58 protein-coding genes, 1 tRNA gene and 1 pseudogene (2 of these 60 cut by a window edge) are annotated in these 55,138 nt (G+C 63.9%); 25 read left to right on the top strand and 35 right to left on the bottom strand.

Annotated elements, in window-relative coordinates; genetic code table 11:
• On the bottom strand, window positions 1-350 hold the 5' portion of the coding sequence (locus OOJ09_RS08755; RefSeq protein WP_269904799.1) for an NAD-glutamate dehydrogenase. Its footprint begins 4,456 nt before the window's first position; 350 of the gene's 4,806 nt are visible here — the first part of the coding sequence; the start codon lies at window positions 348-350; its stop codon lies off the left edge, out of view.
• Between the two features lie 137 nt (window positions 351-487).
• Between OOJ09_RS08755 and OOJ09_RS08750 the strand changes: the two genes are divergently transcribed.
• Together OOJ09_RS08750 and OOJ09_RS08745 are read left to right on the top strand one after the other, a co-directional pair.
• On the top strand, window positions 488-1,051 hold the full coding sequence (locus tag OOJ09_RS08750; protein WP_269904798.1) for a peroxidase-related enzyme: 564 nt from the start codon (window positions 488-490) through the stop codon (window positions 1,049-1,051).
• A gap of 135 nt (window positions 1,052-1,186) precedes the next feature.
• Window positions 1,187-1,513 (top strand): hypothetical protein, encoded by a 327-nt coding sequence (locus OOJ09_RS08745; protein ID WP_269904797.1) that lies wholly within the window; start codon window positions 1,187-1,189, stop codon window positions 1,511-1,513.
• 9 nt (window positions 1,514-1,522) lie between these two features.
• Here OOJ09_RS08745 and OOJ09_RS08740 read toward each other — a convergent pair whose 3' ends face one another.
• Entirely contained in the window at window positions 1,523-2,137 is a 615-nt protein-coding gene (locus tag OOJ09_RS08740) for a LysE family translocator (protein WP_269904796.1), read from the bottom strand.
• Window positions 2,138-2,349: 212 nt separating this feature from the next.
• On the opposite strand from OOJ09_RS08740, the gene OOJ09_RS08735 reads away from it, so the two are divergent.
• Both OOJ09_RS08735 and OOJ09_RS08730 read left to right on the top strand, forming a co-directional pair.
• On the top strand, window positions 2,350-3,135 hold the full coding sequence (locus tag OOJ09_RS08735; RefSeq protein ID WP_269904795.1) for an alkaline phosphatase family protein: 786 nt from the start codon (window positions 2,350-2,352) through the stop codon (window positions 3,133-3,135).
• 433 nt (window positions 3,136-3,568) lie between these two features.
• Window positions 3,569-4,195 carry a DUF1062 domain-containing protein gene (locus tag OOJ09_RS08730; protein WP_269904794.1) on the top strand — a complete coding sequence of 209 codons (627 nt, stop codon included), beginning with the start codon at window positions 3,569-3,571 and terminating at the stop codon, window positions 4,193-4,195.
• Between the two features lie 62 nt (window positions 4,196-4,257).
• On the opposite strand, the gene typA is transcribed toward OOJ09_RS08730, so the two are convergent.
• Window positions 4,258-6,087 carry a translational GTPase TypA gene (gene typA, locus OOJ09_RS08725; protein ID WP_269904793.1) on the bottom strand — a complete coding sequence of 610 codons (1,830 nt, stop codon included), beginning with the start codon at window positions 6,085-6,087 and terminating at the stop codon, window positions 4,258-4,260.
• A 198-nt stretch (window positions 6,088-6,285) separates the two neighbouring features.
• On the opposite strand from typA, the gene OOJ09_RS08720 reads away from it, so the two are divergent.
• Window positions 6,286-6,567, top strand: a complete 282-nt coding sequence (locus OOJ09_RS08720) for a hypothetical protein (RefSeq protein WP_269904792.1) — start codon at window positions 6,286-6,288, stop codon at window positions 6,565-6,567.
• A 233-nt stretch (window positions 6,568-6,800) separates the two neighbouring features.
• Here OOJ09_RS08720 and OOJ09_RS08715 read toward each other — a convergent pair whose 3' ends face one another.
• A complete protein-coding gene (locus OOJ09_RS08715; protein WP_269904791.1) occupies window positions 6,801-8,375 on the bottom strand; it encodes an alkaline phosphatase D family protein in 1,575 nt (524 codons plus the stop codon).
• A 130-nt stretch (window positions 8,376-8,505) separates the two neighbouring features.
• The gene (locus OOJ09_RS08710; RefSeq protein ID WP_269904790.1) at window positions 8,506-9,789 is read right to left on the bottom strand and encodes an MFS transporter; all 1,284 of its coding nucleotides are present in this window, start codon (window positions 9,787-9,789) and stop codon (window positions 8,506-8,508) included.
• A 75-nt stretch (window positions 9,790-9,864) separates the two neighbouring features.
• On the opposite strand from OOJ09_RS08710, the gene OOJ09_RS08705 reads away from it, so the two are divergent.
• A complete protein-coding gene (locus OOJ09_RS08705) occupies window positions 9,865-10,482 on the top strand; it encodes a TetR/AcrR family transcriptional regulator (RefSeq protein ID WP_269904789.1) in 618 nt (205 codons plus the stop codon).
• 42 nt (window positions 10,483-10,524) lie between these two features.
• The gene (locus tag OOJ09_RS08700) at window positions 10,525-11,118 is read left to right on the top strand and encodes a hypothetical protein (protein WP_269904788.1); all 594 of its coding nucleotides are present in this window, start codon (window positions 10,525-10,527) and stop codon (window positions 11,116-11,118) included.
• A 318-nt stretch (window positions 11,119-11,436) separates the two neighbouring features.
• Here the strand turns inward: OOJ09_RS08700 and ppa are convergent, their stop codons facing one another.
• The 6 genes from ppa to OOJ09_RS08670 form a co-directional block, all read right to left on the bottom strand.
• A complete protein-coding gene (gene ppa / locus OOJ09_RS08695; protein ID WP_269904787.1) occupies window positions 11,437-11,970 on the bottom strand; it encodes an inorganic diphosphatase in 534 nt (177 codons plus the stop codon).
• 111 nt (window positions 11,971-12,081) lie between these two features.
• The gene (locus tag OOJ09_RS08690) at window positions 12,082-12,588 is read right to left on the bottom strand and encodes a GNAT family N-acetyltransferase (protein WP_269904786.1); all 507 of its coding nucleotides are present in this window, start codon (window positions 12,586-12,588) and stop codon (window positions 12,082-12,084) included.
• A 118-nt stretch (window positions 12,589-12,706) separates the two neighbouring features.
• Entirely contained in the window at window positions 12,707-13,345 is a 639-nt protein-coding gene (locus tag OOJ09_RS08685) for a TPM domain-containing protein (protein ID WP_269904785.1), read from the bottom strand.
• Between the two features lie 9 nt (window positions 13,346-13,354).
• Window positions 13,355-14,188 (bottom strand): TPM domain-containing protein, encoded by an 834-nt coding sequence (locus OOJ09_RS08680; protein WP_420107505.1) that lies wholly within the window; start codon window positions 14,186-14,188, stop codon window positions 13,355-13,357.
• A 64-nt stretch (window positions 14,189-14,252) separates the two neighbouring features.
• Window positions 14,253-15,047 (bottom strand): TPM domain-containing protein, encoded by a 795-nt coding sequence (locus OOJ09_RS08675; protein ID WP_269904877.1) that lies wholly within the window; start codon window positions 15,045-15,047, stop codon window positions 14,253-14,255.
• A gap of 51 nt (window positions 15,048-15,098) precedes the next feature.
• A complete protein-coding gene (locus OOJ09_RS08670) occupies window positions 15,099-15,737 on the bottom strand; it encodes a LemA family protein (RefSeq protein ID WP_269904784.1) in 639 nt (212 codons plus the stop codon).
• 188 nt (window positions 15,738-15,925) lie between these two features.
• Between OOJ09_RS08670 and OOJ09_RS08665 the strand changes: the two genes are divergently transcribed.
• From OOJ09_RS08665 to OOJ09_RS08640, 6 genes are all read left to right on the top strand, one after another.
• Window positions 15,926-16,177, top strand: a complete 252-nt coding sequence (locus OOJ09_RS08665) for a hypothetical protein (RefSeq protein ID WP_269904783.1) — start codon at window positions 15,926-15,928, stop codon at window positions 16,175-16,177.
• 14 nt (window positions 16,178-16,191) lie between these two features.
• Window positions 16,192-17,076: a pyridoxal kinase PdxY gene (gene pdxY, locus OOJ09_RS08660; RefSeq protein WP_269904782.1), complete on the top strand. Its 885-nt coding sequence runs from the start codon at window positions 16,192-16,194 to the stop codon at window positions 17,074-17,076.
• Entirely contained in the window at window positions 17,073-17,930 is an 858-nt protein-coding gene (locus OOJ09_RS08655) for a DUF429 domain-containing protein (RefSeq protein WP_269904781.1), read from the top strand. The genes pdxY and OOJ09_RS08655 overlap by 4 nt, the downstream gene beginning before the upstream one ends.
• 146 nt (window positions 17,931-18,076) lie before the next feature.
• Entirely contained in the window at window positions 18,077-18,721 is a 645-nt protein-coding gene (locus OOJ09_RS08650) for a carbonic anhydrase (protein ID WP_269904780.1), read from the top strand.
• A 5-nt stretch (window positions 18,722-18,726) separates the two neighbouring features.
• Window positions 18,727-19,146 carry a nuclear transport factor 2 family protein gene (locus OOJ09_RS08645; RefSeq protein ID WP_269904876.1) on the top strand — a complete coding sequence of 140 codons (420 nt, stop codon included), beginning with the start codon at window positions 18,727-18,729 and terminating at the stop codon, window positions 19,144-19,146.
• Between the two features lie 89 nt (window positions 19,147-19,235).
• Window positions 19,236-21,290, top strand: a complete 2,055-nt coding sequence (locus OOJ09_RS08640) for a M3 family metallopeptidase (RefSeq protein ID WP_269904779.1) — start codon at window positions 19,236-19,238, stop codon at window positions 21,288-21,290.
• Between the two features lie 108 nt (window positions 21,291-21,398).
• Here OOJ09_RS08640 and OOJ09_RS08635 read toward each other — a convergent pair whose 3' ends face one another.
• From OOJ09_RS08635 to OOJ09_RS08620, 4 genes are all read right to left on the bottom strand, one after another.
• A complete protein-coding gene (locus tag OOJ09_RS08635; RefSeq protein WP_269904778.1) occupies window positions 21,399-22,925 on the bottom strand; it encodes a M81 family metallopeptidase in 1,527 nt (508 codons plus the stop codon).
• 150 nt (window positions 22,926-23,075) lie between these two features.
• Window positions 23,076-23,900, bottom strand: coding sequence for a carbohydrate ABC transporter permease (locus tag OOJ09_RS08630; protein WP_269904777.1), 825 nt, complete (start codon window positions 23,898-23,900; stop codon window positions 23,076-23,078).
• Window positions 23,897-24,766: a carbohydrate ABC transporter permease gene (locus OOJ09_RS08625; protein WP_269904776.1), complete on the bottom strand. Its 870-nt coding sequence runs from the start codon at window positions 24,764-24,766 to the stop codon at window positions 23,897-23,899. The genes OOJ09_RS08630 and OOJ09_RS08625 overlap by 4 nt, the downstream gene beginning before the upstream one ends.
• A 93-nt stretch (window positions 24,767-24,859) precedes the next feature.
• Window positions 24,860-26,092 carry an ABC transporter substrate-binding protein gene (locus OOJ09_RS08620; protein ID WP_091576112.1) on the bottom strand — a complete coding sequence of 411 codons (1,233 nt, stop codon included), beginning with the start codon at window positions 26,090-26,092 and terminating at the stop codon, window positions 24,860-24,862.
• 183 nt (window positions 26,093-26,275) lie between these two features.
• Between OOJ09_RS08620 and OOJ09_RS08615 the strand changes: the two genes are divergently transcribed.
• The 3 genes from OOJ09_RS08615 to OOJ09_RS08605 are packed head-to-tail and all read left to right on the top strand — an operon-like array spanning window position 26,276 to window position 29,008.
• Entirely contained in the window at window positions 26,276-27,046 is a 771-nt protein-coding gene (locus OOJ09_RS08615; protein ID WP_269904775.1) for an SDR family NAD(P)-dependent oxidoreductase, read from the top strand.
• Between the two features lie 2 nt (window positions 27,047-27,048).
• Window positions 27,049-28,116 (top strand): ABC transporter ATP-binding protein, encoded by a 1,068-nt coding sequence (locus OOJ09_RS08610; protein WP_269904774.1) that lies wholly within the window; start codon window positions 27,049-27,051, stop codon window positions 28,114-28,116.
• Window positions 28,117-28,126: 10 nt separating this feature from the next.
• Entirely contained in the window at window positions 28,127-29,008 is an 882-nt protein-coding gene (locus OOJ09_RS08605) for a MurR/RpiR family transcriptional regulator (protein ID WP_091576109.1), read from the top strand.
• Between the two features lie 59 nt (window positions 29,009-29,067).
• Here OOJ09_RS08605 and OOJ09_RS08600 read toward each other — a convergent pair whose 3' ends face one another.
• Together OOJ09_RS08600 and OOJ09_RS08595 are read right to left on the bottom strand one after the other, a co-directional pair.
• Window positions 29,068-29,382: a DUF167 domain-containing protein gene (locus OOJ09_RS08600; protein WP_269904773.1), complete on the bottom strand. Its 315-nt coding sequence runs from the start codon at window positions 29,380-29,382 to the stop codon at window positions 29,068-29,070.
• A 13-nt stretch (window positions 29,383-29,395) separates the two neighbouring features.
• Window positions 29,396-29,686, bottom strand: a complete 291-nt coding sequence (locus tag OOJ09_RS08595; RefSeq protein WP_091576245.1) for a YggT family protein — start codon at window positions 29,684-29,686, stop codon at window positions 29,396-29,398.
• A gap of 160 nt (window positions 29,687-29,846) precedes the next feature.
• Between OOJ09_RS08595 and OOJ09_RS08590 the strand changes: the two genes are divergently transcribed.
• Window positions 29,847-29,922, top strand: a tRNA-Ala gene (locus tag OOJ09_RS08590).
• 103 nt (window positions 29,923-30,025) lie between these two features.
• On the opposite strand, the gene OOJ09_RS08585 is transcribed toward OOJ09_RS08590, so the two are convergent.
• On the bottom strand, window positions 30,026-31,486 hold the full coding sequence (locus OOJ09_RS08585; RefSeq protein ID WP_269904772.1) for a bifunctional serine/threonine-protein kinase/universal stress protein: 1,461 nt from the start codon (window positions 31,484-31,486) through the stop codon (window positions 30,026-30,028).
• A gap of 13 nt (window positions 31,487-31,499) precedes the next feature.
• Entirely contained in the window at window positions 31,500-32,240 is a 741-nt protein-coding gene (locus OOJ09_RS08580) for a metallophosphoesterase family protein (protein ID WP_269904771.1), read from the bottom strand.
• Between the two features lie 461 nt (window positions 32,241-32,701).
• Between OOJ09_RS08580 and OOJ09_RS08575 the strand changes: the two genes are divergently transcribed.
• The 5 genes from OOJ09_RS08575 to OOJ09_RS08555 all read left to right on the top strand — a co-directional run bounded on the left by OOJ09_RS08575 (window position 32,702) and on the right by OOJ09_RS08555 (window position 35,949).
• On the top strand, window positions 32,702-33,451 hold the full coding sequence (locus tag OOJ09_RS08575; protein WP_269904770.1) for a helix-turn-helix domain-containing protein: 750 nt from the start codon (window positions 32,702-32,704) through the stop codon (window positions 33,449-33,451).
• Window positions 33,452-33,966: 515 nt separating this feature from the next.
• Window positions 33,967-34,929 carry a SagB/ThcOx family dehydrogenase gene (locus OOJ09_RS08570; protein ID WP_269904769.1) on the top strand — a complete coding sequence of 321 codons (963 nt, stop codon included), beginning with the start codon at window positions 33,967-33,969 and terminating at the stop codon, window positions 34,927-34,929.
• Window positions 34,930-35,000: 71 nt separating this feature from the next.
• Window positions 35,001-35,252: a hypothetical protein gene (locus tag OOJ09_RS08565; RefSeq protein ID WP_269904768.1), complete on the top strand. Its 252-nt coding sequence runs from the start codon at window positions 35,001-35,003 to the stop codon at window positions 35,250-35,252.
• Window positions 35,253-35,256: 4 nt separating this feature from the next.
• Window positions 35,257-35,529 (top strand): hypothetical protein, encoded by a 273-nt coding sequence (locus tag OOJ09_RS08560; RefSeq protein WP_269904767.1) that lies wholly within the window; start codon window positions 35,257-35,259, stop codon window positions 35,527-35,529.
• 99 nt (window positions 35,530-35,628) lie between these two features.
• Window positions 35,629-35,949, top strand: coding sequence for a hypothetical protein (locus OOJ09_RS08555; RefSeq protein WP_269904766.1), 321 nt, complete (start codon window positions 35,629-35,631; stop codon window positions 35,947-35,949).
• Between the two features lie 23 nt (window positions 35,950-35,972).
• Here OOJ09_RS08555 and OOJ09_RS08550 read toward each other — a convergent pair whose 3' ends face one another.
• The 3 genes from OOJ09_RS08550 to exbB are packed head-to-tail and all read right to left on the bottom strand — an operon-like array spanning window position 35,973 to window position 38,321.
• Window positions 35,973-36,905 carry a TonB family protein gene (locus OOJ09_RS08550; RefSeq protein ID WP_269904765.1) on the bottom strand — a complete coding sequence of 311 codons (933 nt, stop codon included), beginning with the start codon at window positions 36,903-36,905 and terminating at the stop codon, window positions 35,973-35,975.
• The gene (gene exbD / locus OOJ09_RS08545; protein WP_269904764.1) at window positions 36,902-37,363 is read right to left on the bottom strand and encodes a TonB system transport protein ExbD; all 462 of its coding nucleotides are present in this window, start codon (window positions 37,361-37,363) and stop codon (window positions 36,902-36,904) included. Before exbD ends, OOJ09_RS08550 begins: the two co-directional genes overlap by 4 nt.
• 25 nt (window positions 37,364-37,388) lie before the next feature.
• Entirely contained in the window at window positions 37,389-38,321 is a 933-nt protein-coding gene (gene exbB / locus OOJ09_RS08540; RefSeq protein WP_269904763.1) for a tonB-system energizer ExbB, read from the bottom strand.
• A 265-nt stretch (window positions 38,322-38,586) separates the two neighbouring features.
• Between exbB and OOJ09_RS08535 the strand changes: the two genes are divergently transcribed.
• The gene (locus tag OOJ09_RS08535; RefSeq protein WP_269904762.1) at window positions 38,587-39,261 is read left to right on the top strand and encodes a cysteine hydrolase family protein; all 675 of its coding nucleotides are present in this window, start codon (window positions 38,587-38,589) and stop codon (window positions 39,259-39,261) included.
• Between the two features lie 23 nt (window positions 39,262-39,284).
• On the opposite strand, the pseudogene OOJ09_RS31990 reads toward OOJ09_RS08535, so the two are convergent.
• A pseudogene (locus OOJ09_RS31990) lies at window positions 39,285-40,233 on the bottom strand (LLM class flavin-dependent oxidoreductase).
• 109 nt (window positions 40,234-40,342) lie between these two features.
• Window positions 40,343-40,498, bottom strand: a complete 156-nt coding sequence (locus OOJ09_RS08520; RefSeq protein ID WP_269904759.1) for a hypothetical protein — start codon at window positions 40,496-40,498, stop codon at window positions 40,343-40,345.
• 291 nt (window positions 40,499-40,789) lie between these two features.
• Here OOJ09_RS08520 and OOJ09_RS08515 point away from each other — a divergent pair, with 291 nt between their 5' ends.
• Window positions 40,790-41,557, top strand: a complete 768-nt coding sequence (locus tag OOJ09_RS08515) for an SDR family NAD(P)-dependent oxidoreductase (protein WP_269904758.1) — start codon at window positions 40,790-40,792, stop codon at window positions 41,555-41,557.
• Window positions 41,558-41,753: 196 nt separating this feature from the next.
• Here OOJ09_RS08515 and OOJ09_RS08510 read toward each other — a convergent pair whose 3' ends face one another.
• The 7 genes from OOJ09_RS08510 to OOJ09_RS08480 all read right to left on the bottom strand — a co-directional run bounded on the left by OOJ09_RS08510 (window position 41,754) and on the right by OOJ09_RS08480 (window position 49,480).
• Window positions 41,754-42,698, bottom strand: a complete 945-nt coding sequence (locus OOJ09_RS08510) for an ABC transporter permease (protein ID WP_269904757.1) — start codon at window positions 42,696-42,698, stop codon at window positions 41,754-41,756.
• Window positions 42,695-43,750: an ABC transporter permease gene (locus OOJ09_RS08505; RefSeq protein WP_269904756.1), complete on the bottom strand. Its 1,056-nt coding sequence runs from the start codon at window positions 43,748-43,750 to the stop codon at window positions 42,695-42,697. The genes OOJ09_RS08510 and OOJ09_RS08505 overlap by 4 nt, the downstream gene beginning before the upstream one ends.
• Window positions 43,750-45,240: an ABC transporter ATP-binding protein gene (locus tag OOJ09_RS08500; protein ID WP_269904875.1), complete on the bottom strand. Its 1,491-nt coding sequence runs from the start codon at window positions 45,238-45,240 to the stop codon at window positions 43,750-43,752. Before OOJ09_RS08500 ends, OOJ09_RS08505 begins: the two co-directional genes overlap by 1 nt.
• 196 nt (window positions 45,241-45,436) lie before the next feature.
• On the bottom strand, window positions 45,437-46,468 hold the full coding sequence (locus OOJ09_RS08495; protein ID WP_269904755.1) for a BMP family protein: 1,032 nt from the start codon (window positions 46,466-46,468) through the stop codon (window positions 45,437-45,439).
• A gap of 156 nt (window positions 46,469-46,624) precedes the next feature.
• A complete protein-coding gene (gene pcaF / locus OOJ09_RS08490) occupies window positions 46,625-47,830 on the bottom strand; it encodes a 3-oxoadipyl-CoA thiolase (protein ID WP_269904754.1) in 1,206 nt (401 codons plus the stop codon).
• Between the two features lies 1 nt (window position 47,831).
• Window positions 47,832-48,626: a CoA-transferase subunit beta gene (locus OOJ09_RS08485; RefSeq protein ID WP_269904753.1), complete on the bottom strand. Its 795-nt coding sequence runs from the start codon at window positions 48,624-48,626 to the stop codon at window positions 47,832-47,834.
• Window positions 48,623-49,480: a CoA transferase subunit A gene (locus tag OOJ09_RS08480; protein ID WP_269904752.1), complete on the bottom strand. Its 858-nt coding sequence runs from the start codon at window positions 49,478-49,480 to the stop codon at window positions 48,623-48,625. The genes OOJ09_RS08485 and OOJ09_RS08480 overlap by 4 nt, the downstream gene beginning before the upstream one ends.
• Window positions 49,481-49,600: 120 nt before the next feature.
• On the opposite strand from OOJ09_RS08480, the gene OOJ09_RS08475 reads away from it, so the two are divergent.
• Window positions 49,601-50,371, top strand: coding sequence for an IclR family transcriptional regulator domain-containing protein (locus OOJ09_RS08475; protein WP_269904751.1), 771 nt, complete (start codon window positions 49,601-49,603; stop codon window positions 50,369-50,371).
• A 283-nt stretch (window positions 50,372-50,654) separates the two neighbouring features.
• Here the strand turns inward: OOJ09_RS08475 and OOJ09_RS08470 are convergent, their stop codons facing one another.
• The 4 genes in view from OOJ09_RS08470 to OOJ09_RS08455 are tightly spaced (at most 10 nt apart) and all read right to left on the bottom strand, a layout consistent with a single transcriptional unit that may run on beyond the window.
• Window positions 50,655-51,953, bottom strand: a complete 1,299-nt coding sequence (locus OOJ09_RS08470; RefSeq protein WP_269904750.1) for an NAD(P)/FAD-dependent oxidoreductase — start codon at window positions 51,951-51,953, stop codon at window positions 50,655-50,657.
• Window positions 51,954-51,955: 2 nt separating this feature from the next.
• Window positions 51,956-53,332, bottom strand: coding sequence for a glutamine synthetase family protein (locus OOJ09_RS08465; protein ID WP_269904749.1), 1,377 nt, complete (start codon window positions 53,330-53,332; stop codon window positions 51,956-51,958).
• Between the two features lie 5 nt (window positions 53,333-53,337).
• Window positions 53,338-54,621, bottom strand: coding sequence for a glycosyltransferase (locus OOJ09_RS08460; protein ID WP_269904748.1), 1,284 nt, complete (start codon window positions 54,619-54,621; stop codon window positions 53,338-53,340).
• A 10-nt stretch (window positions 54,622-54,631) separates the two neighbouring features.
• Window positions 54,632-55,138 carry the 3' portion of a GntR family transcriptional regulator gene (locus OOJ09_RS08455; protein WP_269904747.1) on the bottom strand. Its footprint extends 432 nt past the window's final position, so 507 of the gene's 939 nt are visible here — the last part of the coding sequence; its start codon lies beyond the right edge, outside the window; the stop codon is at window positions 54,632-54,634.

Below are 55,138 nucleotides of genomic sequence, written 5' to 3'. Positions count from 1 at the left end.
ATAACCGGATGGGTAACGAGCAGCGGCTCGCCGGCACCGTCGGTGATTTCGCCGAGAATGGAATCGAACAGGAACGGCATGTTGTCGTTGACGACGGTGATGACGGTCATCGGCCGGCCTTGGCGGACGACACCGGAATCGACATCGATCGCGACGACGCAGTCGCCCTTCTTGTGCCGGGCGACAGCGCGCCCGGCGAGATCCGCGGCACGCACGAGGTCGGCTACGTCATAGGCGGCGATGTCTTCGGCGGGGGCTCGGGCCAGCAGGTAATCGGCGAGCTTGCCGGACTTGTCTTCCCCCTTTGCCTGGCTCTTTTTCGGCTGGCTTGCGGTTTTCAGGCTGGCCATGACGCTAATTCCCTCCCGTCACATGCTTTTGCGACTATGGTAGCAGATGACCGCTGTTTGGCGACAAAGGTTTGACGGCTTGCAAAGAAATATCGGAATTCGGCGGCAGGCCAACGCGTGATGAGGAGAAACACCCGATGACCGGCAAGATCACCGCGCTTGACCTCGGCAACGCGGACCTCAGCGAAGCGACAAAAGCCTATTTCGCCAAATGCGAGGAGAAGCTCGGCCTCGTTCCCAACGTGCTCCGGGCCTACGCCTTCGACGACAGGAAGCTTCGCGCCTTCACCGACATGTACAATGATCTGATGCTCGGTGAATCCGGCCTGACGAAGCTGGAGCGCGAGATGATCGCGGTCGTCGTCTCCTCCATCAACCACTGCTATTATTGCCTGACCGCGCATGGCGCGGCGGTGCGCCAGCTGTCCGGCGATCCGGCGCTCGGCGAGATGATGGTGATGAATTTCCGCGCCGCCGATCTTTCGCCCAGGCAGGCGGCGATGCTCGAATTCGCGGTCAAGCTGACCGAGGATCCAGCGAAGATCGTCGAGGCCGACCGGGCGGCGCTGCGCCATGCCGGTTTTTCCGACCGCGACATCTGGGACATCGCCTCGACCGCCGCCTTTTTCAACATGTCGAACCGGGTCGCGGCGGCAATCGACATGCGGCCGAACGACGAATACCACGCCATGGCGCGGTAAGGCTCGGCGCTGGAACCCACCCGCGCCTATATTAGCAGCTTCGCATTCTCGTTGCTTGTTTGCCGGTTTGGTCCGATGATCGGCGTGCGGCATGACCGCTTGCCGGTTCGATGCCGCTCACCAAGGGAGGAGAACATGGCGAAGTTTCTCTACATCTATCACGGCTCCGGCAAGATGCCGACGACCGAAGCCGAGCGGAAGGCGATGATGGACGCCTGGACAGGCTGGTTCGGAAAGCTTGGCTCGGCAGTCGTCGACAGCGGCAATCCGGTCGGCATGTCAAAGACCGTCCTGCCCGGTGGCAAGGTGGAGAACAATGGCGGCAGCAACCCGACCGGTGGCTACTCGGTCATCGAAGCGAAAGACATAGACGACGCCACCAGCAAGGCCAAGGACTGTCCGATCCTTATGGAACCCAACTGCAACGTCGAGATCGCGCCGATCATCAACATGATGGGCTGACGCCTCGCCTCAGGACCGTGCCGCGATCGCTGCCGCGGCACCCGCCATGGTGCCGGCGCTGACGCGGTTGGCGATCTTCATGGCGCGCTTGCTTTTCAACAGCTTGCGCGCCTGCGCGGCGGCGAGCACCCAGGCGAGGTCGATGGCCACCAGCACCACGGCCATGGTCGCCGTCAGCTCGACCCAGCCGACGAGGCTGACCGAAGCGAGGTCGATGATGGTCGGCAACAGCGCCAGGTAGAACATCATGATCTTGGGGTTGCCGAGCGTCACCGCCATGCCGGCGAAGAACAGTCTGACGGCCGAATCCTCGCGCGGCATCTCGCCCTCGCGCGCCTCGACCGGCGCGGTCCACATCTTCCAGGCGAGGTAGGCAAGATAGGCAACGCCAACCCATTTCACCAGGACGAAGGCGAAATGGAAGGTCTGCGCCACGACAGCCAGCCCGAACACCGCCAGCGACAGCCAGATGCCCTCGCCGATCCACATGGCGAGCAGGAACGGGAACACATCGCGAAAGCCCTTCGAGATGACCCGCGCGACGAGCGCCGCGATCGACGGACCGGGCGAGCCGGCGGCAACGAACAAAGCGGCGGCGAAGATCAGAAGCGAGGTGACGTGCATGGCACTGCCTTACAGCGGTTGAAGGGCGGACGATATCCGATCGACATCACCGCTTGCAACTTCGGTAGCCGCAGATCCCGGGCCGGCTCAGCGTTCGGCCATGCCCTTGACTGCCATGCCTGACTTGCAGTCAGCTTGATCTTGCCGATCAGGCGGGAGGAGGAGTTTTCGTGGTTGTGCGGAGTTGGCGCGCGGTCGTTCGACGGTTCGCAATGCTGGCTGTGCTGACAGCCAGCATCGCGCTCAGCGGGGCGCCCCTGGCCGCAGCATCGTCGAGGAAGCCGCCAAAGTATGATCACGTCGTTGTCGTGATCATGGAGAACCACGCCTTTGACCAGATTGCTCGGGCGGGACGAGCTGCCCCCTATTTGAACAAGCTGGCGAAGGGCGGCGCCGTGTTCGATCGATCCTACGGGGTTGCTCACCCCAGCCAACCCAATTACTTCGCGCTGTTCAGCGGCTTGACACAAGACGTCCATGACGATGGCATGCACGTCTTTGCCGCGCCGAACCTGGCCGCTCGTCTTCGGGCTCACGGCAAGACGTTCGCGGGCTACGTCGAAGCCGGATCGCCACGAAAACACAATCCCTGGGAATCGTTTGCGGACGCAAAGGGATCTGAGAAGTCCTTGGCCCAGTTCCCTCGCGACTACGCGAAGCTGCCATCCGTGAGCTTCGTGATCCCCAATCTCAGGAATGACATGCATGATGGCACAATAGAGGCGGCTGACACCTGGTTGAAAAATCATCTTGGAGGCTACGCCGTTTGGTCGAAGAAAAACCACAGCCTCTTGATAGTGACGTTCGATGAAGACGACTACCGCTCAGAGAATCATATATTTACTGTAATCCACGGCTTTGGAATCAAGCCGGGACGGTACTCTGAAAAGATTGATCACTATTCGGTCTTGCGAACCATTGAAGAGATAGAAAGCATACCCCCCTTGGGCATCAGCGTCATCAGAAGGGTGATCGCAAGTGGCTGGAACCAACGGTAATTTCCCACTGGACAAGCACTGGTTGCCAGCATCGCCGCCAGTCCCTCCTCCCGTCGCCCCGACAATTGGCAGTCTCCAAACAAAGTCGGAAGCCATCATCCGTTTGAAGTCACTGCCGCCTTGCCGTCGTCATTGGCTACGGCTAGAAATTCCGCCCCGACACCATTTCGAGCTTCACTTTGCCTACGTAACCGCCGGTCTCGTCAACTCCCCCGACACAATGCATGGCGCCGTATTCGCGGTGTCTGTTTTCATTTTCACGTGTTCCTCTGGGCGGCGGTTCGAGACCGGTTTGGCACTGCTGAACCGCTGTCGCGCGCAACCGCCCGTGACGCCTGATTTCCGATCATAGCAAGCTTGCGCCACGCCGTGCCCCATGGGCATCTCGACATCGCCGACCTGATGAACTTCCCGACGGGAAGGGCTTATCGGCATGTCTGGTTATCTGTGCATCCACTGGGCGATCACGCCTGAAATCGCACCTCGGCCACTCATCAACTGCAATCGCTGCGGCGGCGTGAAGGCCTATCGCTGCAGCGAGAAATTTCGCGTCAACGCCAACGGCAAGCGCATCGACGTCTGGCTGATCTATCGCTGCATCGACTGCGACAATTCCTGGAATTTCGGCATTCTCGAGCGCTGCAACCGCCGCGACATCGAGCCGGCGCTGTTGCGGGCGCTGGAAAGCAACGATCCGGCATTGGCGCGGCGCCACGCTTTCGATGTCGTTGCCCTGCGCAGCCGTGTGGGGCGTGTCGAAGAGTTTCCCGATGTGACTGTCCACAAGCAAAGGCTCGGCGACACAGGGGAAAGCGCAACCGCGCTGGAACTCAAGCTCGGGCTCGAAATGCCGACGTCGCTCCGGCTCGACAGGCTGCTTGCCAATGGACTCGGCATCTCGCGATCGCGGCTTCAGGCACTGGAAGACAGGCGATTGCTGATTATTGACCCGGAAGGCGCCAGGGCGCTGCGCAAGCCGGCCCGGGATGGAGCGACGATCCGCATCGATCTCGTCGCCGAACCCGATCGCCAGGCCATCATCTCGGCTGCGGGTGGATAAATGAAAAGAGGGGCGGAGCACATGAGTACTCCACCCCTCCCGGCTCTTGGAAAATTGACAGCTTACGCCGCGCCGACCGCCTTGGCCGACTTCTCGAAGCGCTTGCGCTCGTTCGGATCGAGATAGAGCTTGCGCAGGCGGATCGTCTTTGGCGTCACCTCGACCAGCTCGTCGTCCTGGATCCAGGCCAGCGCGCGCTCCAGCGTCATGCGGATCGGCGGAGTGAGCTTCACCGCCTCGTCCTTGCCGGCGGCGCGGATGTTGGTCAGCTTCTTGCCCTTCAGCACGTTCACTTCAAGGTCGTTGTCACGGCTGTGGATGCCGATGATCATGCCCTGATAGACCTTGACGCCCGGGTCGATGACCATCGGGCCGCGATCTTCCAGGTTCCACATGGCATAGGCCACCGCCTCGCCCTGTTCGTTCGAGATCAGCACGCCGTTGGTGCGGCCCGGCAATTCGCCCTTGTAGGGCTCATAGGCATGGAACAGCCGGTTCATCACGGCGGTGCCGCGTGTGTCGGTCAAAAGCTCCGACTGGTAGCCGATCAGGCCGCGCGTCGGCGCGTGGAAGACGATGCGTTGGCGGTTGCCGCCGGACGGGCGCAGCTCGACCATCTCGGCCTTGCGCTCCGACATCTTCTGCACGACGATGCCGGCATGCTCCTCGTCGACGTCGATGACGACTTCCTCGACCGGCTCGAGCAATTCGCCATTGTCGCCCTTCTGCATGACCACGCGCGGACGCGACACGGCGATTTCAAACCCTTCGCGGCGCATCGTCTCGATCAGCACGGCCAGCTGCAATTCGCCGCGGCCGGAAACGAAGAACGAATCCTTGTCCGGCGATTCCTCGATCTTCAGCGCGACATTGCCTTCGGCCTCGCGCAGCAGGCGGTCGCGGATGACACGGCTGGTCACCTTGTCGCCTTCGGTCCCGGCCAGCGGTGAATCGTTGACCAGGAAGGACATGGTCACGGTCGGTGGATCGATCGGCTGCGCATGCAGCGGCTCGGTCACCGAAGGGTCGCAGAAGGTGTCGGCGACGGTGCCTTTCGACAGGCCGGCAATGGCGACGATGTCGCCTGCCTGGGCTTCTTCGATCGGCTGGCGCTCGAGGCCGCGGAAGGCGAGGATCTTCGAGATGCGGCCGGTTTCGACCAGCGTGCCGTCATGGTGCAGCACCTTGACCGGCTGGTTGGACTTCAGCGTGCCGGACTCGATACGGCCGGTGATGATGCGGCCAAGGAACGGGTTCGCTTCCAGAATGGTGCCGATCATGCGGAACGGACCGGGATGCACGGTCGGCGCCGGCACATGCTTGATGACGAGGTCGAACAGCGGCGCCAGGCCCTGGTCCTTGGGGCCTTCCGGATTTTCGGAAACCCAGCCGTCGCGGCCCGAGCCGTAGAGAATCGGGAAATCGAGCTGCTCGTCGGTGGCGTCGAGCGCGGCAAACAGGTCGAACACCTCATTGACCACCTCGACATGGCGGGCATCCGGGCGATCGATCTTGTTGATGACGACGATCGGCTTCAGGCCGACCTTGAGCGCCTTGCCGACGACGAACTTGGTCTGCGGCATCGGCCCTTCGGCGGCGTCGACCAGCACGATGGCCGAATCCACCATCGACAGGATGCGTTCGACCTCGCCGCCGAAATCGGCGTGGCCGGGGGTGTCGACGATGTTGATGCGGGTGTCCTTCCAGTCGACCGAGGTCGCCTTGGCCAGGATGGTGATGCCACGTTCCTTTTCGAGGTCGTTGGAATCCATGGCGCGCTCGGCGACGCGCTGATTGTCGCGGAAGGAGCCGGATTGCCGCAGCAATTGGTCGACGAGGGTGGTTTTTCCATGGTCGACGTGCGCGATGATCGCGATATTACGGATTTTCATGTTCTGGTCTCGGGAGCGTTGCAGGCAGCAGGCCAAAAGGCGCTGCCTCTTTCGGTTGCGCGGCTCATACAGGGTTTTTCGCATTTGCGAAAGAGGAAGCGCGACACCAAATACTCATCAAATCTTAAGCATCCTCGTGTGAGATGATTTTGTTAACCAAGGCGGGAACCTTTCCGGGTCCCGGGCAGTTCGAACGTCATGACCGATAAACTCAACCGATTTTGGCCGCTCATCGCATCGGTAGCCTTTGCCGTCCTGCTGGCGGCCAACGCCGCACAGTCGGCGGCGACACTGAAGCAAGCACGCCCTGCCTTGTCGGCGGACGCGCCGTCGGCCGAACAGGTTTTCGCCGATGCGCCCGACGGCGTCGACCCGATGGTGACCGGCCCGGTCAGCGCCGCCTTTAAGCAAAGGCAGGACGCCAACAATTGCGACAGCGCCGTCTGGCCGAACATCCCGATGGTCTGCTATCCGGATTAGGATCGGCAGCCTATGCCACGGGCTGGTGATTTAATCCGTTCTTGCAATCGAAAATATCGACATCGAAAGCGCTGACCGCGCCTCACCCTCCCCCTTGTGGGGAGGGTCGATCCGCGAAGCGGAGCGGGGTGGGGATCTCCCCACGCCGGCGCTTCACCCCCACCCCGTCTCGCCAGCTTCGCTTTGCGAAGCCACCTCGCCGACCAGGGGGAGGGTGAACGGGCCTCAGGCCCTTACGCCGACCGCACCGGGTCGAGCGTGACCTTGTAGAGTTCGTTGTCGTCGCGATCCATCAGCCGCACCGTCATCTGTTCGCTGGCGCCGTTGATATCGACCAGCCCGAAGAACTGCAGGCCGGCCGATGGCGGCAGGTTCTGGCCCTGCTCGGCGGTCGGCGCCTTGATGAACTTCAGTTCCGGACCGAAGGTCATGTCGAAATCGTTGGGGCCGAACGTACCGGCATGGATCGGTCCCGAGACGAATTCCCAGAACGGATTGAAATCCTGGAACTGCGCCTTGTCTGGATTGTAGTAGTGCGCCGCCGTGTAGTGCACGTCGGCGGTCAGCCAGACAGTGTTGCCGATGCCGGCATTCTTGATGTAGCGCAGCAGGTCCGCGATCTCGAGCTCGCGACCCTTTGGCGCATCATTGTCGCCATTGCTGACCGCCTCGGCGCCGGCCTTCTTGGCACCGTCATCCCAGACGACGAGGCCCAGCGGCATGTCGGCGGCAATGATCTTCCAGGTCGCCTTCGAATTTGCCAGCTCCCGCTTCAGCCACTTCGTCTGCTGTTCGCCAAGCATGCGCGATTGCGGCGTCATCTCATCCTGCATGTCCGGACCGTTGGGGCCCCGATAGGAACGCATGTCGAGGAAGAACACGTCGAGCAGCGGTCCGTAGGCTATCTTGCGATAGACGCGGCCGGGCTCGGACGGTTCGTAGCGGATCGTCGTCATTTCGTGGAAGGCGCGCGCCGCACGCGCCGCCAGCACGTGGATGGATTTCTCCGTGTAGCGGTTGTCGGCGCTCAGATCCTTCGAATCCGACCAGTTGTTCAGCACCTCGTGGTCGTCCCACTGGTAGAAGGTCGGACAGATGGCGCTCAAGCCGAGCACGTTCCTGTCCATCATGTTGTATTTCCACTGGTCGCGATATTCATCCAGCGTCTCGGCGACCTTGCGCTTGCCGTCGATGAGCACGGCGTTCTTCCACTTGCCGCCGCCGGGCAGATCGACCTCGTCCTTCATCGCGCCGTCGGCATAGATGGTGTCGCCCGAATGCAGGAAGAAATCGGGCGTGTGCTTGCCGATGGTGGCGTAGGTCTTCATGCCGGTCTCGTCGATGCCCCAGCCCTGGCCGGCGGTGTCGCCCGACCAGGCGAACCTGATGTCGCGCCTCGAGGCGGGCGCGGTGCGGAAGCGGCCGGTGATCGGCTCCGAGACGGCGTTGACGTCGGCGAGATCGGCCGCCGTCATGCGATAGAAGATGTCCTGGTCGGAGGCGAGATCGGTGAGCAGCCGCTTCACCGTGTAATCGCTGGCCGGCGAGGTATCGAGCGGCGCCAAGCGGGTCGCGTTGGCGAAATTCTCCGTCGACGACACCTCGAACATGACGCGCGAGGGGCGGTCCGTGCGCGTCCACACCATGCCGCTGGTCGCGTCGACATCGCCCGACTGGACGCCATGCGTGAAGGCCGGGCGCTGGCTGGCGCGCGAATAGTATGGCAGCGCCAGGCCGGAAACGCCGACCAGGCCAACGGCGCTGGCGGAACTGACGAAAGCACGGCGGGTCATCGAGAGCTTGTTCATGGCTGTCTCCTGGATGGCGTTGAACGGTGCCACCAAGGTCCAGCGTCAATGTTTCAGCGGCATCTCGAAACCGTGAAGTTTTTCTGACAATGCACTGGTGCGACAATGCACTGGCAAGGCGAGCCGCCGGCTATGCAGCCTGCGGTTCGGGATCGAAAGCCGGACGGCTGGTGTTGATCAGCAGCGAGATGCAGGCGGCGGCGATCGCGGTCATGCCGGCGATCAGGAAGGCCAGCTCATAATTGCCCTGCAGTTCGCGCATGGTGCCGCCGAAGGCAGCGGCTGTGGCCGCCCCGACCTGATGGCCGGCGACGATCCAGCCGAACACGATCGGTCCGCTGCGGTCGCCGAACGCCTCGTTGGCGAGCCTCAGCGTCGGCGGCACGGTGGCGATCCAGTCGAGGCCGTAAAGGACCGCGAAGATGATCAGGCTGGTCGCCGAGAAGCCGGAATAGGGCAGATAGATCAGCGACAGGCCGCGGATGCCGTAGTAGACGCCGAGCAGCTTGCGCGGGTCGAAGCGGTCGGTGAGCCAGCCCGACAGCGTCGTGCCGATCAGGTCGAAGATGCCCATCATCGACAGCAGGCCAGCCGCCTGCACCTCGCCGATGCCCATGTCGCCGCAGAAAGCGATCAGATGCGTGCCGACCAGCCCGTTGGTGGTGAAGCCACAGACGAAGAAGGTGGCGAACAGGTACCAGAACACCCGCGTGCCGGCGGCGCGGCGCAGCGTGTTGAGCGTGTGGGCGAGGAAATTGCCCTGCGAGGCCGGCGATGTCGGCGGCACGTCATCGGCCTCGGCGCCAAACCGCACCATGCCGATCGAGGCCGGCCGCTCCGGCACCAGCAGCCAGACCAGCGGCAGAAGACAGGCGGTGGCGACCGCGACGGCGATGGCGACCGGCTTCCAGCCGCCCGATTGGGCGAGCGAGGCGAGCAGCGGCAGGAACACCAGCAGGCCGGTGGCGCTGGAGGCCGACATCAGCCCCATGACAAGGCCGCGATTGGTCTTGAACCAGCGATTGACGATGGTGGCGCCGAGCACGGTGGCGACCGCGCCGGAACCGATGCCGGAAAACACCCCCCAGGTGATGAACAGATGCCAAGGCTTGGTCATCAGCAGGCTGAGCGCGGTCGACCCCGACATCACCATCAACGAGGCGAGCAGCGTGCGGCGCAACCCGATCCGCTCCATCAGGGCAGCGGCAAATGGCCCGGTCAGACCGTAGAGGAAGATGCCGATGGCAGCGGCCACCGAAACCACATCACGCCCCCAGCCGAAGCTGTTTTCCAGCGGCAGCATCATCACCGCAGGCGCCGAACGCAGGCCGGCCGCGATCAGCAGGCAGAGGAAGATGACGCCAACCACGACGAAAGCGTAGCGCTGGCCAAATGGGCGGGATTGAGCTATCATGTTACTGACCGGTACGTTTCAGGGGTGGAAGCATGTATACGTACCGATCGGTAACATTGTCAATCGAGTCACACGATGCCAACGGACAAAAATATTGAACCGACCATCAAGAACGGTCATGCGTCGGCTCCGCCGAAGGCCGCCAAGAAGATCCTCGACGTGGCGCGCGACCTGTTCTACCGGCAGGGCATCAGGGCGATAGGCGTCGACGAGATCGTCAGGCGCGCCGGCGTCACCAAGCCCAGCCTCTATCGCAGCTTTCCCTCCAAGGACGAGCTGGCGGCCTCCTACCTGCGGCAGTACGACCTTGAGTTCTGGGACCGCTTCGACGAGGCTGTGAACGCTCATCCCGGCGACCCGCGCGCCCAGATCAAGGCTTTCCTGACCCGTGTCGGCAAGCGCACGCAGATGCCGCAATATCGCGGCTGTGGCATGACCAACGCGGCGGTCGAATATCCCGAGCACGGCCATCCGGCGCGCGTGGTCAGCGAGGCCAACAAGCAGGAATTGCGCCGGCGCCTGCGCGCCATGGCAGCGGCGATGGATGCCAGCGATGCCGATACGCTCGGCGATGGGCTGCTGCTCCTGATCGAGGGCGCCTATATCAGCGGCCAGTTGTTCGGGTTCGGTGGCCCGGCGCAGTCGGTGGCGACGAATGCCGATCTGCTGATCGAAGCAAGCTTGAAGAAATAGCGATTGGCGATACGCTGGCGACCTCCAACGGAGATGTCCGCGATGCGCAGCCTGTTGATTCCGCTTGTCCTCGCCAGCGTCTGCCAGGCGGCGCAAGCCGGCGACATTTCCAGCGCCTACACCGATCTCGACTGGAAGAAGGACTGCGTGACCTATGCGCAAGCCGAGGAAGGCGACGGCGACTGGGCGGATCTCGCCTGTTCTGGGTATCGCGGCTATCCCGTGCTGGTCGCCTATGACGACGCCCGTGAATCGCTGTTCTACGGTTTTCCGCCCGGCGGCGACATGACGTCCGCCTGGGAGAGCTTTTCCGGCTTCAATTCGTCCGCAGCCAAGGTCGAGTGGCGCATCGAGACCAATGGCGACAAGGCCGTGCCGTTCGCGGTCATCCATCGCCGCTCGATCAGCAATCCCGAGGATGACAACAAGCCGACCGAAGTGCTGCTCGTCGCCAAGGTTGGCCAGATGGATGGTCGCGACAGCTGCACCGTCGGCCTGGTGCTGGCCACCGGCAATCCCGGCGCCAATGACCAGGCGCGCAAGCTTGCCGACGAGAAGGCGCGCGCATTCGCCTGCGGCAAGGACAAGCACATCGTCATCGGCAACGTGCCGGCTTTCGGCCGCGTCGACAATTGAGAGCGCGGCAATTCAAACCGGCGTGATGCAACGCATCAGTTAGATATCGTCGGTTCGCGCCGCCCCTCGTTGCACTGCCGGGCATTTCTCTCCGTATCGTCACGGGGAGAAAGACGCCATTTCGCCAAATGTCGGGGCTGCAGAAAAGGCGCCGAGGATCGCGACAGCCCCATCTCCCCGTCACGATACGGGGAGGTAAGAAGTGGTCCGCGCAGCGGACGAGAAGCCAATTGCTTGGCTTTTCGAACGACGAACGCCGGCAGGCGGATGAGCGGCAGCGCTACACTTGGGAGTTCGTTCTCAAACTCCGGCACACGGCTACTTGCTCGCTTTCGCCCGCGCGATCGCCTCGACGATCATCTTCTTGGCATATTTGGAATCGTGCCAGCCCTCGATCTTGACCCATTTGCCCGGTTCGAGGTCCTTGTAGTGCTCGAAGAAGTGCTGCACCTGCTGGCGTGTGATGTCGGGCAGTTGCGTGTATTCGGTGACGTTCTCGTAGCGCAGCGTCAGCTTGGGCGACGGCACCGCGATGACTTTCTCGTCCTGGCCAGCATTGTCTTCCATCACCAGCACGCCGATCGGCCTGACATTGATGACGCAGCCCGGCACCAGCGCGCGCGTGTTGCAGACCAGCACGTCGATCGGATCGCCATCGCCGGAGAGCGTGTGCGGCACGAAGCCGTAATTGCCGGGATAACGCATCGATGTGTGCAGGAAGCGGTCGACGAACAGTGTGCCGGCCTCCTTGTCCATCTCGTACTTGATCGGCTCGCCGCCGATCGGCACTTCGATGATGACGTTGATGTCCTCCGGCGGATTCTTTCCGATGGCTATGGCTTCAATGCGCATGGCTTTGTCCCTCTTTTGATGGGAGACCGATAGCGGGCGGCGCGCCATGGTGCAATGCGGCGAATGGTGCTGGGCATGGTCGGAAGGCGCACTGGCAGAAAGGTCGGGCCGTCACTCCCAGACGAAGGCGACCTTCTTCAGCGCCTTCTGCTCGAAGATCTCGACGCCCTCGGCAACGTCTCGGCCGCCGGCGCCGGCATAGAAGGCGAGCGCGTTCTGGTTGTCTTCCAGCGCCCACACCACCATGCCCTTCAGCCCGTGATCGGCCAGACGCGCCCGTGCCGCCGCGAACAGGCGGCTGCCGAGCCCGATGCCCTGATATTCCGGGCGCAGGTACAATTCGTAGATTTCGCCTTGCTGCCGCAGTTCCCGGGCCCGGTTCTTGCCGACCGTCGCATAGCCCGCGATCGTCCCGCCGATCTCGACGACCAGGACGGTGGCGGCGCGGCGGATTGCGTTCGCCCACCAGTCGGCGCCGCGGCGGTTGATCATCGATGTCAGGGTGCGGTGCGGAATGATGCCGGAATAGGCGCCGCGCCAGGCCTGCAGGTGCACCTCGGCGATGGCGCCAGCATCGCGCGGCTCGGCCTTCCTTATGTCGATCGTCAGCGTATTCATGATTTGTTAACCATAAACCCGCATCGCCCGATTGCAAGAGTCCGGGCGACCCGCCGACCGCTTTCTCACAGGCGATCATCGCGTCAGCAACGCGCCTTCGAAACCTTCCTGTAGGGGCTCAAATCTCGACCAGATGGTCTTCCAGTTCGTTGGTGTCGCCTGATGTGACCGGGAAATGCTCGGCCAGCACCGCCCCCACCAATTCGATTGCCTTGACGAAGCCGTCGGCAAGACGGTCGTCGCCGGCATGCGCGGTCAGGTCGCGGATGACACCATCCCAGACATGCTGGCCGACCTTGGCATCGATGCCGCTGTCGGCGACCACCTCGGCGTAGTGCTCGGCAATCGAGACGAACACCAGCACACCGGTGCGCGCCGTGGTGCGGTGGACGTTGCGGGCGAGGAACTGCTTGATCGCGTCGGCGTGCGCCGCCTGGTAGCGCAGCCGCCTTGGCACCAGATGGATGCGCAGGCCGGGCAGCGCCCACAGCAACACCAGCACGCAGGCCAGCGCCAAGAGCTGGGCGAGGACGAAATGCGGCAACCGGATCGACAGCCACCAGGCCTCCAGCCCATAGGCGACGGCGAGACTGACGATCAGCATGCCTGCTGTCGCCATGAAGGCGGCCGGGAAGAAATAGCCGTCGCTGGCACGCGCCACGACGCAATAGATTTCGCCGTCGGTTTTCGCTTCGGCGGCGCGGATCGCCGTGGCGATACGCTCGTGATCCTGTGCTGTGATTGGTCGTGTTGCCATGATCTGATCTCACCAGCTTCCTGAAGAACCGCCACCGCCGGACGAGCCGCCGCCGCCCGAAAACCCGCCGCCGCTGCTCGAACCCGACGACCAGCCACTGCCGGAACTCCCCGACGACCAGCCGCTGCCCGACGACGACCCCGAAGACCAGCCTCCGCCCGAGGACGACCCGCTCGGTCCGCGACCGTAGCGAAAGGTCATGCCCAGCCATTTGTACACGCCCGGCGACAGCTTCGTGCCGAACATCGGCGGCAGGAACGCCATCGCCAGGCCGCCGAAGAACATCGTCGCCCACAGGATCACGAACGCCGCGACGATGGGATCGATGGGGGTGCTGTTGTCGGCGGGATTGCGGTGACCGCGCGCTTCCAGTTCTTCCGGATTGCCTTCCAGCACCATGACCATGTCGTCGACGGCTTTGCTGATGCCACCGGAGAAATCACCGGCGCGGAACGCCGGCACCATGTCGTTTTCGATGATCAGCTTGGTGTGCAGGTCGGTCAGCGTCCCCTCGAGGCCATAGCCGACCTCGATGCGCATCTTGTGGTCGTTCTTCGCCACCAGCAGCAGAACGCCGTTGTTTTCGCCGGCCTGGCCGAGCTTCCAGAAGCGAAACAGCCGGTTGGCGTAGGGCTCGATCTCCTCGCCATCAAGGCTGGGGATCGTGGCGACGACAATCTGGTCCGAGCCTTTTTTCTCGAAATCGGCGAGCTTCTGCGTCAATGCCGCTTCGGTGGCATCGTCGATGATGCCGGCATTGTCGACGATACGGCCGGTCAGGGCAGGCAGGTCGGCGGCGAAAGCCGTGAACCCGCAGACCAGCACCCCCAAGGCCATCAGCATGGCGCGGATCACCGGGGCGAAGCGGCTGGATCTCGACAGGCTGATGCTGCGCGCCGTCATGTCGTCACCAACCGCCCGAGGAGCCGCCGCCGCCGGACGAGCCGCCGCCACCGGAGAAGCCGCCACCGCCGCCTCCCGATGACCACCCGCCACCGCCGGACGACCAGCCGCCACGGGAGGACCGCCGGCGGCCGGGCTCGAAGGTCATGCCGAGCCAGCGATAGCGGCCTGGCCCGAGTTTCTGGCCGAAGATCGGCGGCAGGACCGAAGCCGCGATGCTGCCGAAGAAGATGATCGCCCAGATGCTGATGAAGACGGCGAAGAACAGGTTGTCGGAATTGAACGGCGCCTGCTGGTTACGCTCGCCGCGCGCCACCAGTTCCTCCGGATTGCCTTCCAGCACCATGATCATGTCGTCGACGGCCTTGGTTATGCCGCCGGAGAAATCACCGGCGCGGAACGCCGGCACCATGTCGTTTTCGATGATCAGTTTGGTGTGCAGGTCGGTCAGCGTGCCTTCCAGCCCATAGCCGACCTCGATGCGCATCTTGCGGTCGTTCTTGGCGACCAACAGAAGCGCGCCGTTGTTCTCCTTGGCCTGGCCGAGCTTCCAGAAGCGGAACAGCCGGTTGGCGTAGGGCTCGATCTCCTCGCCGTCGAGACTGGGAATCGTGGCGACGACGATCTGGTCCGAGCCTTTTTTCTCGAAGTCGGCCAGCTTCTGCGTCAGCGCCGCTTCGGTCGCGGCGTCGATGATGCCGGCATTGTCGACGACACGCCCCGTCAGCGCCGGCAGCTCGGCGGCGAAGGCCGAGAACGGAAGCACTAGTGTGAGGAGCACGACAGCGACAAGACGAATGCCGCGTCGCCCCTCATAGGCCTGCGAGATCACCACGTTTGGCCCCGGCTATCAACCGCCCTGCTTGGTGCCGAAATCGACCTTCGGCGTCTGCAGCTTGTCGTCGTCGATGGTGAAATTGGCGAAGGGCTGGTTGCTGCGGAACCAGAAGGTCGCCCACAGCACCGAGGGGAAGGTCCTGAGCGTCAGATTGTAGTCCTTCACCGCCTGGATGTAGTCGCGCCGCGCCACCGCGATGCGGTTCTCCGTGCCCTCGAGCTGTGCCTGCAGCGCCAGGAAATTCTGGTTGGCCTTGAGATCGGGATAGTTCTCGACCACGGCCAGCAGCCGCGACAGCGCGCTGGTCAGGCCGGACTGGCTGTCCTGGAACTTCTTGAAGGCCTCGGGGTCCTTCAGCGTTTCCGGCGTCACGGTTATCTGCGTTGCCTTGGCGCGTGCTTCGACCACCGCGTCGAGCGTATCCTTTTCATGCGAGGCATAGCCCTTGACCGTCTCGACCAGGTTGGGGATGAGATCGGCGCGGCGCTGATACTGGTTCAGCACCTCGCTCCATGCCGCCTTGGCGTTTTCCTCAGCCGTCGGGATGGTGTTGTAGCCGCAGCCGGCAAGCAACGGCAGCACGATGGCCATCATCAGGAAAGCGGGAAGCGTGCGGAACATCGATGGTGAGGCAAGGCGCTGGGCGAACATGACGGGGTCCTTCGTTAGAAGTTGCATGCGAAGCATTACCACAATCGGCGCGCAAGAAAACGACCCCGGCCGGAAAGCATTTCCTGGCTCGACCGGCAACCGCTTGCCTGGCACGCAAGGTGTCGTTGCAAGGGCCCTGTGATTGGCGGTGCGAACGCGATAAGGTCCGGTCGAAACGGGACATCATCATGGCGGGACGCCAAGACAGCGACAGGGAATCGCGGCGTATCCTCGAGCGCATCGCGCGCGAGACCGATCCGGCCGGCACCTCGTTTGTGGCGCGGACCACGAAAGGCGTGCGCGATCACGTCAGCGCGGCCGATGCCGACCGCACGGACCCGATCGAAGTCTGGGGCACGCGCATTGGCAGGATACTCGGCCTGCTTCTGGCGCTGGGCCTGATGATCTGGCTCGTGCTTTTCGTCACCCGGGGCAGTTAGGAATCAAGAAAACAATGAGTGCCGAAAAACCCGACGCGCCGCGTGCGGTCATCGTCATTTCCAGCCATGTCGCACGCGGCTCGGTCGGCAATCGTGCCGCCGTGTTCGCCCTGGAGACGCTGGGCTTTCCGGTCTGGGCGGTGCCGACGGTCATCTTGCCCTGGCACCCCGGCCACGGTCGGGCGACACGCATCGTGCCGCCACTCGACCAGTTCAAGGCGCTGATGACCGATCTCGAGCGGGCGCCATGGCTGGGCGAGGTCGGCGCCGTGCTGTCCGGATACCTCGGCGAGGCCGGCCAGGCCGATGCCGTTGCCTCGCTGGTCGCCGCGGTGAAGGCAAGGACGCCTGACGCCATCTATATCTGCGACCCCGTCATGGGTGATTCGGGCGGTCTCTATGTGCCCGAGCCGACCGCCATCGCCATGCGCGACCGGCTGATGCCCATCGCCGACATCGCCACCCCCAACCGCTACGAACTGGAATGGATGGCCGGCGCCCAATTGCCCGACCTGAAATCGGTGATCGCGGCGGCACTCCATGCCGGACCGTCGACCATGCTGGTCACCTCGGCACCATCGATGATGACGGGCGGCACCGGCAACCTTCTGCTGAACGGCAGCCAGGCACTGTTGGCCGAGCACCGCCTGATCGACAAGCCGCCGAATGGTCTGGGTGACCTGACGGCAGCCGTCTATCTGGCGCGCATCCTGTCCGGCCAGCCGGCGATCAAGGCGCTGCAGTCGACCACGGCGGCGGTGTACGAGATCCTGGCGCGCACGGCAAAGCGCGGCGGCGACGAATTGCAGCTCGAAACCGATGCGCAGAGCCTGTCGCACCCCATGGCCATGGTCCAGCTTCGCCACCTCACGCATCCGGGGCGGGACCGCCGGGCGTGACCTCGGCTGCGACCGCCGTGCTTGTCGGCGTCGATGGCTGCAAGGCCGGCTGGATTGCCGTGCGGCGCGATCTCGGTTCGATACCTCGTAACCTCGGTTCGACACCTCGCAACCCCGGTTCGACACCTCGCAACCCCGGTTCGACACCTCGTATCCCTGGCTCGACGCCGGTGGTCACGGTCTTCGACAGCTTCGCCGCGCTGCTTGCGGCAAATCCCGATGATGCGGTCATCGCCGTCGACATGCCGATCGGCCTGCCCGAATTTTTGGGCAAAGGCGGGCGCGGACCGGAAGCGCTGGTGCGGCCACTGCTCGGGGCACGCCAATCCAGCGTCTTCTCGATCCCGTCCCGGGCCGCGCTCTACGCCGACACGGGCGGCTTCACCACGATCGAAGCCTGGTACGCCGCGCACCGCCGGGCGAGCGATGTGGCCAGGACCACATCCGATCCGCCGCGCGGCGTTTCGATCCAGGCTTTTGGCATCTTTGCCAAGATCCGCGAGATCGACGCCTTGCTGATTGAACAGCCGCAATTGCGCAGCCGCGTCTATGAATCGCATCCGGAGGTCGCCTTCCGCCGGCTGAACGGCGATCAGGCCATGCAGCTGCCGAAGAAGATCAAGGGCAGCATCAATCCGGCCGGCATGGCCGAACGCAAGGCGCTGCTCTGCCGGCACGGCTATGAGATGGGCTTTCTCGACCAGGCGCCACCGAAAGGCGCGGCGGCCGATGATTTCCTCGATGCGGCGGCAATGATGCTGGTTGCCGGTCGCATTGTCAGCGGTGAGGCAAGGCCGTTTCCCGACCCGCCGCTCGCCGACCGCTTTGGCGTTCCGGTCGCCATCTGGGCGTGACTCTATCGCCGCGAACCGCAGCTGGTGCATGGCATTTGCACCGAGCCCCTGCAATTCTGCATTGCTCGCGACAGGCTTTTGCCGCTAGAGGCTTCTCTCGACCGCAACGAGCTGCCGCCTCCAACCCGGAAAGGCCTTAGCCGCCCATGCCTCATCTCCCCGAACACCTTCTCGCCGGCTATCGCAATTTCATGAATGGCCGCTATCTCACCGAGAGCGGACGCTACCGCGAGCTCGCCCGCGAAGGCCAGGCGCCGGAGACGATGATCGTCGCCTGCTGCGATTCGCGCGCCGCGCCGGAAGCGATCTTCGACGCCGGGCCGGGCGAACTCTTCGTGCTGCGCAATGTCGGCAATCTGGTGCCGCCCTACGCGCCGGATGGCGAGTTCCATTCGACCTCCGCCGCACTCGAATTCGCCGTGCAAAGCCTCAAGGTCAAGAACATCGTCGTCATGGGCCATGGCCGCTGCGGCGGCATCCGCGCCGCGCTCGACACCACGGCCGCACCGCTGTCGCCCGGCGACTTCATCGGCAAGTGGATGAGCCTGATCGCGCCGGCGGCCGAAACCGTCTCCTCCAGCACCTTCATGACGGCAACCGAGCGTCAGACCGCGCTGGAGCGCATCTCGATCCGCTATTCCATCGCCAATCTCAGGACCTTTCCCTGCGTCTCGATCCTCGAAGGCAAGGGCCGGCTGACGCTGCACGGGGCATGGTTCGACATTTCGAGCGGCGAGCTCTGGGTGATGAACAAGGAGACCGGCGACTTCGAACGGCCGGAGATGGGGTGACGCCGATGATGCGCCAGGACTGCCATCGGGCCGCTTTCGTTGCCGCCGCGCTGCTGTCATCGCTGGTTTGCGCCCGCGCCGACGATGGCGCGATCATCGACCGCTGGTATTCGGCGTTGCTGGTGGCCGACCGCACCGAATTGACGGACCTGCTCGCCGATGATGTCCGCATGAAACTCGACGATGTCGGCGTCGTGCAAAGCAAACAGGAATTCATCGACTCGATCGACGAGTGGCAGGGCGCCGTCGCGGGTGCCGCGATCCGGCACAGGATCGAAAAGCGCGAGGCCGGCGTCACCACTGTGATTGCCTGCTACGATTTCCCGAACAATGACATGCTGATGCACGAGACCTTCGCCATTGCCGACGACCGCATCACGGCGAGCACGCAAAAGGCGCTCGCCGAAAGCTGCGCCGCTTATTGACCAGCCAGTCGCGCTGTTGCGCGTGACAAACCAGCACCCTACATCGGTGGTGCCCCGCCTTTCCTCGCCCGCCAATCGAAAGATAGCCAATGCCTGCCACGAAAACCGTCGACCTCGCCACCCATCCGCTGACCACGTGGCAAGGGCCGCTCGGTCTGCCCGATTTCGCCCATATCGGCGACGACGACTTTTTCCCGGTCTTCGACGCGGCGCTGAAGGCCCATGAGGCCGAGATCGACGCGATCGCCGGCAACAAGGATACGCCAACCATCGAAAACACGCTTCAGGCCCTGGAACTCGGCGGCGACGCCCTCGACCGTGTCTCGTCGATCTTCTGGTGCCGCGCCGGTGCCCATACCAACGATGCGATCCAGGCCCTGGAGCGCGACATCTCGCCAAAAATGTCCAGGCATTTCTCGGCGATCTCGATGAACGAGAAACTGTTCGCCCGCATCGATGACCTCTACCAGCGCCGTGAGAGCCTGAAACTCGATGCCGAGACGCTGCGCGTGCTGGAGAAGACCTGGAAAGGCTTTGTCCGCTCGGGCGCGAAGCTTGATGCCGAGGGCAAGAAGCAACTGGCCAAGATCAACGAGGAGCTATCCTCGCTCGGCACCAGTTTCGGCCAGAATGTGCTCGCCGACGAGCGCGACTGGGCGCTGTTTCTCGACGAGGCGGACCTTGCCGGCCTGCCCGATTTCCTCAAGAGCTCGATGGCCGAAGCCGCCGAAATGCGCGGGCAGAAGGGCCGCTACGCCATCACCCTGTCGCGCTCGATCTACGAGCCGTTCTCGACCTTCTCGGAACGCCGCGATCTGCGCGAGATCGCCTTCCGCGCCTTCACCATGCGCGGCCAGAATGGCGGCGCCACCGACAACACGTCGGTGGTGCGCGACATGCTGAAGCTTCGCGCCGAGAAAGCCAGGCTTCTCGGCTACGGCTCCTTCGCCGCGCTGAAGCTCGACGACACCATGGCCAAGACGCCGAAGGCGGTGCACGCGCTGCTTGATCCGGTCTGGGAGAAGGCGCTGGAGAAAGCAGCCGCCGACCAGACTGAGTTGCAGCGGCTGGCGACGGAAGCCGGCAGCAACGAAAAATTCGCCGCCTGGGACTGGCGCTTCTACCAGGAAAAGCTGCGCGCGGAAAAGTTCGCCTTCGACGAAGCCGAACTGAAACCCTATCTGCAGCTCGACCGCGTCATCGATGCCTGCTTCGACGTGGCGACAAGACTGTTCGGCATCACCTTCGAGGAGAAGCAGGGCATCGCCGCCTGGCACCCGGAGGCCCGCGTCTTCGTCGTCAGAAATGCCGACGGCAGCGAGCGCGGCCTGTTCCTCGCCGACTATTTCGCCCGGCCCTCCAAGCGCTCCGGCGCCTGGATGAGCGCGCTGCAATCCGGCTATCGTCTCGGCCATGGTTCCAAGCCAGTCATCTACAACGTCATGAACTTCGCCAAGCCGCCGGCGGGCGAGCCGGCGCTGCTGTCGGTCGACGAGGCGAAGACGCTGTTCCACGAATTCGGTCATGCGCTGCATGGCATGCTGACCGACGTCACCTGGCCGTCGGTCTCCGGCACCTCGGTCAGCCGCGACTTCGTCGAACTGCCCTCGCAGCTTTACGAGCACTGGCTGACGGTGCCGGCGGTGCTGGAAAAGCACGCCCTGCATGTCAAGACCGGCAAGCCGATGCCCAAGGCGCTGCTCGACAAGATGCTGGCCGCGCGCACCTTCGGCGCCGGCTTCGCCACGGTCGAATTCACCGCCTCGGCGCTGATCGACATGGCCTATCATGCACGACCGGACGCGCCTGAAGCGCCGCTTCGTTTCGAAGCCGAAACGCTTGAAAAACTCGACATGCCGGAGACCATCGCCATGCGTCACCGGACCCCGCATTTCGGCCATGTCTTCTCAGGCGACGGCTATTCGGCCGGCTACTACTCTTACATGTGGTCGGAAGTGCTCGACGCCGATGCCTTCGCCGCCTTCGAGGAGACCGGCGACCCTTTCAACCCGGCGCTGGCCGAGCGGCTGAGGCAGAACATCTACGCCGCCGGCGGCTCGAAGGACCCGGAAGACCTCTACACGGCGTTTCGCGGCAAGATGCCTTCGCCGGAAGCGATGATGGTCAAGCGCGGGCTGGTGTAGCGCGCTCTTCCTTCCCCCCTTGTGGGGGAAGGTGGATCGGCGCGCAGCGCCGAGACGGATGAGGGGTGTTCCAGTGGAGTGAGGCGTTGGCGTTCCCTGGAACACCCCTCATCCGTCGCCTGCGGCGACACCTTCTCCCACAAGGGGAGAAGGGGGAGCCTTATCCTTCCACGGATCGGCCACTCGCGGCCAGATCGGCCGCGTCAGCTTGGTGTAGTTGGTCGCCGCCGGATTGCTGGGATATGAGCTGGGCGCCGAGACATAGATGATCTCGGCGGCGATCGGCACGAAGCCGGCGTAGAAATGATTGGTCGATTTGATCAGCAGGACATCCTTGGCCAGCGGATCGACGCCGAGATTGACGAAGATATCCGGTTCAAAGGTCTGCGTGCGGTTGGTGTTGAGGATGATGTCGACCTCGGTGCCTTCGATGCGGACCAGCGCCGTCGGCCCCAATGTCACCCGGCTTGGCCCGAAACTCTGCCAACCCTCCGGGACCGCCTTCAGCACCTTGACCCGCGCGTCGATCGGCTCGCCGGCCTGCGGCCCGGCCTTGCCGCCGAAACGCAGGTCAATGACCGCGCCTTCGCCTGCCGCCAGGCAGAAGGTGACCGCGATCGGATCCCATATCGTCGCGACGCCGACATTGTTCAGGCCACGTGCCAGCATCTGACGCAGCACGACGGTGCCGTCGCCGGGAACGCCCCCGCCCGGATTGTCCCAGATGTCGGCGATGACCACTGGCTTGCCCGAATTTTCAGCGCGCACGGCCAGCGCCCGATCGATGCCGGCGGCGGTGCTCAGCATCGTCATCGCCGTCTTTTCACGAAGATCGTAGAGCTCGCGCCCCAGCCGTTCCGCCAGCGCATCGCCCTTGGCCTTGTCATTGTCGGTAACGACCAGGATGCGCGTGCCCATCTCGGCGACGTCGGCCGCCATGAAGCCGTGGATGACGGAGACCGACAGCACGCCGTCCTTGCCGTGCAGCGCCTTGATGCGGTCGACGAAGGAGCGCATCGGCTCGCGGCTGGTCGGCAGCACCTGGATCATGCGGCAGTCGAAGGTCGAGATGACAGGCTTGATCTCGCCGCGCGCCGCCGCGAGGCCAAGCTCGACGACATGTTCGCCACGCTCGTAGAAGTCGGTGTGCGGAAATTCGAGGAAGTAGGCCATGACGTCCGATGCCGCCACCCGCTTCGGCGTCAGATGGCTGTGCGGATCAAACTCCGAGGCAATCACCACCCGCGGACCCACCATCTCGCGGACGCGCTCGAGCAGATCGCCTTCGCAGTCGTCATAGCCTTGCGCCACCATCGCGCCATGCAGGCCGAGAATGACCGCATCGACCGGCAGCGCTGCCCTGAGCTGGCCGAGGATTTCGTCGCGCAGCGCCTCATAGGTCTGCCGTTGCACCAGGCCGCCCGGCTCCGCCCAGGTGGCGGTGCCCTCGATCACGGTGAGGCCTTCGGCGGCCGCGCGCCGGCGCAGGGCAACGATCGGCGACGAGCACAGCGTCGGCGTGTCCGGGTGCTTGCCAGGCCCGGCATAAAAGGCCATCTCGAACGAGGCCCGATCGGTCGGCACTGGCGAGAAGGTGTTGGTTTCCGTCGCCAGCGAGGCGGTGAAGATGCGCATTTTCAGGAATTCCGCTTCGCTATGGTCAGTTCGTGGTTGTTGCGGCTGGGCATGTAGACGAGATCGTCGGCCTTGGCGACAGCGGCGCGTGCGATGACCCGGACACATATTGGTGTGACATCAGGAACTCCGTTCGGCATGAATGCGCGGCTACTTGACCGCCCCGAGCGCCAGCCCGCGAACGAGGTAGCGTTGCAGCCAGATGAACAGGACCGCCACTGGCAACGTCGCCAGCAGCGTCGCGGCCATGACGTGGTGCCATTCGATGGTGTAGCGGCCGGCGACCAGCGAAAACACCTGGATCGGCAAGGTGTAGCTTTCCTGGCTGCGCAGCATGGTCAGCGCCACGACGAATTCGTTCCAGGCATTGATGAAGGTGAAGATCGCGGTCACCGCGATCGCCGGCAGGCAGAGCGGCAGGAACACCTTGCGCAAGGTCAGCCAGCGGCCAGCACCCTCCATCCACGCCGCTTCCTCGAGATCGCGCGGAATGGTGTCGAAATAGCTCTGCAGCATCCACACCGTGAAGGCGACGTTGAAGGCCATGTAGATGAAGCCGAGCGCGGTGGTGCTCTCCACCAGCCCCCACGCCGCCATCAGCCGGAACAGGCCGAGCACCAGCACGATCGGTGAGATCATCTGCGAGATCAGCAGGAACTGGCGCAAGGCGCCGTAGCCGGCAAAGCGAAAGCGCGACATCGCATAGGCCGCCGGAACCGAGATCAGGATGGCGCCAACCGTGGCGATAACAGACACATAGAGCGAATTGAGCAGCGCCTGGCCGAAGCCGGTCGCCACCCACATGTCGGAAAAGTTCGACCAGCGGAACTCGCTCGGCCACCAGGTTGGCGACAGCACCTCCTGCCTTGGCTTGACCGCGGTCAAGAACATCACGGCAAAGGGAAAGATCGTCACCGCGATCAGCGGCGCCAGGAGCAGCCAGGCGATGATGGTGCGTTTGAGCTTGCTTCTCATGCGCGTTGCTCCCGCATCGCCAGCCGCACATAGATCATGGTGAAGACGAGCAATATGGCGAACATCACCAGCGACACTGCCGAGGCCTCGCCGAGTTTGCCGATACGGAAGGCGAGCTTGTAGAGGTGGGTGACCAGGATGTCGGTCGAGTTGGCCGGCCCGCCTTGCGTCATCACCCAGATGATCGGGAAGGAGTTGAAGACGTAGATGGTGTTGAGCACGATGGCGATGTTGATGAACGGTTTCAGCAGCGGGAAGGTGATCTCGCGGAACTGCTGCAGCGGCGTCGCCCCTTCGAGCGCCGCCGCCTCGTAGAGGTCGTCCGGGATCGACGACAGGCCGCCAAGGAAGATCGTCGTGGTGAACGGCACCGTCACCAGGATGCCGATCAGCACCTGCATGGGAAAGGCGGTCTCCGCGCTCGCCAGCCACTGGATGTTGTGGTCGATGAGGCCGAGGCCGATCAGCGCCGAATTCAGCATGCCGCTTTCGCCGCTCAGCGCCCAGCGCCAGACCACCGCGGTCATGGTCAGTGACACCGCCCAGGGCAGCATGATGATGACGCGGGCGATGCCCCTGCCATAGAAATCGGTATTGAGGATCATCGCCACCGGGATCGACAACAGCAGCGCACCGCCGACGACCAGAACCGTCCACTGGCCGGTGCGCCAGAGCGCGGCGATGAAATCGGGATCGGCGGCGAGCGCCGAGAAATTGGCGAAGTCGTTGAGTTCGCGAAGCTGGCCGAAGCGGTTCACGTCATGCGTCGAGATCTGGATCAGGTCCCAGACCGGCCAGAAGATGACGACTGCCGCCAGGAGCAGGCTGGGCAAGGTCAGGAGATAGGGCAAGAAACGATTTTGCATCGGCTGACCTGGTGTGGCGAATTTGGAAATTCGCTTCAGGGAAATGTGGCGCGCCCGGTCGTCGGGGCGCGCCACGGGCGCGGGAGAGACGCCCTATTTCTTCAGCACGGCGTTGGCCTTGGCCGCGGCGTCTTTCAAGCCTGCCTCGGGGTCGCCGCCGAGATAGATCTTCTGCATGGCGTCGGAGGTGATCTGCGCGACCTCCTCCCAGCCCGGGATGATCGGCGCGAAGCGGGCGTCGGGCAGCAGGGCGGTGAACGCCGCCAGGTCGGCATTGTTCACATAGTAGTCCATCTTGGCCTCTTCCTTGTTGACCGGCAGGAAGCCTTCGCCTTGCGTGAACTTGGCGCGCTGCTCCTTGGTGAACAGGAAATCGAGCAGCTTCCAGGCCTCGTCCTTGTTCTTGGAATTCTTGAACATGATGATGGAATCGGTGACGCCATAGGTGCCGCGCGCGCCGGTCGGTCCGGCCGGAATGGCCGCCACGCCGTATTTCAGGTTCGGCGCCTCGTCCTTGATCTGGTTGGACAGGAAGGGTGCGGTGATCATCATGCCGACCTTGCCCTGCTTGAACAGGTTCTGCACATCCTCGCGGTTGTTGGAGGTGACGCCCGGCTCGGTCAGGCCTTCATCGATCATCGATTTGTAGAGCTTGGCGGCTTCAAGCGCGCCCGGCGTGCCGAGGCCGGAGGTGCCGTCCTTGTTGAGGATTTCGGTGCCGTAGGACCACATCGCATAGTAGTAGTAGACGTCGGTCTCGATCTCCTTGCCCTGCAGGCCGAAGCCGAAGGTGCCGGAACCGAGCGCCTTGATCTTGCGCGCGTCTTCCTGCAGCTCGGTCCAGTTGGCCGGCGGATTGGCGATGCCGGCTTTCTCGAACAGCTCCTTGTTGTAGTACATGGCGCGCGCCGAGGCAGCGATCGGCAGGCCGTAGGTCTTGCCCTCCATGATCGAGGGCGACAGGAACGTGTCGATGAAGCGGCCCTTGAAGTCGGGCGTGATGTAGCTGTCGAGCGGCTCGGCCACACCCTGCTGGACGAAGTCGATCAGCCAGCGTGTGCCGATGATCGAAAGATCGGCATTGGTGCCGGCGGTGATGTCGGTGGTCAGCTTCTGCAGCAGCACATCCCACGGCACCACTTCGAACTTGACGGTGATGCCGGGGTTCGCCGCCTCGAACTCCTTCTTGACGCTGTCGAAATAAGGGCCAGTCTTGGCGCTGTATTCGGCGACGGTGACGCGCACCTCGCCCGCATTGGCCTGCGCCGCGAATGCCAGCATGCTCATTCCGGCCATCAGGCCGACAGTCCATTTTGCAAGGCTCATTTGATGTCTCCCATTTTGATTTTGCGCCTGCGCGCCTCTTCGCTGCCGGAGCAGAAGATTTGTGTGACTTTCCTACATTATCGATGATTTCAAGGCTTGCAAGCGGATTATTATGTTGCTTAATTACATTTACAAGGCTAAGGCCTGACGTGATCCGTCAGAACTCCCGGAGGATGACGCGCGGTGGTTTCGAAAGCCGAGTTCGAAGGCAAGACTGTCGTGGTGACCGGCGCCGGCGGCGGCCTCGGCACGGCCATCGTGGCGCTGATGGCGCAAAGGGGCGCCAGGGTCGTCGGCTGCGACCAGTCGAGCGAAGCGTTGAAGAGCCCGCATTTTGCCTCCCGCCACGTCTTCGATCTTCTCGACCGGGATTCGATAGCGGCTGCGATCGGCGCTATCCTCGACAGGGACGGCGTGCCTGACATTCTCATCAACAACGCCGGCTGGACTCGCGCCGAGACGATCTCCGCGCTCACCCCCGACAAGATAGAGCAGGAGCTCGATCTCAATCTGACCGGCGTGATGACTTTCGCCGACCCGCTGGTCAAGGCAATGGCCGGGCGCGGCTCCGGCAGTGTCGTCTTCATCTCGTCGGTCAATGCCATCGCGCATTTCGGCAACCCTGCCTACGCGGCGGCCAAGGCCGGCATCAATGCCTATGCGAAGGCGATCGCCGTCGAGCTCGGCCGCGGCGGCCTGCGCGCCAATGTCGTGTGTCCGGGTTCCATCCGCACCGCCGCCTGGGACCACCGCCTTGCCAAGGATCCCGAAATCCTCGGCAAGCTGCAGCGGCTCTATCCGCTCGGTCGCATCGTCAACGCCTCGGAAGTGGCGGAAGCCGTCGCCTTTCTTGCGTCCGATCGCGCATCGGGCGTAACAGGCGTGGTGATGCCCGTGGATGCGGGACTGACGGCCGGCTGCCTGCCATTCATCGACGACATTCTGGGAGCGTGACCATGACCGACGTCGAGTTCCGCGACCTGTCGAAATCGTTCGGGCAGCACAAGATCCTCGAGAACATCCGCCTCGACATCAAGAGCGGCGAGTTCGTCGTTCTGGTCGGGCCATCCGGCTGCGGCAAGTCGACCTTGCTGCGCATGCTGGCCGGTCTGGAGACAATCACCTCCGGCGACCTGCTGATAGGCGGCGTGCGCGCCAACGAACTGCCGCCGCAGCAGCGCAACATCGCCATGGTGTTCCAGTCCTATGCGCTGTTTCCGCACCTGAAGGCGTCGGACAACATCGGCTTTGGCCCGAAGATCCGTGGTGAAGCGCGCGCCGCCATCGACCAGAAGGTCAAGAAGGCGTCGGGCGTCCTCAATCTCTTCTCCTATCTCGACCGCTACCCCCGCCAGCTGTCCGGTGGCCAGCGCCAGCGCGTCGCCATGGGCCGCGCCATCGTGCGCGAGCCGTCGGTGTTCCTGTTCGACGAGCCCCTGTCCAACCTCGACGCGCAACTGCGCGTGCAGATGCGCGTCGAGATCAAGGCGCTGCACCAGCGGCTCAAGTCGACGATCGTCTACGTCACCCACGACCAGATCGAAGCCATGACCATGGCCGACCGTATCGTGGTGATGGACCGCGGCAGGATCCAGCAGGTCGGGGCGCCGCTGGAACTCTATGACCGGCCGGCCAACAAATTCGTCGCCAGCTTCCTCGGCTCGCCGTCGATGAGTTTCGTTTCCGGAGCCCTCAAGACATCGCCTGAGAAAACCTGGTTCGAATCGGCCGGCGGCGGCCGGCTTGCGCTTGTCGGCAAGACGGTGCCGGCAGGCAGTGAGGTGGAAGCCGGCATCCGGCCCGAACACTTCGTCATCGGCGAGGCTGTCGACGCGATGGCGATCAAGGTGGATGTCGTCGAGCCGACCGGCTCCGAAACCCATGTCTATGGCGCCATTGGCGCCGATACGGTGCGCGCGGTGTTCCGCGACAGGGTGCAGGTCAGGCCGGGCGACTCACTGCCGGTGACCGTTGATCCCGGCAACATCCATCTGTTCGACAAGGCGACAGGCCTGCCGCTATGAAGACACACGCATGAAGACGCCGGCCGACATCATCACCCGCCTGCAACTGATGTCGCAGGACGGAACGAAGTCGGATCGCAAGCTCGCCGGTTTCGTGCTTGCCGACCTCGACTTCGTCTCCAAGGCGGCGATCTCGGAAATTGCCGCGCGCGTCGGTGTCAGCGAGCCTACAGTGACGCGGTTCTGTCGCAACCTCGGCTGCGAGGGCCTGCGCGACTTCAAATTCTATCTGGCGCAGGCCATCGCCATCGGCGGCCAGTATCTGTCGCCGGAGCCACTGAGCCGCGACGCGCGCGAGCAGCGTATCGCGTCAGCCATCACAGAGGCGGCGATCGCCGCCATCCAGCGCTCCAGCGAAAATCTCGACATGACGACGCTGGTCGGCGTCGCCGCGCGGATCGCTGTCTCCGGCAATGTGCTTTGCATCGGCTCCGGCGGCATTTCGTCGATGATGGCGACCGAGATGCAGAACCGGCTGTTCAGGCTGGGCATGTCGGTGGTGGCGCAGATCGACGGACAGCTGCAGCGCATGTACGCCGCCGTTGCCACGCCCGACACCACGCTGGTCGCCTTCTCGGTTTCCGGCTATGCGCGTTCGGTCATCGATGCCGTGCAGGTCGCCCAGCAGTATGGCGCCACCACCGTCGCCATCACGGCGCCGGACTCGGCGCTTGCCAAGGCCGCCGACACGGTGATCCATTTCCAGCCCTTGGAAGACGGCAACATCTACAAGCCGACATCGTCGCGCTATGCACTGCTGGCGATCGTCGACATGCTCGTCACCTCGGTCGCCGAGACGCGCGGACCAAAGGTCCTCGAGAATCTGCGCCGCATCAAGCAGAGCGTGAACACGTTGAAGGTGGACGATCCGCGCCTGCCGCTCGGGGACTGAGACGCCCTCTGTCTGTTCGCCAGGGGCTAATCTGAAACGTATGCGCCGACCGACGATTTTCAACCGCCACTCAACGCGTCGATGCTCTCCGCCAGGGCTCGCGGGTCACCCGAAATGCGCAGTGTCTTCAGGCGGCTCGTGCCGCCGGCGACCACCGACACCGCCGACGCCGGCACGCCAAGCGCCTTGGCGACAAGCCGTTGCAGCGCCTGGTTGGCAGCGCCGTTTTCCGGCACGGCGCGGACGCGGGCCTTCAGATGGCTTCGCCCGTCCGCTGAAGTTTCAACGCCTTCGAGCCTGTCCAGCGCGGCCTTCGGCGTCAGCCGCACGAACAGGTCGACACCGCCATCGCGCAAGCGAAACGGTGGGCTCATGGAACCGCCGGCCTCAGACGACCAGCGACAGCACGGTGGTGAGCAGGAACTGCCGCAGGAAGAACAGGATCAACAGCAGGATGATAGGCGAAATGTCGATGCCGCCAAGGTCCGGCATGAAACGGCGGATCGGCCGCAGCGCCGGCTCGGTCAGCCGGTAGAGCATGTTGCCGATGCTGCCGACGAACTGATTGCGCGAGTTGACGACGTTGAAGGCGTAAAGCCAGGAAAAGATCGCCGAGGCGATGATGACCCACCAGTACAGGTCAAGCGCCATGACGATTGTTTGAATGAGGGCGATCATGCCGGTCTCCAATTGTTGCCGACATGTAGCCATTGCACGCCAAACCGGCAAGGGCCGCCTTCCCTCACCCGCCAGCCCGGCGTCCGGCGGCCGGAGATTTCCACAAAACGCCGCCTTGACAGAAAACCACCGCGCCCGATAAATGCGCCATCCGCTGGACGGGGCTGTAGCTCAGCTGGGAGAGCGCGTCGTTCGCAATGACGAGGTCAGGAGTTCGATCCTCCTCAGCTCCACCAGCGGAATATCCTGAGATCCTTTACTGTTGCTCGCGGATATGGCGACCGCACGGAGACCCGCAGGGACGGGTGTCCCGATTGCCACCGTGCCTTGACGCCGTGTTCATGGCTCTGGTTCGGCGTTCTCCCGCCCCACTGGCGCGATAGGCTCGGGGCCCTTGCGGTGCAGCCCCTGTTCCTCGACCACCTTGAGACGGACCACTGAAACCGAGCAAAGGGCCTGTGCCACGACTTTGGTCGAGACGCTGCCGAGGTGACGGCGAATTGCCGAGGACGCCCTTGCTCCAACGACGATGTGCCCAACGTCATTGTGTTCGGCGTAGTTGAGGATCGCATCGGCAGGGCTGACCGCTTCAAGGACATGGTAGCTGATGCGGTCTTCCGGCAGGTGCAGCGGACGGGCCCAGTCCTTCAGTGCGACGAGCCGCCTTAGATACTCCGAGCGGCCCGTTTCGTCGGCCGCCGGCGTCTCGCCGATGATTTCGGTCTTCAGGACCGTCACACAGGCCAGCCAGGAGTCCTCGCGCGAGGCAAGCACACGAGCGGTTTCGTTGAGAACTTCGCCTGCCAGCGCATCGCTGCCATTGGCCAGATCGACCGCGGAAAGGACAATTGACGGTCCGGCCTGTGTCCTCGACATGGTCGGCTTGCCGACAAGCGATCTGTCATCCGTCTTGTGAAACAGCTTCGTGATCGCAGCCCATGCACCCGCGTCCCGGGGCTTGCGTCTGACAACCACCACCTGGTCGGGGTTCCTCAGGTCGGACAGAACCTGTGCTGCCTCGACATATCGTCGAGACCTGTCCACTTCCATGCATCTCAGGATGATGGCTTCCAGCCACCGCGGTATGGCCTCGTTGATGTCTCGCGGCCACTTGGGCGCATGATAGAGCCTGCGCTTCATCCCCGCGAAGGTCGCCGGACGCCCGAACGGTTCTTCGCCAGTGGCCAGCTGATAAAGGACGCAACCGAGTGCAAACAGATCGCTTGCGGGATCGCATCTCTCGCCGAGCACCTGTTCCGGCGAGATATAGGCGGCTGTGCCCATCGGCACGGAGCTTTCCGCGCCGAGAAGATCGGGGAGCTCCGCGTGCCGGGCAAGCCCGAAGTCGAGGAGCACCGCGCCGCGCTTGGCAAGAATGATGTTCTCGGGCTTCAGATCGAGATGAACGACCTTCTGCCGGTGGAGGGCGGCAAGCGCTGTCGCGATCTCGGTTCCGATTCTTGCCACCTCGTCCACTTGCAGCGGCGCGTTGCCTACGACATTTGCGAGGCCAGTGCCGGCCACGTACTCCATGGCAATATAGGGAACCTGCGCCAAACTGCCGGATGCCGCGAAATGCGGCACATGTGGTCCCGTCAGGCGTTTGAGGATCAGCTCCTCCGCCTCAAAACCGAGGATGACGGAAACATCCCCGCCCGGGTCGAGGAACGGTATCTTCAGCACAAGCGGGAAATCGTACCGCGGGTTGGTCGCCCGCCACAGCGAGGCCATGCCGCCGGTGGGCAGCTTTTCGACCAGCTCGAAACCATCGATGACCGTCCCTGCCTCGAACCGTTGCATGGAATACGCCTCCTCAGCGGCCGATCTTCAAACGCATGCCAAGCCACCCGGGCAGACCGGCGGCCCGGATCTTGCGGGCCGTCTCTTCGTGATCATAGGGAACACGAACCATCGTGACCTCGTGCCGCTCCGTGTCGACGAAAGCATAGCACGCCGCCGGATTGCCATCGCGGGGTTGGCCGACCGCGCCGACGACCACCAGATGCCGTGCCAGCGCGGACAAAGGCACCGCCACATTGTCCAGCGGCCGGAAATGGATCGGCCGGCGGCCCGGCAGCGCGTAATAGACGGACGGAACGTGGGTGTGGCCGCAGAAAATGAAACGGGCATCGCTTGACGACAGGCAGCGTTCCGCTGCGTCGACGTCGCGTATGTACAACCATTTTCCCGGCCGCTCCGCACTGGCGTGCACATACAGCCGGTCTTCGGATTGCAGCGAAAGCGGCAATCGCGCCAGGAAATCGAAATGCGCCGGAGCGAGGCGTTGGCGGGTCCACTGGACGGCGAACCGCGCATTTTCGGTCATATCACTCCGGTTCAGAACCACCGCCTCATCGTGATTGCCGAGAACGCAAAACGCCCCCTGGGCTACCAGGTCGGCGGCTTTCTCGACCACATGGACGGGATCAGGCCCATAGCCGACCAGATCACCCAGCAAGACCAGCTGGTCCGGGTCACGCTCGTTGACAGCCTCCAGCACCGCGTCGAACGCCTCGCGATTGGCATGGATGTCGGACAGGATCGCGATGCGCATTCAACATTATCCCGGGGATCGGCGGACCATCGCAAATCACTTGCCGCGACTGATATCATCCGGCCCAGTGCCAACATCCCCCGGTCGCCCAAAAAGCCAAACAGGGTCTTAGGGCCCTGATCGGATAGCTGCTTGATTTGGATCAAGAACCCGGTCGAGACTGGTTCGGCGCGAAGGCATCCACCATCAGCGGAACAATCGGTTTTTCGGCTCTCCGCGACAGCAGAAACGCACGCTATCGCACCCCGACTCAAAATCTCCGGCAAAACTGTTGTCAATTGAACTTATGGCGATGGCCGCCATGGGATCGCCGCTATTTTTTTTCGCGAGTCCCTCGTTACATTGACGTCATCTAATCGGTTTTTTTCTGTGTGTTGTACCGGGGCGTTTCGGGCGGGGGTGACCGAAGGCGCTATATGGATTCCGAATCGAAATGAAGAATCCCCTGCGGAAGCAAAGACGTGTCACTTCGCGAGAATCTCGCTGCAAACCTCAGACGGCTCTGCAAGGATCATGCATCTGTAAGCGCGGTGTGCCGTGAGCTGCACATCAACCGCACGCAGTTCGAACGCTACCTGCAGGGACAGACCGTTCCGAACAAAGCCACCGCCAAGCTGATATGCGACTACTTCCGCATCAACGAAGCCGAGCTGTACCAGTATCCCGACGCCCCCGAGCCAGCGGCAAGCGGCCTGCCGCCGATTTCCGAGGCGCTGTTTAAACAGATGATCCGCCCTCCCAGTCCATCGATCGCGGGGGGCACCTATTTCACCTATTTTTCGATCCCGGCCCGTCCCGACCTCCTGATGCGGTCGGTGACGTTCGTGCGGCGTGACGTCGAGCTGGTCACGTTCCGGCGGGTCACCGGATGGTCGGAGCGCCAGGGGTCGACCTGGGCGCGTGCGCGCGGCAACCACTATGGGGTGGCGATCGCACGCCTAAACTGGATCTATTTCAGCGGGATCAATCGCCGCCAGACCGGCGAGCCGTCGCTGATCTCCGTGCAGTGGGCTCCCATCTCGGAGCCGGTGCTGACCGGCAAGGCCATGCTTCTGACGGAGGCCGGCCCGGCGTTCGTGTCCGTCATCATGCGGCAGGACGCAGCCAACGTCCCGCCAAGACATGCGATCAAGATGGCGCATGTCATCAGGCTCGACGATCCGGGCGTCGACCCGCTCGTGGTCAGTCTCGCGCGCGACGGGTTGGGCTAGCCATGGCTTACGCTAAATATGAACAAGATATACCGAAAAAGCGTACCACAACGATAGTTTACTCTGTGTTTGAGTAAAATCGATTTTTTACACTTTCACGTGGAGAAATATAATTCACGACGCGGTCTTCAAATAGCGGGTTTACTGCGATTTTAATAAACCGCTAACCCTTTCGAACTTACCTTTCTTGTTGTGGATCCCGTTTTGAGGGGTCTTTCAACAGATCCCATGGGGTCAGGAAAGGGATGAAAATGGCGAAGAAAGTGAACACGGCTCCGAAGCTGACGATTGCCGCCGGCACGCAGACCGCCTTCTTTTCCAAGGGCATGCACTACAACAAGCGCTGAAGTCGTTCGGCGCCGATGAGCGGTTTGCTCGTCGGCGCCTCGGCTCCATGGATGGCATTCAGCATCATGAAAATGCGCTCTTCAAAAACGCTTGTTTTCTACCCCGGACCGAACAAGGTCACTGGGTGCAATTTCCTGACCAGGAACGTATTTGAATGCAGCCCCGAGGTGATCAGCCTTCTCGCTTCGTGGGACAAATGGGCGTCGATGACGGATATCGCCCGCGCCCATGGATGGTCGCAGGCCGAGCTGAAGGCTGTCGTTCCTCGGTTGCTCGATTTTTCCGCCCTGGTGACCGCCGGATCGCCGCTCGCCGAACAGGAGGCGCGGTTCTCCGGACAATGGACCTGGGGCATTCCGACCGCGCTGATGCATTTCTGCGTCCAGGACAGCGAGTTCATGACCATCGAGCAGGCGGAAGAGCGGCAGATCGAACGCGCCGGCCACACGCCGCAGCCGGACCTCCTGCTCAGGAATTCCCCAGGCGCCATTCGGCTGCCGGACGCATTGGAAGACAATGAACTTCTCGCCCTGATGGCGCGGCGCCGCACCAATCGCACAGCGGCGACGCCCACCATCACTTCCGAACAGCTTTCCGACTGCCTGTTTGCAGGCATGGGCATTACCGGCGAGACCACCAACTGCGTCGGCGCCCTGCCGCTTGGCATGACGCCTTCCGGTGGCGCGAGAAATCCCTACGAGGCCTATGTGGTCGCGCTGGCGGTCGAAGGCCTCGAGCCCGGCGTCTACCACTATTCCGCCGCCGATCACGACCTTGGCAGGATTTCCGCCAACCACCTGCCGAAGATCTCCGAACTGGTCGGCGGGCAGGAATGGGCGGACGCCATGCCATGCCTGATCCTGCTGTGCGCGAAGCTCGATCGCACCATGTGGAAGTACGAGGATGCCAACGCCTATCGTGTCGTGCTGATCGAGGCCGGCCATATCGGCCAGAACATCATGCTGGCGGCGACCAGTCATGGCTTGTCGGCGTGCCCCACGGCCGCGCTCAGTCATTCGGCAATCAAGCGCCTGCTCGGCTTGGATCGCCTCACCGACGCGCCCGTCTATGCCTTGACCATCTCGACCCCGCAAACATGCCCGTCTTCAGTGGGCCAATCGATCAATTAGTCGACTTAGTATGTTCAGAACGGCCAGTACCGCGTTCCCTGAGTTCCATCCGATCATGACAGGAGCATCACGTGCCAAACCATTCCCTACGTCAGTCTGAGATAGACAGCCTTCAATATATTTCGTCGATGACCAACGAGCTGGTGCAGATGGCCGAAGCAAGCCGTTTTCCGATGATCTCCTATCTGCTGGGCATGGCCTATGCCGAGGCCTTCGACGCTCTTCGCGGTGCACGGCCGGCCAAGCATGCGCAGTTCAGCGGCAACCCGGTGCACTCCAAGGTGCACGCAAAGGACAATCGCGCCCAGCCAAGGAGAGCGTAGCGGCATGCAATCGTCAGCCGCATGCGCGGTGGCAGGCCCGACTTCCCGCCCAAACCGCTGGGAGACGCTGTGTGCGTTGCAAAGCCTGCTGCCGATGCTGAAAAAAGCCGTCGCCGATCTTGACCGCGCCGACATGGTCTACTGGTTCGAGCAGGCCGATGCCGAGGTCGCCAACATCATCAGGGGCCGTCCGTCCGATACGACCGCGATTCCGGCCTTGATCGCGTGCAGCCCGCGGAACCGGCAGCTCGCGCGGAACCAGGCGTTCAGCGTCTGATGGACCCGTTGAACCCGCTCCAACCAATTGTTTTTACGCGATTCCGGACGGAAGACCGTCACACGCTTTTCCTGGGATTGCTTCAGGGGGACCTAACCAATGAACATGATTGTCAACATCAGGAGCATTGATGTCAGGGAGAGCATCTTCAGCCGGCTTGACGCCTTGATCGACGGGCGGCCGCCGTCGCCGGATGCCGCGCGGGTCGAGGCCCGCCAACTTGTCTCGACGGCGATAGCCGATACCTGCCAGGCCGACTGTCTTTGGGGCGCGGTGGATGCCTTTCATGCCCACTTTGACTTCATGATGCGGACCATCGACATCAACGGTGCCGACGACCCTAACCTCGGGATCCTGCGCACGAAATGCCGCTTCTATCTGGAGCAGGTCGAAGCCTTGTGCCTGTCGCAGAGCTATTGATCGGCTGATCCCTGCTCAAGTCTCTAATTGCGCAGGCTGAACACGAAGGGCGCCGTACGACTGACACGGGAACCGAGTTGCGCCGGTGGTGCCGGCACCGTGGCGCCCTGGAGCACGGCGAGCGCGGCACGGTCGAGATCCGGGTCGCCGGAAGAACCAACCATCCGGGCGGACAGTACGCGCCCGGATGAATCGATCGTGAATGTGACCCTCACATCGCCTTCCACACGTCGGGCCCTCGCCGCGCTCGGATAGCGCGTATGCCGCCTGATCCAGGCCGCCAGGCTGGAGTCCCATCTGGCGGGATTCACGCCCGATCGCGAAGCCACTTCGGCCGACGCAGGCGCGGCTGTCTTTGCCGCCGGCCTTGCGTCGGCACTGGCGACGGCTGCCGTATTCGGCGGCGCCGCCTTCTCCTTCCTTGGCTGCGGCCTGGGTTTCTCGACAGGCTTTTTTGCCTTGGCTTGAACCGGTTTCTTTTCCTTGGGCGCTTCGATCGGTTTCATCTGCGGCAGCGGAATGACCACGTCGGGGGCGACGGTCTCGACAATGTCGGGGACGACCTCCTGCAGCGGCGGCTGGTCGGCCTGTTCAGCCACCTCGGTTTGGGTGGGTTCGGCCTCGTCGGGCGGAACCGCTTTCTGCTCGACAACCGGCTCCATCTGTTCCGCCGGCTTTTCCGGTGCCTGCTCCGGCTCGGCCTGATCAGGCGTCACCGCGTCCAGCGCGGCAATCTGTTCTGCCACAGCCGGCATTGTCACCATCGGCGCCATCTCGATCAGCTGGGCCGGCGGCGGGCCGCCATCCGCTTCGTCGACCAGGCTGAAGCTCTGCACGGCATAGGCAAGCGCGATATGGGCTCCAAGGACCAGCATGGCCGCACCCGCCCACAAGCCAATATCGCGCCAACCGAAACGCGAAAGCTCCACCGTGGGCAAGGCAGCCGATGGCGTCATGGCGACGCCGCTCCCGTGGCGGCCGGGGCATCGGCCGCGGGCAAGGTCTCCAGGCCGACCAGCGCGATCTTCAGATAGCCGGCGCCGCGCAGCAGGTTCATCACTTGCATCAGGTCGCCATAGCCGACCGCCCTGTCGGCGCGCAGGAAGATGCGCGTCTGCCTGTCGCCCTTGGTTCTGCTGTCCAGAGTGGCGGCGAAAGCCGGGCGTGCCACGGTATCGTTGCCGATCGCCAGCGTCAGATCTTCCTTCAACGTCAGGAACAGCGGCGTCTCGGGTCGTGGCGCGGGCATCGCGGTCGAGCCCGGCAGATCGACATTGACATCCACCGTCGCCAGCGGCGCTGCGACCATGAAGATGATCAGCAGCACCAGGATGACGTCGATGAACGGCGTAACGTTGATCTCGTGGCTCTCCTCGAGATCGTCGTCCATGCTCAGTCGGATTCTGCCTGCCATTGCGTTGCTCCGCTCCTGCGCCGCATCATTCCGCCGCCGTCGCCGCCGTCGCCGGCGCGACGGCGCGGAAATCCAGATCGCGGCTGACCAACCGTTCGACGCCCGCCGACGCGTCGCCGAGGATCTGCCGGTAGCCGGCTATGGAGCGCGCGAAGACGTTGTAGATAACGACGGCCGGGATCGCCGCGACGAGGCCCATTGCCGTGGCCAGCAAGGCCTCGGCGATACCGGGAGCGACCACGGCGAGATTGGTGGTCTGCGCCTGCGATATGCCGATGAACGCGTTCATGATGCCCCAGACGGTGCCGAACAGGCCGACAAAGGGCGCGGTCGAGCCGATCGTCGCCAGCACGCCGGTGCCACGCGACATGCGCCGCGACGCCGCGGCCTCGATTCGCGACAGGCGCGAGGTGACCCGCTCCTTCAGCCCGTCACCGCGGACATGGTCGAGCGCACCGGCCGAAAGCGCGGTTTCCTCCTCGGCCGCCCGCACCAGAAGCGCGCCGGGGCCGCTCCTGCGGTCGAGCGCGCGGCTGGCCTGCTTCAATGTCGCGGCATCGCCGATCGCCCGCACGGCGTGACGGATGCGCAGCTTGCCGCCGAAAATCTCCAACGATTTGGCCAGCCATATCGTCCAGGTGACGAGGGAGGCAAAGGCCAGTCCGATCATCACTGCCTTGACGATGATATCGGCCGCCATGAACATGCCCCACGGCGACAGATCATGCGGCAGGGTCAATTCCATCGCCGTCGACGGTCCGGTCTCGACTGGCGAACTGGCGACCGGCTGGATGCCTGGCTGCCGTCGCGCAGCCGCCGCTGCTGCCGGTGCGGCAGCGGGTGCGGTGGGTGCCTCGATCGCGGGGGCAGCAGCGCCCGATTGCTCCTGGGCGGTCGCACTGCCGGCCGACAGGATCACGGATGCGGCCAACGCCGCCAACAGACCATTTCTCGACAACAGCTTCCCTCCAGTGCGGCCGCCCGCATTTCCATATCCGGGCTTCGGCGAGCGAATGCCGGGTTGACTATAAAACATGACATTGCTAGTCAACATTGAAGATGACTTCAACAGTCAACAAATCGTCGTGACGTACCGGTGGCGTCTATCCGGCGGCTGGCCGCCGCCCAGCATCGCTTCTTCGCGTTAGGGCCGCTGCCCGGGTGGACGGTTGCAACTTCACCGGTCAGGATGGACCTCACGATCGGTGAGGAGAGAACCACGGATGATCAAGGCGAGGCCCTTCGACTTCCCCTATGACGGCAGGCTGGTTGCGGAAAACACCGCGCTGGTCGTCATCGACCTGCAGCAGGATTTCCTGTCGACGACGGGCTACTTCGCCAGGCAGGGTTATGATCCGTCGCCGCTAAGGGCGATCCTGCCGACGGTGAGCCGGCTGATCGCCGCCGCCCGCGGGGCCGGCCTGACGATCATCCACACAAGGCAGGGTTACAGGGCTGATATGGCCGACATGACGCCCTACGAGAGATGGCGCCGCAAGCGCGCCGGTCTCGAAGGCACCGAAATCCTGCTTCGCTCCGGTCCAGGGTTTCAGATCGTTCCGGAGATCGACGTCGCGCCGTGGGACATCATTGTCGACAAGACCTGCAACAGCGCCTTCACCTACACGGATCTTGAGCTTGTCCTGCGCGCGCAAGGCATCACGCATCTGTTGTTTTCCGGATGCACGACAGATGTCTGCGTCCACACCACTCTGCGCGAGGCCTGCGACCGCAACTTTCAGTGCCTGACGATCTCGGATGCCTGTGCCAGCGGTGACAGACAGGCGCACGAAGCCGCGCTTCACATGGTGACGGTCGAGGATGGCGTCTTCGGCGCGCTGGCTGATTCCACCGCCGTCATCGAAGCCCTGTCGCGGCTGAGCGACGCGACAGGCTAGGTCAAGGGCCGCCGCGGCACCTGTCAACCCACCGCACGCGTCTCCGGCCTCGTGCGGGACGCAAACGCCCCGGGCTGAAATTCTTCGGTTTCGCGACGCGCCAGGGAGTTGCGCAACAAGGCAATCGTTTCCCGGCCGGCTGTCGCGATCTCGCGTGGCGTGTCGACGCCGACAATCATGAATTCATCGATCCCGAGCCCCGCATAGGCAAGCAGCGACAGGGCGACCTGGGCCGGCGGCCCCGAAACGTCGACCGCCTTGTGGCCGGTGGTGGAAACGCCCTGGTGGATCCTGACCGGAAGCGCAAAGCGCAGCTTGCTCGCCCGGCCGTGTTCAGCGGCGGCGCCACGCACCCGCTCCATCAACTGCCGGACTTCGTTGATCGAGCCCGGCGCCAGTTCAAAGACATCGGCATGCCGGCCGGCCACCTTGAGCGCCGTTCCGGATTGCCCGCCCATGCGGATGGTCCAGGTCGGCGCCGTGAGGACCCTTGCCGGGCACATAGCCGCCCTTGATGCTGTAGAACGCGCCTTCGTGGTCGAAGGGGCGGTCGTTCGACCACAGCCGCTTCAGCAGAACCAGATATTCGTCGATGCGCTGCCAGACGACCGTATGCCCGATCGGCCGTGTCTCGGCATCGTCGTCGCTCAACGGCTCGCTGATCATCCTGAGCGCCAGACGTCGGCCGCTCTTCCTGTCGATCGAGGCCAGCTGGCGCGCCGCCACCGTCGGCTCGACCACGCCTGCCCAGTGGGTGAGCACGACTTCCAGCGCCGAGGTGCGATCGAGCACCTGGGCAGCAAGATCCATGTTGGTCAGCAGCCCGGCCGAATCGTCGACGACGATCTTGCGGAAGCCGCCGTCCTCGATCAGCCCAAGCTTGGTCGCGGTCTCGGCGAAATCATAGAAGAAGGGAGCCGTGGTGTCGGCAGGGTGCGTTTTACCGGGTACATGCGTGAACTCGATCGGCATTGCCATCTCCTCCGTCACGTTAGGCGCGCAAAAGCGCACCGAGGATTCGGTTCATTCAACTCCGATTGACTGGAAGCGGTGGGCGGCTAGCCCCGGTCGATCCGACGGCTCAGGGAATAAGGCCCAGGACAACTGCCCCGGTGAACACGAACGCAAGGGCAAAGACGAGATAGGCGAAAGCACCGGCATAGGCCGGGCGAAAAGTCTGGGCATTAGCCAGCCGCTGGCCGTTGCTGTCAGTCTGAGCGTTCTGGATATAGGACATATCGACCTCCGTCTCGCCGCTTAATCTATAAAACTTGTAGACTTTGTCGATTGCTATTTTCGAGCCAAAAGCAGAATAAATTTCTCCCATCGAGCCTCAAATTGGTTCCCGTTTGCTGAGAGAGTGACCTTGGTCACCGATCGACATGGCATGTCCATGGTCCCCCCGCGCGGCTGGATGGGCCCATATCCTTGTTCTCACTGCACCCACTTGGTGCATTGGCCGCCCGGCGCGCGCGCGATAGGATCGCCAAACCAGCAAACGAAAATCGTCAAACAGGGGAGTGGGAAAATGGGCACAAGACTGGCCGGCAAGGTCGCCATCATTTCGGGTGGCGCGACGGGTATGGGCGGGGCGGCCTCGGAGCTGTTCGCGGCGGAAGGCGCCAAGGTGGCGATCATCGACCGCAACGGCGAGGCGGCCGCCGCCACCGCCGCGGCGATCCGCGCGCGCGGCCATGTCGCCGAGCATTTTGTCGCCGACGTGTCCGACGAAGCGCAGGTCGAGGCCGCCGTAAAGGGCGCGACGGAAAAACTCGGGCCGGTCACCGTGCTGTTCAACCATGCCGGCACCATCGTCATCAAACCGTTCCTGGAGACCACCGTTCAGGAATGGGACTGGCTGCATGCCGTCAATGTGCGCTCGATGTTCCTGATGACGCGCGCCGTGCTGCCCGGCATGATTGCGGCGGGCGGCGGCTCGATCGTCTGCACCTCGTCGATCTCGGCGGTGGCGGCGACGCCGATGGAAGTGCTCTACGACACCACCAAGGGCGCCTGCCACATGTTCGCGCGCGCCATCGCCGTCGAATTCCGCGACCGCAATATCCGCTGCAACGCTGTCTGCCCCGGCTTCATCCGCACGCCGCACGGCCTGCGCGAGGTGGCAGACCTCGGCAAGCTCGGCGTTGATGTCTCGGACGCGGCACTTGCCGCGCAGCAGGGCCGGATCGGCGAGCCGGAAGAAGTGGCTAGGGCTGCACTCTATTTGGCCAGTGACGAGGCCAGCTTCGTCAACGGTGCGCACCTGTTCGTCGACAACGGCTTTACCGCGATGTGAGGCGTCCCAGGATAGGGGTTCCTCGCCCCCACGAAGGTGGGGGAGAGGTGGCTCGGCGAAGCCGAGACGGGAGAGGGGGAATGGCTCGACCTTTCCTCGGACCCGTAACAATTCACCAGCGTCGCAGACCCCCTCTCCGACCGCTTCGCGGCCACCTCTCCCCCGCCCATGGCGGGGGCGAGGAACCCAAGCCTTGCTACCGCTCTTCCCTTCGGAACGGCTTGAGCAGCGCCGATGGCGCCACCGCGTTGCGCGACATCACCGCCATGGCGACGATGGTGAAGATGAAGGGCAGCATCAGGAACGCTTCGTAGGGGATGTGCCCGAGCCCGCTCGCCTGCATGCGCAGTTGCAGGGCATCGACAAAGGCGAACAAAAGGGCCGCGCCCGCCGAGCGCCACGGGTCCCAGCGGCCGAAGACGACCAGCGCGATCGCAACCCAGCCGCGCCCGGAGACGACGCCGAAGGTGAAGGCGTTGAACTGCGCCATCGACAGGAAGGCGCCGGCCAGCCCCATCAGCGCGCCGCCGAGGATGACAGCCTGGAAGCGCGTGGCAATGACGCTGACGCCAGCGGAATCGGCGGCGCGCGGATTTTCGCCGACCATGCGCACCGACAGGCCCCACGGCGTGCGGTAGAGCACGAAGGCTGCGAGCGGAATGGCCAGCATCGCCATATAGACCAGCGAAAACTGGTTGAACACCGCCGGCCCAAGCACCGGAATGTCGGAGAGGACCGGGATCGGCAGCGTCTCGAAGCCCTTGATGTTCGGCGGCACCGACTGCTGGCCGAAGATCAGCCGGTAGAGGAAATAGGCGAGGCCCGATGAGAACAGCGTCACGCCGATGCCGCAGACATGCTGGCTGAGGCCGAGCGCCGCCGTGAACAGCGCATGCAGCGCGCCCATCAGCATGCCGGTCAGGACCGCCACCAGCACGCCGAGCCACAGGCTGCCGCTGAGGCTGGTGGCGGTGAAGCCGGTCATCGCCGAGAGCAGCATGATGCCTTCGATGCCGAGATTGAGCACGCCGGCCCGCTCGGAAAACATTTCACCCAGCGTCGCAAACGCCAGCGGCGTGGCGATGCGGATGATGGCGGCGAGGAAGCCGACCTGGAAGATCTGTTCGAGCACCGCGCTCATCGGACGGCTCCGACGCGGCGGATGCGATAGGCGGTGAACAGCAGCGCCACCAGCATGGCAAGCAAGGCGGTTCCCTGGATGACGTCGCTGAGGAAGGCCGGCACGCCGGTCGCCCGCGACATCGCCTCGGCGCCGGTCATCACGGCGGCGAGGAAGATCGCCGCCGGCACCACGCCGAGAGGATTGAGCCGCGCCAGCATGGCGACGACGATGCCGGAATAGCCATAGCCCGGCGAGATGTCGCTCATCACCTGGAAATGCACTCCGCCGACCTCGCCGACGCCGGCCAGTCCGGCCAGCGCGCCGGACAGCAGCGCGGTCGACAGCAGCACGCGTTCGACGTTGATGCCGCCATAGCGCGCCGCTTCGGGATTCTCGCCGGTGACCCTGATCCGGAAACCGAGCGTCGTGCGCACGATCAGGAACCAGATCAAAGGTGCCGCGATCAGCGCAACGACGACGCCAAGATGCAGCCGCGTGCCTTCGAGCAGCACCGGAAAATTGGCCGAATCCTCGATCGGCGGCGAGATCGGATAGCCGCTGAACGTATCCTTCCACGGCCCTTCGATCAGCGCCATCAGCGCATAGTAGATGACCGAGTTGAGCAGCAGCGAACTGACGACATCGTCGACCTTGAATTTCACCCGCAGCGTCGCGGGCACGAGGGCAACGGCGGCGCCGGCGGCGGCACCGGCCACCGCCATCAAGACCATGGCCAGCGGCCCCGGCATCGGGATGGCGCCGACAAAGCAGCTCGCCACAGCGCCGGCCAGCAACTGCCCCTCGGCGCCGATGTTCCAGAACTTTGCCCGGAAGGCGACGGCGACCGCCAGCCCGGTGAAGATCATCGGTGCGGCACGCACCATCGTTTCGGTGATCGCGTAGCTGTCGCCGAGCGAGGCCGTGAACATCACGCCATAGGCTTCGAGGACGCCGGCGCCGGCCAGCGCGATCAGGCCGCTGCACAGCACGAGTGTGGCGCCGATCGCCAGCAGCGGCAGAGCAAGATTGAACCAGGCGGGCGTCGAGGTGCGGACTTCCAGGCGAAACATCAGCTATGCCCCTCCGCCCCGGTCATCATCAGGCCAAGCCGCGCGATCGTCGCATCGGCGCTGTCGAGTGTGCCGACGATGCGGCCCTCATACATCACCGCGATACGGTCGCAGAGCACGAGCAGTTCTTCGAGATCCTCGCCAATGACGATGATGCCGCAGCCCTTGGCCCGCATGTCGAGGAATTTTTCGTGGATGAAGCGGGCAGCGCCGATGTCGAGGCCGCGTGTCGGCTGCGAGACGATCAGCACCTTCGGATCGAAGGCGAGTTCGCGCGCCAAAAGCGCCTTCTGCAGATTGCCGCCGGACAGCGCGCCGGCGCGGGTCATCGGCCCAGGGCACCTGATATCGTAGGCCTTGATCTGCGCCTCCGCGAAGGCGCGGATCGCATCCGGCTTGAGCAGGCCCTTGGCTGAAAACGCCGCTGTGCCGATACGCGGCAGCACCATCGAATCGGCGAGTGGCAGATTGGTGACCAGACCGGTGGTCATGCGATCTTCCGGGATGCGCCCGAGACCAAGCGCCTGCACCTCGCGCGGCGAGAACCGCGACACGTTTTGGCCGGCAATCGTCATCTGGCCGGCATCGGGTGCGCGCACGCCGGAGATGACCTCGGCCAGCGCCCGCTGGCCGTTGCCCGACACGCCGGCAATGCCGAGGATCTCGCCGGCACGGACGGCAAGCGACACGCCGCGCAGCGCCGTACCCGAATGCTGCGATGTGGAGATTCCGTCGAGCGTCAGCACATCAGCGCCGGGCGTCGACGCTCCTCTTGCCGGCGGCACGATCTCGTGGCCGCACATCAGTTGCGCCATTGCGGCAGACGTCGTGTTGGCCGGGTCATCGACGCGGCCGGCAACGCGCCCATGCCGCAGCACCGTGCAACGATGCGTCAGCGCCCGCACCTCGTTGAGCTTGTGCGAAATGAAGATGATGCCGAGACCCTGCGCCGCCATCGAGCGCAGCGCCGAAAACAGCCCGTCGACCTCCGTTGGCGCCAGCACCGCCGTCGGCTCGTCGAGGATCAGCAGCCTGGCGCCGCGAAACAGCGCCTTGACGATCTCGAGCCGCTGCTGCTCGCCGACCGACAGCGCCGAGACCGCAAGATCGGGATCGAGCGTCAGCCCATGCTGCCGGCCGATTTCGGCCAACCGCGCCAGCCCACCGGCGCGGTCGATCCGCCCCGCTTTGCCGGGAATGCCGATGAGCAGGTTCTCCAGCACCGTCAACCTCGGCGCCAGGTGAAAATGCTGGTGTACCATGCCGATGCCAGCGGCCAGCGCGTCGGCCGAACTGGTGATCCGCACCGGCTTGCCCTGGATGAGGATCTCGCCGGCGTCCGGCGCATAGGCGCCGAACAACACGTTCATCAGCGTTGTCTTGCCGGCGCCGTTCTCGCCCAGCAGCCCAAGGATCTCGCCCGGTGCGACGCTGAGATCAACGGCCTCGTTCGCCTTGACGGCGCCAAAGCTCTTGGTGATGCCGCGCATTTCGATGAGTGGGGCGGGCGTCGGCAAGGTGGAATCCTGGTGGCGTTGAGCGGCTCCTCACCCTCCCCCTTATGGGGAGGGTCGGCTTACGATCGCAGCGAAGCGAAGATCGTGAGACGGGGTGGGGGCGGCGCTGAAGACCCCCACCCCGATCCGCTTCGCGGATCGATCCTCCCACAAGGGGGAGGGTGGAAGATCAATCCGAAACCGGCGTGTTCTCGTCGACGTCGACGCGGAAATTGCCTTCGAGGATTTCGGCCTTCTTCTTCTCGACCAGATCCTTGACGTCTGCCGGCAGCGTCTTGTCGAACTTGTGGTAGGGCGCGAGATAGGAGCCGCCCTTGGCCATGCGCGAAAAGTCGCCATAGTCCTGCGCCGTGAAGACGCCGGCCTTGACCAGCTTGATCGCCTGTTCGACCGTCGGATACATGTCCCAGACCGGGCCGGTGATGACCGTATCGGGGCCGAGGCTCGATTGGTCGGACATGTTGGAGATGGCGAGGATCTTCTTCTCGGCCGCCGCTTCGATGACGCCGAAACGCTCGGCATAGATGACGTCCGCGCCGGCGTCGATCTGCGCCACCGCCGCTTCCTTGGCCTTGGGCGGATCGAAGAACGAACCGATGAAGGCGACCTTCTTCTTGATGTTGGGATTGACCTCCTTGGCGCCGGCGAAGAAGGCGTTGACCAGCCGGTTCACTTCCGGAATGCCCATCGCCGCGACGGCGCCGATCGTGCCCGACTTCGACATCTTGCCGGCGATCATGCCGGAAAGGTAGGCCGGCTCGTGGATCCAGTTGTCGAAGACGCCGAAATTGGGTTCCGCCGGACCGGCGCCCGATCCGAACAGGAAGGCGGTCTTCGGGAACTGCTTGGCGGTGCGGCGCGATTCACGCTCGGCGGCGAAGGCGTCGCCCAGCACCAGCTGGTAGCCGCCTTGCGCATATTCGCGCATGACGCGGCTGAAATCGGCGGTCTGCACCTTCTCCGACCATTTGTATTCGATGCCGAGTTCCTTCTCCGCCTTCTGCAGGGCGACATGGATCTGGTTGTCCCACGGCTCCTCGATCGGCGTGGCGAAGATCGCCGCCACCTTCAGCTTCTTGTCCTTGGCGAAGGCGGCGCCCGGCAGCATCGCCGCGGCCAGGCCAAGCGCGCCGAGCTCCAGCACGTTGCGTCGCGAAAGCCCTTCGCGATTCATCTGGAATTTGTTCTTCCGGTTTTCCATTGCATTCCCCTCTGTTCGACAGCCGTGTCGAGCCGGCTGTTCGTGAAAATGTCAGACGGGGAACTATGGAACGACGCTGAACTTTTGTCCACATGGTCAAATTTGGCCGCGCGCCGAATCCGGCCATGATTTTGGCCGGCCAAAAGGAGACCGCGATCAAACCCGTTCGAGCGCGATCGCGATGCCTTGGCCAACGCCAATGCACATGGTTGCCAGCGCGTAGCGGCCGCCGCGTTCGCGAAGCTCCAGCGCCGCCGTGCCCGATATGCGGGCGCCGGACATGCCCAAGGGATGGCCGAGCGCGATGGCGCCGCCATTCGGGTTGACGTGCCCGGCGTCCTCGGCAATGCCGAGCTGGCGCAGCACGGCGATGCCTTGCGAGGCAAAGGCTTCGTTAAGCTCGATGACATCGAACTGTTTTGGTGTCAGGCCGAGCCGCGCGCACAGCTTTTGCGTCGCCGGCGCCGGGCCGATGCCCATGATGCGCGGCGCGACACCAGCGGCGGCACCACCGAGGATGCGCGCGATCGGCGTCAGGCCGTATTTCTTCAGCGCCGCTTCCGAGGCGACAATCAGCGCCGCCGCCCCATCATTGACGCCGGAGGCATTGCCGGCCGTCACCGTGCCGCCTTGCCGGAACGGCGTCGGCAGCTTGGCCAGCGCCTCGACCGTGGTGCCGGCGCGCGGATGCTCGTCCTTGGAGACGACAACCGCATCCCCCTTGCGCTGCGGGATCGTCACCGGGGTGATTTCCTTTGCCAGCCGGCCATTGGCCTGTGCCGCGACAGCCTTGTCCTGGCTGCGCACGGCAAATGCATCCTGGTCCGCGCGGGAGATGGCGAACTCTTCCGCCACGTTCTCACCGGTTTCCGGCATCGAATCGACGCCATACTGCTTCTTCATCAGTGGGTTGACGAAGCGCCAGCCGATAGTGGTGTCATGGATCTCGGCATTGCGCGAGAACGCTGTCTCGGCCTTGGGCATGACAAAGGGCGCGCGGCTCATCGATTCGACGCCGCCGGCGATCATCAGCTCCGCCTCGCCGGCCTTGATGGCGCGCGCGGCGATGGTCAGCGCATCCATGCCGGAGCCGCACAGGCGATTGACGGTCGAGCCGGAGACCTCCCTCGGCAGGCCGGCCAGCAGCAGCGCCATGCGCGCCACGTTGCGGTTGTCTTCGCCGGCCTGGTTGGCGCAGCCATAGACGACGTCGTCGACCGCCTGCCAGTCGATGCCAGGATTGCGCTCGACCAGCGCTCTCAGCGGCACGGCGCCGAGATCGTCGGCCCGCACGGAAGACAAGGAACCGCCGAAGCGCCCGATCGGCGTGCGGATGTAGTCGCAAATATAGGCCTCGGCCATGCTAGGCAGCTTTCTCTTTTCCGGTTCCCTCATGCGCCGCCCTGGTGCGGGCCTGCAGGTCGCGCAATGTCTTGAGTTCGAGTTCGCTTGGCGCCGGCGTTTCGTCAAGCGCCTCGGCGAACCTAACCACCCAGCCACAGCTCTCCTGCACCTGCTGGCGCGTGACGCCGGGGTGCAGCGACACGACCGTGAATTCCTTGGTCACCGGATCCGGTTTCCAGATGGCGAGATCGGTGATCAGCAAGGTCGGGCCAGCAGTGTCGATGCCGAGACGCTTTCGATGATCGCCACCCTCGCCATGGCCAAAGGAGGTGAAGAAGTCGATCTTTTCGACCATGCCGCGTTTGGTCTGCGCCATGGTGATGTAGATCTGCTTCGACGACGTCGCTATCTCTGGCGCGCCGCCGCCGCCAGGCAGCCGGGTCTTCGGGTGAAAGTAATCGCCGATGACGGTGGTGTTGATGTTGCCGAACTTGTCGAGCTGGGCCGCGCCGAGGAAGCCGATCGAGATGCGCCCGCCCTGCAGCCAATAGCGGAACATTTCCGGCACGGCGACGGTGGTGACCGCGGTTTCGCACAATTCGCCATCGCCGATCGACAGCGGCAGCACGTCGGGCGCGGTGCCGATGGTGCCGCTCTCGTAGATCAAGGTGATGTCAGGCGCATGCGTCAGCCGCGCCACATTGCAGGCGGCGGAGGGCGCGCCGATGCCGACGAAGCAGACATCGTCATTCCTGAGCGCGCGGCTCGCGGCGATCGTCATCATCTCGTTGGAGGTGAAGCCCAGCTCGCTCATGCCGCTTTCCTTAGATGCTCGACCCGGGCCGCGAAATCACCGGCGCTCTTCTCGATGACGTTCGCCTGCATCCATGCCTGGAATTTTTCACGGTCGGCGGCGATCTCGTCCCACTCCAGATAGGCGGCATTGTCACGTGCATAGTAGCCGTGCGCGTAGGACGGATGCGAGCCGCCGGGCACGACTGATATCGCCGCGATCGTCCAGCGCGGCAGCACGGTCAGATTGGGGTGCAGATCGTCGAAATTGTCGACCACTTCCTCCACCGTCACCACCGCCCGCCTGGCCGCCAGCACGGCTTCCTTCTGGATGCCGATGATGCCCTCGACCAGCACATTGCCTTTCCGGTCCGCCTTCTGCGCATGGATGAAGGTGACATCCGGCCGGATCGAAGGGACAGCCGCCAGCACCTCGCCGGTGAACGGACAGGTGACCGACTTGATGTTCGGATTGACCGCCGCCAGCCCGGCCCCGCGATAACCGCGAAACACCGCGCAGGGCAGGCCGGCCGCGCCCGCCTCATAGGCATTGGCCATGCCGGCATGGCTGTGCTCCTCGATCTCGATCGAACGCGGAAAGCCGTTCTCGATGGCGTCGCGGGCGCGCCGCAGCAGGCCGACGCCGGGGTTGCCGACATAGGAGAAGATGATCTTCCTCGCCATGCCCATGCCGATCATCTGGTCGTAGATGAGGTCCGGCGTCATGCGGATCAGGGTCAGGTCGCGAAAACCCTGGCGGATCGCCTCATGCGCCGCCGCTGTCGGGATCAGATGGGTGAAGCCCTCGAAGGCGACCGTATCGCCGTCATTCAGGTTCTCCGCGACGGCCTGTTTGAGCGGCAGGAACTTGACCATCCAACATGCTCCTGGATTCATAAGTTCGTATTGCGAACATATGTTCTATATGCGATACTTTCTATGCCAATTGAGGGCGCGGAGTCAATCCGGACGACAACGCCCTTCCGCGGAGGTTCGATGGACGAAGAGACCGCTTCCCGTGACCATGTCGGCTCGCTTGAACGCGGCCTCGTCGTCATGGAAATCCTCGCCCGCCGCCCCTCGGGCATGACGCTGACCGAAATGGCCGAGGAAGCAGGCCTGACCCGCGCCGGCGCGCGCCGCTTTCTGCTGACGCTTGTCGCCACCGGCTATGCCACCCAGGCCGGCCGGGTGTTTTCGCTGTCGCCGCGCCTGCTGACGGTTGCCCGCACCTGGCTCGGCGGCGGCTCGCTGTGGAGCTTCGCGGCACCCATCATGCGCGCGGTGGCTACGCAGCTGAACGAGGCCTGTTCGGCGGCGATCCTGTCGGGCCAGGATGTCGTCTATGTGGCCCGCATTCCCGGCCGCCGTATCCTCAGCGTGTCGCTCGATGTCGGCACCCGGCTGCCCGCCTATTGCACCTCGATGGGGCGGATTCTGCTTGCCGGGCTGACATCACGGGAATTGGACACATTTCTCGGCCAGGCGACGATCGAGAGAAGGACGCCGAAGACGATCACCGACAGGCATCTGCTGGCCGACGCCATCGGCAAGGCGAAGGCGGACGGCTTTGCCATCGTCGACGAGGAACTGGAACTCGGCCTGCGCTCGATCGCCGTGCCGATCCGCGACCGCTCAGGAAGCACGGTCGCGGCAATCAACGTCTCGACCCAGTCCGCCCGTTTCTCCGTCGCGGAGATGGAACGGGAAATCTTGCCCGCGCTGCTTGGAGCCAGGCAGCGCATCGAGGATTTCTTCGTCGTCTAACCAAGCGCTTCGAAGCCGTTTCACGATAGGCCTGTGGACGCGGCTAATCTTCAATGTCGGCGCCGCCCCTCATTGCCCTGCCGGGCATTTCTCGCCGTATAGTGACGGGGAGAAAGCAGATGGCCGCACCGCCGGCGTCTTTTTTGCAACGCTGGTGATTGGCGAAAGCACAAATGAGAGTGCCCCTCTCCCCGTCCCTATACGGGGAGAGGATGCCGGCAGGCAGGTGAGGGGCAGAGCCGACTTCGCATTCCTCTGACGCGAAGCCCGAGGCTGGGCCACCTCAATGCTTGATACGATCCCGCATCGCGTACCACAGCATGCCCAGCACATAGAGCGGACCGCGCAGCACCGTGCCGCCGGGGAACGGCATCGGGGTCAGCGTCGAGAACAGGTCGAGCCGCGAGGCGTCGCCGGTGATCGCCTCGGCCAAGAGCTTGCCCGACAGCGTCGACAGGATGACGCCCTTGCCGGAATAGCCATGCGCGAAATAGACCTCGCCATAGTGCCCGACATGCGGCAGCCGCGACGTCGTCACCGACACCAGCCCGCCCCAGGCATGATCGATGCGGCAGCCCTTGAGCTGCGGGAAGGTGCCTTCCATATGCGGCCGCACGAAGCCGGCGATATCGGCCGGCGGCGTCGGCGTGTAGCGCTCGCCGCCGCCGAACAGCAGCCGGCCATCCGCCGACATGCGGTAATAGTTGACGACGAAGCGTGTGTCGGACACCGCGACATTGGCCGGGATGACATTGCGCGTGCCTTCCAGCGGCTCGGTGGCGACGATGTAGTTGCCGACCGGCATGATGCGGCTGTTGACGCGCGGCTCCAACCCGTTGAGCAGGGCGTCGCCCGCCAACACGACATGCCTGGCCCTGACCGAGCCCTTTGATGTCGACACCCGGATCGAAGGCTCACGCTCCAGCTGCGTGGCCACCGAATTCTCATGGATGATGACGCCGGCCGCGCTTGCTGCGCGGGCAAGGCCGAGCGTGTAGTTGAGCGGATGCATGTGGCCGCCAAGCGGCTCGTACATCGCGCCGTGATAGGGCGTGTCGACCTTGCCGCGTGCGTCCGCCGCCGACAGGATCTCGGCATGCGGGAACTTCATCACCTTAGCCAGGCACTCGGCCTCTTCCTCCAGATCCCTCAGATCGGAGCTGTTGACCGCGCCGACAAGATGGCCGGTCAGCCGCAGATCGCAATCGATGGCATGGCGCTCGATGATGTCGAGCACCAGCCCGCGCGCCTCGAAGGCGAGATCGAACAGCGCCTTTGCCCGCTCGGGCCCGTAGGCCTTGACCAGCCCCTTGGCGCCCTTGCGCAGGCCGGGGATCATCTGGCCGCCATTGCGCCCCGATGCCCCCCAGCCGATCTTGCCGCCTTCGAGCAGCACCACCTTCAGCCCGCGTTCGGCGGCGTGAAGGGCCGCGGACAGGCCGGTGCAGCCGCCGCCGACAACCACCAGATCGGCGTCGACATCGCCCTGCAAAGCGGGATGGTCCGGCGCCGGATTGGCGGTGGCGACATAATAGGATTTGCCGATATCAAGACCGGAATTGAAACCCGTTGAAGATGCCATGATCACACCTTCAACAGCAGGTGGTCGCGTTCCCAGCTCGTCACCACGCTCTGGAACAGGTCGAGTTCGACGCTCTTGACGCGCAGATAGGTCTGGAAGAAGTCCTCGCCGAGCAGTTTGCGCACCGGGTCGCAAGCCTCGAAACGATCGAGCGCCTCCTCCATGGTTTTCGGCAGCGTGCTCCTGATCTTGTAGGCATTGCCCGAGGCTTCGGCCGAGCGCTCCAGCTTCTGCTCGACGCCGAGATAGCCGGCGAGCAGCGAGCCGGCGATCGCCAGATAGGGATTGGAATCGGCACCGGGCAGCCGGTTCTCCACCCGCCGCGCGGCACGGCCACCGGCCGGCACACGCAGGCCGCAGGAGCGGTTGTCATGCGACCACTCGATGTTGGCCGGCGCGCTGTGGTTCGGCCGGATGCGGCGGAACGAGTTCACGTTGGGCGCGAACAGCGGCATGATTTCGGGAACGTATTTCTGCAGGCCGCCGATGAAATGGCCGAACATCTCGGTATCGGTATCGTCAGCGCTGGCAAACAACGCGTTGCCGGCTTCGTCGACGACGGACATGTGCAGATGCATCGAGCTGCCGGCCTGGGCCGCGATGGGCTTGGCCATGAAGGTGGCATGCATGCCGCATTGCTGCGCGGCCTGGCGCGTCAATCGCTTGAACAGCAGCACCTTGTCGGCCAGCGGCAGCGCATCGCCATGCAGGAGGTTGATTTCCAACTGTGCGGTGCCCGATTCATGGATCAGCGTGTCGAGCGGCAGGCCGGCGGCGGCGGCATAATCATAGACGCGCCGGATCACCGGCTCGAATTCCTCGAGTGCCGCCATGTCGTAGGGATGCTGCACGCCTTCGGCGCGGCCATTGGCGCCAACCGGCGCTGTCAGCGGCTTGTCCGGATCAGGGTTTGGCGCGGTGAGATAGAATTCGAGCTCCGGTGCCACCACCGCCCGCCAGCCGCGCTGGCGATAGAGATCGAGCACCGCGCGCAGCACATGGCGCGGCGAGGCCATCCATGGCCGGTCGTCCATATGGAATGCATCGGCGAAGACATAGGCCTTGCCCGCGGCGGCACCCGGCGCCAGGCACAGCGTCGAGACATCAGGCACCATGCGCATGTCCGGGTCCGAATAAGCAAAACCCTCGTCGATCGAGCCGGAATAGCGGCCATCGATGCTGACCAGGAAGGCGCTGCTCGGCAGATAGAGCGCGCGGTCCTCCAGCGCCTTGAGGAATTTGGCTGTCGGCAACGCCTTGCCGCGCAACACACCGTTCATGTCGGGCACCAGGCATTCGACCTCGGTGATGCCGTGCTGGGTCAACCAGGTCTTGGGATCGCTGGAGATCGTCGCGGTATTCGTGTTCTTATCAAGCATTTCGTTCACGTCCGTATCAGGGAAAGTATGGCTTGCGCGGCCACATCCGTTCCGGGTTTCAGCGCCATCTGGGCTGCATTGTCCTTGAGGCGGGCGCGCATGGCGTCATCGGCCAGCAGGCCGAGAATGGCTCTCTCCAGTACTCCTTCGGTCCAGCCGTCTCGGCCGATATGGTCACCGACGCCGGTCTCCACGGCGCGTCGGGCATTGTCGTGTCCGTCCCAGCAATAGGGCATGATCAGCGACGGCACGCCGAAACGCAGCGCCTCGCAAAAGCTGTTGTTGCCGCCGTGGTGGATGAACAGGTCCGACTTTGCCACCACCGAGGGCTGCGGAAACCAGGCGTCGAGATAGACATTGTCCGGCACCGCGCGATAGGCATCGCGCAGGCCGCCGACATTGACGATGAAGCGGGCCGGCAGGCGGTCGAACACAGCCAGCATGCGCTCGATCAGGCCGACATCCATGGCACCGAGACTGCCGAAGCTGACATAGACCAGCGGCCCGCCATTGCGCGGGAAAACCGGCACCTCGAACGGCCCTTCCGAACGCACGCAGCCTTCGAGATAGACGAAGCGCGCCGGGTCGAGCGGCTCGGCGCGTTCGCGGCGCACGATCGACGGCGTCAAGAGCAGATTGAGGTCGGGCGAGCTTTCCAGGAACAGGCCCTTGGGCAGCGGCGCCAGGCCGGCATCCGTCCGGAAGCGGTTGAAGCGATCATGGGCCGGCGCGGAGGCGGTCAGGTACCGAGCCTCGAACGCCGCGCGTTGCGGGTCATCCGCGCCGAGTCCCGACAGATAAGGCGGAACCAGCGGGTCCGGGAGCTCGGTCTCGGCGCAGGAGACGACGCGCACCCAGGGACAGCCGGCGGCTTCTATCGCGGGGAACATGATGACATTGTCGAGCACCACCGCATCCGGCTTCAGCCGCGCCAGCAATTGGCGCAGTGGCGCCTCGGCATTGACCGCGGTGTCGACGATCGCCTGCCAGGTCGGCGCGACATAGGTTTCCAGCTGGTCGATCGGGCTCAGCCTGAAATGCGGCAGGTGGCGGCGCACGAAGGCCTGCCAGTAGCTCTGGCGCTCGCTGTCGGTCAGCGGCTCGTCGGTCGGCAGCTGGTATTCCTGAAAACCATAGTCGGCAAAGACACCGGAGAAGCCGGCATGACAGATGAACACCGGCCGGGCGCCCCGCGCCCGCAACGCCTGGGCGATGCCGACGCAATTCAGCGCCGCGCCGAAGCTCGCTTCGGGAAACAGCGCGATGGTCGGGCTGGCTCTGCGCGTCAATTAATCCTCTTCATTCCGGCCGGCTGATCATGCCGAACAGGGCGGGGGCCCCGCGACTGGCCGCTTGCGGCCGCTGGCTGCGGGAGAGCCGCAGGTGAACGCGAAGCAGATCGGCAGCCACCTCATACTGCCGGCTTTCGAGATGGTCGAGTATGTTCAGGTGTTCCAGCAAGGATTGCCGCAACCGAAAGACGTTGACGCCGCCATAGATGCCCGGCAACCGCCGCAGCCTGAGGTGACCCGCCAGCGCATCGGCAACGAAGCGGTTGGCGCAGCCCTCGGCGATCATGCCGTGAAAATCGATATCCAGTCGCTGGAATTCGCGCGTGTCGAACGCGGCGTCGGGCAGCGCCGACAGCGCTTCCATGCCCTGGCGCAACGCCGCCGCTCGCCCCCCATCCAGCCGGAAGCCGGGCGTCAGGATCGCGGCGGGCTCCAGCAGCAAGCGGAACTCGTAGCTTTCGCCCTGCGCCTCCGGATCGTCGGGCGCACGGCGGAAAAGCCAGGACTGTCCCGG

It is taken from the genome of Mesorhizobium qingshengii, assembly GCF_027563465.1.
In the GTDB taxonomy this organism is placed as follows: Bacteria; Pseudomonadota; Alphaproteobacteria; order Rhizobiales; family Rhizobiaceae; genus Mesorhizobium; species Mesorhizobium qingshengii_A.
Note: the sequence above shows the minus strand (reverse complement) of the source record. Positions and strands in the feature narration are given on the sequence as shown.

Excerpts from the sequence above, each read along its gene's own strand:
- OOJ09_RS08750 (WP_269904798.1), top strand. The coding sequence starts at position 488 with ATGACCGGCAAGATCACCGCGCTTGACCTCGGCAACGCGGACCTCAGC.
- OOJ09_RS08745 (WP_269904797.1), top strand. The coding sequence starts at position 1,187 with ATGGCGAAGTTTCTCTACATCTATCACGGCTCCGGCAAGATGCCGACG.
- OOJ09_RS08740 (WP_269904796.1), bottom strand. The coding sequence starts at position 2,137 with ATGCACGTCACCTCGCTTCTGATCTTCGCCGCCGCTTTGTTCGTTGCC.
- OOJ09_RS08735 (WP_269904795.1), top strand. The coding sequence starts at position 2,350 with ATGCTGGCTGTGCTGACAGCCAGCATCGCGCTCAGCGGGGCGCCCCTG.
- OOJ09_RS08730 (WP_269904794.1), top strand. The coding sequence starts at position 3,569 with ATGTCTGGTTATCTGTGCATCCACTGGGCGATCACGCCTGAAATCGCA.
- typA (WP_269904793.1), bottom strand. The coding sequence starts at position 6,087 with ATGAAAATCCGTAATATCGCGATCATCGCGCACGTCGACCATGGAAAA.
- OOJ09_RS08720 (WP_269904792.1), top strand. The coding sequence starts at position 6,286 with ATGACCGATAAACTCAACCGATTTTGGCCGCTCATCGCATCGGTAGCC.
- OOJ09_RS08715 (WP_269904791.1), bottom strand. The coding sequence starts at position 8,375 with ATGAACAAGCTCTCGATGACCCGCCGTGCTTTCGTCAGTTCCGCCAGC.
- OOJ09_RS08710 (WP_269904790.1), bottom strand. The coding sequence starts at position 9,789 with ATGATAGCTCAATCCCGCCCATTTGGCCAGCGCTACGCTTTCGTCGTG.
- OOJ09_RS08705 (WP_269904789.1), top strand. The coding sequence starts at position 9,865 with ATGCCAACGGACAAAAATATTGAACCGACCATCAAGAACGGTCATGCG.
- OOJ09_RS08700 (WP_269904788.1), top strand. The coding sequence starts at position 10,525 with ATGCGCAGCCTGTTGATTCCGCTTGTCCTCGCCAGCGTCTGCCAGGCG.
- ppa (WP_269904787.1), bottom strand. The coding sequence starts at position 11,970 with ATGCGCATTGAAGCCATAGCCATCGGAAAGAATCCGCCGGAGGACATC.
- OOJ09_RS08690 (WP_269904786.1), bottom strand. The coding sequence starts at position 12,588 with ATGAATACGCTGACGATCGACATAAGGAAGGCCGAGCCGCGCGATGCT.
- OOJ09_RS08685 (WP_269904785.1), bottom strand. The coding sequence starts at position 13,345 with ATGGCAACACGACCAATCACAGCACAGGATCACGAGCGTATCGCCACG.
- OOJ09_RS08680 (WP_420107505.1), bottom strand. The coding sequence starts at position 14,188 with ATGCTGATGGCCTTGGGGGTGCTGGTCTGCGGGTTCACGGCTTTCGCC.
- OOJ09_RS08670 (WP_269904784.1), bottom strand. The coding sequence starts at position 15,737 with ATGTTCGCCCAGCGCCTTGCCTCACCATCGATGTTCCGCACGCTTCCC.
- OOJ09_RS08665 (WP_269904783.1), top strand. The coding sequence starts at position 15,926 with ATGGCGGGACGCCAAGACAGCGACAGGGAATCGCGGCGTATCCTCGAG.
- pdxY (WP_269904782.1), top strand. The coding sequence starts at position 16,192 with ATGAGTGCCGAAAAACCCGACGCGCCGCGTGCGGTCATCGTCATTTCC.
- OOJ09_RS08650 (WP_269904780.1), top strand. The coding sequence starts at position 18,077 with ATGCCTCATCTCCCCGAACACCTTCTCGCCGGCTATCGCAATTTCATG.
- OOJ09_RS08645 (WP_269904876.1), top strand. The coding sequence starts at position 18,727 with ATGATGCGCCAGGACTGCCATCGGGCCGCTTTCGTTGCCGCCGCGCTG.
- OOJ09_RS08640 (WP_269904779.1), top strand. The coding sequence starts at position 19,236 with ATGCCTGCCACGAAAACCGTCGACCTCGCCACCCATCCGCTGACCACG.
- OOJ09_RS08635 (WP_269904778.1), bottom strand. The coding sequence starts at position 22,925 with ATGCGCATCTTCACCGCCTCGCTGGCGACGGAAACCAACACCTTCTCG.
- OOJ09_RS08630 (WP_269904777.1), bottom strand. The coding sequence starts at position 23,900 with ATGAGAAGCAAGCTCAAACGCACCATCATCGCCTGGCTGCTCCTGGCG.
- OOJ09_RS08625 (WP_269904776.1), bottom strand. The coding sequence starts at position 24,766 with ATGCAAAATCGTTTCTTGCCCTATCTCCTGACCTTGCCCAGCCTGCTC.
- OOJ09_RS08620 (WP_091576112.1), bottom strand. The coding sequence starts at position 26,092 with ATGAGCCTTGCAAAATGGACTGTCGGCCTGATGGCCGGAATGAGCATG.
- OOJ09_RS08610 (WP_269904774.1), top strand. The coding sequence starts at position 27,049 with ATGACCGACGTCGAGTTCCGCGACCTGTCGAAATCGTTCGGGCAGCAC.
- OOJ09_RS08605 (WP_091576109.1), top strand. The coding sequence starts at position 28,127 with ATGAAGACGCCGGCCGACATCATCACCCGCCTGCAACTGATGTCGCAG.
- OOJ09_RS08600 (WP_269904773.1), bottom strand. The coding sequence starts at position 29,382 with ATGAGCCCACCGTTTCGCTTGCGCGATGGCGGTGTCGACCTGTTCGTG.
- OOJ09_RS08595 (WP_091576245.1), bottom strand. The coding sequence starts at position 29,686 with ATGATCGCCCTCATTCAAACAATCGTCATGGCGCTTGACCTGTACTGG.
- OOJ09_RS08585 (WP_269904772.1), bottom strand. The coding sequence starts at position 31,486 with ATGCAACGGTTCGAGGCAGGGACGGTCATCGATGGTTTCGAGCTGGTC.
- OOJ09_RS08580 (WP_269904771.1), bottom strand. The coding sequence starts at position 32,240 with ATGCGCATCGCGATCCTGTCCGACATCCATGCCAATCGCGAGGCGTTC.
- OOJ09_RS08560 (WP_269904767.1), top strand. The coding sequence starts at position 35,257 with ATGCAATCGTCAGCCGCATGCGCGGTGGCAGGCCCGACTTCCCGCCCA.
- OOJ09_RS08555 (WP_269904766.1), top strand. The coding sequence starts at position 35,629 with ATGAACATGATTGTCAACATCAGGAGCATTGATGTCAGGGAGAGCATC.
- OOJ09_RS08550 (WP_269904765.1), bottom strand. The coding sequence starts at position 36,905 with ATGACGCCATCGGCTGCCTTGCCCACGGTGGAGCTTTCGCGTTTCGGT.
- exbD (WP_269904764.1), bottom strand. The coding sequence starts at position 37,363 with ATGGCAGGCAGAATCCGACTGAGCATGGACGACGATCTCGAGGAGAGC.
- OOJ09_RS08535 (WP_269904762.1), top strand. The coding sequence starts at position 38,587 with ATGATCAAGGCGAGGCCCTTCGACTTCCCCTATGACGGCAGGCTGGTT.
- OOJ09_RS08520 (WP_269904759.1), bottom strand. The coding sequence starts at position 40,498 with ATGTCCTATATCCAGAACGCTCAGACTGACAGCAACGGCCAGCGGCTG.
- OOJ09_RS08515 (WP_269904758.1), top strand. The coding sequence starts at position 40,790 with ATGGGCACAAGACTGGCCGGCAAGGTCGCCATCATTTCGGGTGGCGCG.
- OOJ09_RS08510 (WP_269904757.1), bottom strand. The coding sequence starts at position 42,698 with ATGAGCGCGGTGCTCGAACAGATCTTCCAGGTCGGCTTCCTCGCCGCC.
- OOJ09_RS08505 (WP_269904756.1), bottom strand. The coding sequence starts at position 43,750 with ATGTTTCGCCTGGAAGTCCGCACCTCGACGCCCGCCTGGTTCAATCTT.
- OOJ09_RS08500 (WP_269904875.1), bottom strand. The coding sequence starts at position 45,240 with ATGCGCGGCATCACCAAGAGCTTTGGCGCCGTCAAGGCGAACGAGGCC.
- OOJ09_RS08495 (WP_269904755.1), bottom strand. The coding sequence starts at position 46,468 with ATGGAAAACCGGAAGAACAAATTCCAGATGAATCGCGAAGGGCTTTCG.
- pcaF (WP_269904754.1), bottom strand. The coding sequence starts at position 47,830 with ATGGCCGAGGCCTATATTTGCGACTACATCCGCACGCCGATCGGGCGC.
- OOJ09_RS08485 (WP_269904753.1), bottom strand. The coding sequence starts at position 48,626 with ATGAGCGAGCTGGGCTTCACCTCCAACGAGATGATGACGATCGCCGCG.
- OOJ09_RS08480 (WP_269904752.1), bottom strand. The coding sequence starts at position 49,480 with ATGGTCAAGTTCCTGCCGCTCAAACAGGCCGTCGCGGAGAACCTGAAT.
- OOJ09_RS08475 (WP_269904751.1), top strand. The coding sequence starts at position 49,601 with ATGGACGAAGAGACCGCTTCCCGTGACCATGTCGGCTCGCTTGAACGC.
- OOJ09_RS08470 (WP_269904750.1), bottom strand. The coding sequence starts at position 51,953 with ATGGCATCTTCAACGGGTTTCAATTCCGGTCTTGATATCGGCAAATCC.
- OOJ09_RS08465 (WP_269904749.1), bottom strand. The coding sequence starts at position 53,332 with ATGCTTGATAAGAACACGAATACCGCGACGATCTCCAGCGATCCCAAG.